The sequence below is a fragment of the Deinococcus psychrotolerans genome (genome assembly GCF_003860465.1).
In the GTDB taxonomy this organism is placed as follows: domain Bacteria; phylum Deinococcota; class Deinococci; order Deinococcales; family Deinococcaceae; genus Deinococcus; species Deinococcus psychrotolerans.
The window spans coordinates 2,119,726-2,174,867 of sequence record NZ_CP034183.1 but is presented as its reverse complement, the minus strand read 5'-3'; the positions used below and the strand labels follow the sequence as shown (position 1 = coordinate 2,174,867).

Below are 55,142 nucleotides of genomic sequence, written 5' to 3'. Positions count from 1 at the left end.
ATCCACCACGGTCGCCGCCGCCTTGGTATCCGCCGCTGCCACCGCTGCGCTCGCCACGGTCTTCACGGGGTTTGAAGCCGCCTTCGCGGTTGCCCTGATAGCCGCCGCTGCTCCGCTCGCCGCCTCTGTCGTTGCCACGGTCTTCGCGGGGACGGAAGCCGCCTTCACGGCTGCCCTGATAACCGCCGCCGCCACCGCTGCGCTCGCCGCGGTCTTCACGGGGACGGAAGCCACCTTCACGGTTGCCCTGATAGCCGCCGCTGCTCCGCTCGCCGCCTCTGTCGTTGCCACGGTCTTCACGGGGGCGGAAGCCGCCTTCGCGGTTGCCCTGATAGCCGCCGCTGCTGCGCTCACCGCCTCTGTCGTTGCCACGGTCTTCGCGGGGCTTAAAGCTGCCGCGTTCGGTATTCTCGCGGCCCGCACCTGCACCCGCGCCCTGACTTTCGCGCAGTTCGCGCATTTCGCGGCGCAGGCCACGGATTTCTTTGCCCTGCTCGTCAAGCGTTTCTTGCAACTTGTTGAGCATCGAGAACAGTTGTCCGGCGTCGATAAATTCTTCGTCGTCCTCGCTGTCCTCACCGTCTTCGCCTTCTGCTTCTTCAGCGTCTAGTTCAGCGTCCTCGTCAATTTCCTCACCTTCGAGGTGGGGCAAAATGCTCTGCACAGCGGCGGGAGCCTCTTGCTGCTCAGTGTGCTCGGTCTGCTCTTCTACGGCAGCCGCGTTGATGGTGTCTTGCTGCTCGCCTTCGGGTTGGTGCTGATCGCTCATGGTCTTTTTGTCCTTTGCCCGTTTTTCGGGTCTACCCCTTAGTCTATCACGCGCCTACACTGAGAGCATGACCCCACCCAGTAACTCTCCCAACAACACGGCGGCCAGTACCGCTGGCAAACCCGTCGCCGCCGCTGACCGAGCCCGCTTAGACCAAGTGTTTATGCAGGTGATGTTAGACGTGCAGGCCCAAGCCCAACAAAGCCGACCTCCGCAGGCAGGCAACCTCGCCGCCATGTTTCACAAAGAGCAGGTCAGCGAAGCGCTTCAGGGCTGCGCCATGCTGATCGCGGGCTGGAACCAAAACCGAATCGACAACGCCGGAACCACCCGAGCGGCGCGGGCATTTCGGGCGCTGGAATTGCCGGAACTCGCGGGGCGCATCGAGCAGCTTCACAAAATTGACGAAGGCTAAAAAGGCGAGGGCCAAAACCCGGCCCGCCGATCAGACACTCAGCCAAGCCGCCAGCTCTTTTTCAAAGGCCTCATGCCGCTCGTGGGAATAGAGCAGGCCATGAAAACCGTAGGCGTTGGCGGCGTCAATGTTTTCTTGCACGTCGTCCACGAAGGCGGTCTGCGCGGCTGGACGCTGCATGGCCTCCTCAAGCGCGGCGAACGATTGGGGGTCAGGCTTTTTGATGCCGATTTCGTTGGAAAACACCAGAGCGTCAAAGCGGGCGAACTCAGGCCGCGCCCGCAGATGATCACTCACCACCGGATAGTTGTTGCTGAGCAGGCCCACCCGGACAGTCTTGGGGAGGGCGGCGAGCGCAGCGTACATCGGGGCGTTGTCATGGATACTGCTCAAATAAAGGGCTTCAAATTCTTCATAAGCAAACTCCACTCCAGTTTCTTGTTGCAAAGTCGCCCAGAACTGCGGCAGCGTCCACGCGCCGACTTCGAGTTGGCGTACATGCCGGAAATAGCTTTGGCGCACCGTTTCCACGCTAACGCCGCCGCGCTCGGCCACCCTGTCGGTGGAGCGCCCGTCGAAGGTGCCGATGGTAAATACGCCGCCCCAATCGAAAGCGACGTGACGCTGGGTGGATAAAGAGCTGGAATCTGAGGAAGTCATGTCCACTATTATTGGCGAGCGAGCGCGGCATCAAAGCCGCACGCTCTAGGCCAATCGAAGGCTTATTTTGTTGCGCCATGAAGATAAATAAATGTTTATCTCAGTCACATACTAAGCACATCACTTGGATAGATACTGGCTTTTAGTTCCTGAGTTGGTTTGTTGCACCGCTTTTCTGTACAGAGGAATTGGAGGGTTTCGCCCACCTCCCAAGAACGGGCGTGCGAGTAGGCCGAGAGTGTCGCTGTAAAACGCATTTTTGCAAGACATTAGGCCGCCGAACTGGTTCAAGTCCAGTTGCCTGCTTTAATCACCACGTTATCAACTAAAACGTCTAAAGCCATCTCCTTCGGGGGGTGGTTTTTTTAGCTGTCGGGGCGGCGGGCAAGTCTACGGCGGCCTTTTGCGGCGCGTGCCACAACCCAGTCCCAACCCAGCCGTTAAGGTGACACAGATGCTTCAGACGGCTCTCCTGACCCTCACTCTACCGGCTGTGCTGCTGGGCGCTCCAAAGAGTGACACTGCCGCCTTGACGATTGAACTGCCTTCCGGCGTGTTGCTGAGCCGTTTTGCGCCCAATCAACTGACCCTTAGCGTGGGCGGACAGACGCAAACCCTTAGGCCCCTCGGCACACCCAACCGCCACGCCGACTACGCTGATTATTTCGGCACGCTGGAGCCACTGCGCTTCCGGTTGCCGCTGGGCAGTCGGGGAGCCGGCAAGACTCCTGCGCAGGGCACCCTCAGCGCTCAGCTTTTTATCTGTGACAAAGTGGCCCGTCTGTGTGCCATGCGGACGCTGAAGCTGCAAGTCACACTCGGCAAAACACTGCGGCTGACTCAGGCGCAGTTGCAACCCGCCCTGATAAGCAGCGAAGCCGACAGACCCTGAAGCGCTAACTTGAAGGCATGTCCGGTTTCCCGCTTCAAACGAAAGTCCCCGAGAGCAACGCCCAGAAAGTACAGGCCTTTCACGCCGCGATTGACTCGCCGTATCCGCAGCGCCCCGAAGTGCCGAACGCTGAGCGGCTGAGCCTGCGCCTGACCCTGCTGCGAGAAGAAATGCAGGAAGTGGAGGCCGAATTTCAGCACCTCAGCGCCAATTTGGCCGCCACACCCGCCGATCTCGCGCCGCTGGCACACGAGTTGGCCGACTTACTGTACGTCACTTACGGCGCTTTGGGAGCGCTGGGCGTGGACGCCGACGCGGTGTTTGCCGAAGTCCACCGCGCCAATCTCAGCAAAACCAGCGGCCCACGCCGCGCCGACGGCAAGCAGCTCAAGCCCGAAGGCTGGCAAAAAGCCGACGTGCTGGAGGTAATGCTGGCGGAGGTGAAAAGCGGGTCACCAGTCGAAAAGTAAGAGGGGACTTCCCAGCTTCAGCCCGTTCCTTGTGACCCACTTACACAAGTAAAGATCAAAAAAGCAGCAGGCTGAAACGAACTAGCCCACTGCCCAACCTCTCAGTTTACCCAGAGATAAACGCCGTTCTCCTTAGCTCGGCTTGCCCAATTCCAAAGCCGCCGCGTGGAGCATCCGCACGCCCGTCACCAGGCTTTCTTCGTCCAAGGTAAAACGGGGGTGATGGTGCGGGTAATCGCTTTCGAGCAGCTCGTTGCCGCTGCCCACATTAAAATACGCGCCGGGGGCTTTGGTCAGGTAAGCCGAGAAATCCTCGCCGCCCATGCTGGGCTGGGCCAGTTGAGCATTCTCGCCCACTTCGGCCTTGGCAATGTCCATCAGCTTGTTGGCCACCCAGTCAGTGTTGATGAGTGGGCGGTAGCCCATGTCGTACTGGAAGGTGTAGGTCGCCCCGTGCGCTTCGGCAACGCCCTTGATGACGCGCTCCAGCAGACCGGGCGCACGCGCACGCAATTCGGGGTCAAACGAGCGCACCGTGCCCATCAGCTCCGCAGTGTCGGGGATGACGTTGTGGGTGGTTCCAGCTTGAAAATACGTCACGCTGACCACCAGATTGTCGATGGCGCTGACGTTACGGCTGACGATGTGCTGCAAGTTCGTGACGACCTGTGCGCCGATCGCAATGGGGTCAATGGCCTGTTCGGGGTGGGCGGCGTGCCCGCCTTTGCCGCGAATGGTGATCTGGAAGCTGTCGGGCGCGGCCATAAATGCTCCCGGCTTGACCGCCACCACGCCCGTCGGAAGCTGGGAGGCGAGGTGCAGGCCGGTCACCACGTCTACGCCGTCCATCAGCGAGGTGTTTTGAACGAGTTCTTCCGCGCCACCGGGGCCAATTTCCTCAGCGTGTTGGAAGATCATCCGGATTTCGCCGTTCACTTCTTCGGGCGACTCGCTGAGCAGCTTGGCGACTCCCAGCAACATGGACGTGTGTCCGTCGTGGCCGCAGGCATGCATCACGCCTTTGTTCTGGCTGACAAACTCGAAGCTGTTTTCTTCCGTGATCGGCAGGGCGTCAATATCGGCCCGCAGTAGCACCGTCTGACCGGGCTTGCCGCCCTTCAAAACTGCCAGCACGCTGGTTTCGCTGGGCCGTGTGACAATCAGGTGCGGAAACTTGGCGAGTTCGGCGGCGATGTAGGCCGAGGTCTGATGCTCGTGGAAGCCGAGTTCAGGATTGGCGTGCAGGTGTCTGCGCCAAGCGGTGAGCTGCGGCAACAAAGCGGCGGCGCGTTCGCCGGAAGCTGTGCGGGGTAAAGTCGTCATAAAAACTCCTTTTTACACTTTGAATAGAAATGGAGGAACCGAGATTCGCAGTCTAGCGCTCAGGTTCCCGCCGGCGCTGCTCATTGTTTCTGCACAAAGTCCATCATCTCCGCCAAGTAAGCGCGGTCAAAGCGGAACTCCAAGCCCGCCGCTTTGTAGAGTTCCGGCACACTGACGGTGTTGCCGAGGCTCAGCGCTTCTTTGTAACGTTGCAACGCTGCCGCCCGGTCATGCTGCGAGGCCCGCCAAATGCCCAACGCCCCCAAGCTGCACATGGCGTATTCGAGGTAATAAAACGGAGCGCGAAAGATGTGGTAATACTGCCAGCCCGAGGCACGCTCGGCTTCGTTCAGGTCAGACCAATCCAACCAGGGGTGAAAGGCGCGGTCGAGTTCCAGCCACTTGGCGTCAAGCTCGGCAATACTGACTTGCGGGCCGGTTTCGGAGTACAACCAGTGCTGAAAAGCGTCCATCTGCGCGGCCCAGGGCAAAAAGAGAATGCTGCTTTCGAGTTGCTCGCGGCGCACCCGCTCCAAGTCGGCGGGCAGGTAGGCGGCCTGCAATTCACCGAGCGCCAAAAACTCCATGGCCATGCTGGGCACCTCGATAAACTCCAGCGGACTCCAGCGGTTCCAGATCAGCGGCTGGGCGCGGGCACTGGCAAAAAAGTGAAAGGCGTGGCCCATTTCGTGCAGCAAGACTTTCAGGTCGTTGGCGGTGCCCACCACATTCATCACCACGAACGGCACACCGCTGGCCTGCAAACTCGAGCAGTAGGCGTGGCTCATCTTGTTGGGGCGGCTGGCCAAATCGAGCAGTTCGCCGCGCATCTGTCCGAATTGTGCGCCTAGGGCCGGATCGAGGGCGTCAAAGACCCGCTCGGCAATGCCTTCCAGCTCCGCAGCACTTTTGAAGGGCGTCAGCGGCGGGCGGCCCTGCGCGTCGAGGGCGGTGCGGCGCGAGTAGTCCCAGGGCCGCAGGCTTTCGAGGCCGAGTTGCTCTCTCTTGCTGTCCATGATTGCGGCGGACAGCGGCACCACCTCGCTCAAGATGGCCGCGTGAAAGTCGAGGCAGTCCTGCGGGGTGTAATCCACCCGGTCAAGCTCTTGCCAGCGGTAAGCGCGGTAATCGTCCAAGCCGTCTGGACGCTTGAGGTCGGCGTTCAGCGCCAGTTGGCGGCGGGTGGTGAGCAGTTCGAGCAGCAGGCCGTCCAGTGCGGGCTTCATTTCGGCGCGGCTGCGGGCCATGGCTTGCCAGACCTGCTCGCGGCGCAGCCGGTCAGCGCTGCCCAGCAAGCTCTCGGCTTCCGGCACAGTCAGCTCGGAGTCTCCGAACTCCACCGTTTGGCCGCCGGTGATCTCGGCGTGGCGCTGCATCTGGGCGGCATGAACCACACTCAGCTCAAGATTGGCTTCGCGGTAAAAAGCCGACTCGTCACGCATTCGGCGGTATGTCAGCGCAAAATCGGGCGCGGGTTGGTAGCCTTCAAGCGCCAGAAGTTTCTGACGTAGAGCCTGCTCAGCGCGGCCCAGCGGCGGCCCCAACTCCTCCTGAAAAGCGCTCAGCGCCCGCTGCGCTTCAAAATCGGCGGTGTTGAGGTCGGCTCTCAGGCTCAGCACCGCGCCCACCTGCGCGATTTCCTTGCTCAGCTCGCTCCAATCGGCCAGCCAACTCGCCGCGCCAGCGGGTGTCAAGTTGGCCTGCATCAGCGCTTCCATACGCGGCGCATAGGTCGCCCAGCGCTGCTGCTCAGCCGTCAAGATCAGGAACTGCGAATCCGGCACTCGGTTGTCAGGCATAGCGGCAGTTTAGAGGAAGTGAAGTGGAGTCGCGGGCGAATGGGCGGGCGTTGTTTGTGGCCAAACCGCTCACCTGCTACGGCCCAGAGGCTCTGACGCTAAGCTCGGCAGATGCCCGAACCCGTACCCTTTCCCGAAAGCCTGAGCACGCCGCGTTTGCTGCTGCGGGTGCCCACCGCCGCCGACGGCCCGCTGATGGCGGCGGTGGTCAATGCCAACTTGGAGCACCTGCGGCCCTGGATGCCCTGGGCGCAGCAGCCCCGCACCCCTGAGCAGCAAAGCGAGAGCATGGCCCGCGCCCATGACCGGTTTTTGCAGGGCGAGGACTTGATGTACCTGATGCTGAAAGGCGGGCAGCTTATCGGCTCGTGCGGTCTTCACCGAATCGACTGGAGCGTTCCGGCGGGCGACATCGGCTACTGGCTAGACTCCCGACACCTCGGGCATGGCTACGTCACCGAAATGGCCGCCGCCCTGACGGACTTGGCCCTTACCCCAGCTCAGCGCGGCGGCCTCGGCTTTGAGCGCCTCGAAATTCGCTGTGACCCGCGCAACCACAAAAGCGCCGCCGTGCCCAAGCGGCTGGGTTACGAATTAGAAGCGCGGCTCAAGCGCAATGCCAGAGACGCCCAACATCCTGAGCAACTGCGCGACACCTTGGTGTTTGCAAAGTGGCCGCCAGAAAAGTAACGTTTACAGGCCACCTTTTTAATCAAAAAGTATCGGAATGAATTCGCAGGCCCTGTTGACGTTGCACAGGTTCTGGACGAATAATTCTACAATTCCCGCTGAATAAAGTCGGCCGGACGGCCCAATCAGCACCATTGAGCCCAAAACAGCGGAGAAAGGGAGACATACGAATCCAGGGTGGGCTGAGCGTTCGGTGTTTTGCTGAAGAGAAGCAGAGCAACTGAAATCGGTGCTCTTCATTTGACAAGGCTGTCAGAGCATTGTCAGAGATGGGTGGCTAAGCTCGAATAATAGAGATGACTATGAAGATCTGGATCAATCTGCTGGTTTTTCAGGCAATTGACCTTCGATATTACGAGTTGCACTCAATTCACCCACAGCATCTGGAAGGGGAAACGGATGAGTGTGTTTTTAGCCCAGCCATTTATTCTTCTAGGAACTCTTTTTTAACAAGTGCTCCAAAAAAAGCGCCCCCTCAAGTTTCAGATGTTCTGAAGCGGGCGCGTACTTGTTTGCTTATCTTCAATCCCGATTCCTCTATTGGCAATCGGGTCTTATAAAAGGAGAATATTATGTCTACGCTCTTCCGCTCCGGTCTGCTTCTTTCACTGTGCAGTTTGATGATTCTTCCGCTGGCCCAAGCCCGCACGCTCAGAGACATCAAGAAAGAAGGCGTCTTGCACGTCAACAGCCTCGAGTTGCCGCCCTTTAGCTATAAGACAGCGGACGGCTATACTGGTTTTGAAACCGAACTCATCACCATGCTGGCCAGCGATTTGGGCCTGAAAATCGACTTTTCGCCCATGTTGCTCGATACCATCGTCAGCGATTTGAAAGAAGGCCGTGCCGACGCTGCAGTTGGCGGCTTAGGCATTACCAGCACCCGTGAAAATCAAGTGGGTTTTACCCGTCCCTTTTTGTGCGCTGGGATGTCGGTGGTGTCACGTGACCCGGCCATTCAAACCCGCTTTGACTTAGAAAATAAGACTGTCGGGGTACTTTCCGGCAGCACCATTCAGTCTTTTGTTCAGAAACTGCCGTTTCCCAAAAAAGCCGTGGTATTTGCTACGGTCAACGACCTGATCTATGCCATTGCCACCGGCAAGGTGGACGCCACACTGGGCTATAAGGTATCAGGGCCGATTATGACCAAACTTTACCCCAAAGCCGGCGTTCTCTACGGCCCCGTGCAGTGGAGCATTCCGGTGGGCGCGATGCTGTCCGATGGCGACAACAGCTTGAGACTGGCCCTCAACGGCGCACTGGCAAAGTCCATGCAAGATGGCCGCTACGCGCAGCTGAGCGCCAAATATTTTGGTGAAAACCTGCGCTGCAAAGCCTGATCTTCTTGATCAGGGGGAGAGTGAACTTAGGCCCGGACGCGGCTGGGCGACAGACGCTTAGACACGCCCTGCGCGTACTCCGACAGTTCAGCGAGCAGCGTCGGCACGTCGGAGCGCAGGTAAAACTGACCACCCGGCAGCGGCAGCAAAGCCATAAAGGGAGCGCGGCACAGCGTTTCTAGAATCGAGCGCAGCTCGGCGGTGTTGACTCCGCTGCCGAGGCGCTCGGCCAAGCGGGACGGATCGACGATGCTGTGGGCAGGCTGCTGCGCCAAGGTGGCCAGCACGTAACTGAAGGTGCCGCGCTGCACCAGATGGGCGCTGACCAACTCGGCGAGGCTGGCCACGCTGTCGAGGTCGAAGCTGGAGGTGTTCCAGTAACCGCGCAAATCGACGGGCGTCAGTGGCGCGAGGCGGGCGTGTTCGAGCAGTGCGCCGAGGGCTTCACGGGTAAAGCGCGGCGAGGCGGTGGACAGGTCTTTTTCCCAGGTCAGCAGAGCGCGGTACGTGCTTTGCTGGAAGGCCGGGTGCTGCTGCTCGGCTTCGCTGAGGGCCAGCACCATGTCATAGCCGTGTGAACCCAAATCAGCCCTGAGCCGCACCGGGCCAGCTTCCGCGCCGCCGAGATACTCGACTTGGTAGCCGGTGAGGCGGGCCAGCTCACCGAGCTGATCGGCCAGCGTCTCTAAAGCCGCCAACTCAGGTGCGGCAGAAGACACCGACTTGGGGGCCGCGCCCGAAGCGCTTGGGCGCAGCGGCTCTGGACGTTTGGTTTCGGAGCGTTTAGGTTCAGCGGCCCTCTCGGAGGGCGTTTGGCTGCTGGCCTGAGGTTCACCGGACGGCCCCGCGTGGCGGCCCACACCCACCTTCACTCCCGAATCGCGGCGGGCGGGCTCAGTGTGAACAGACTCGGCGTGAACTTGCACTGCTTTGCTTTCAGGCAGGTCTGTTGTCTTGATTAAGCGCTGCTCTTCTTTGCTCTGATCCGGCCTGCGGCTCTCAGTGACCGCCGCCTGCGCCGCGCTGGGTTGTGAGCGCTCCATGCGGACTTCACGGACGTGCGGTGTGGCATTGATGACCACGCGGCGCGGGGCTGGGTCGGGTTTGGTCGCCAGAGCCGCATTGAGGCGGTCGGTGTGCGGCTTGATCACGCAGCTTACGCGGTAACGGCCTTCACTGACCGGCGAGAGCATCAGCACGTCATTCACATCGAGGTTGTGATCGTGATAAAGCGAGCTCAGGCCCGTCAATTGCTTGGCGTTTTCGCTCATCTGAACTGGATAATCGCGCTCTTGTTCGTCAGTCAGGTGCAGCGTTTGCCCAGCCAAGTCAGCAGAAAAGAGAGTCCGGAGGTATTTGGCCACCGTCAGTGTGCCTTCAGATAAGCACGGACGGGTAATGATATAGCGCAGAGCAGCGGTCACGGCGGTGTCCTCCATTGAAAACGTGCATTAGCACGGTTAGGGTCAGAGCGGTAAAAAATTCAAAATGAAAACTCGAATCAAAAAGCGCCGCATTTTTAGCTTTCAAAAAGCGGTCATGCACTTAAGGTGTTCAAGTTCCCCTTCATCTTGAGTGAAGCGGTAGGGCAATGCAAGTCAGTTCAGCCCAGAAAGCGAATTGGTTCGTTTTAAACTAATTAGCGAAAGGTAATTTCGTTTTTACACAACTTTCTCTCAACTGGATGACCGGTTCACACTTTGAAAGTTTCCGCGCCTCAGCCCCCGCTTTGGCCCGACTTTGATCAAATCCCGCTCCTGAGTCAGAAAAAGCAGAGATACGGCGGCAGTCCTTCATCTTTGCGGTTTTATGGGCTTGTAGGACGCCTGCTCGCCGTCTTGGGCTGCGGCTGAGGTTTGCGTTCGTATTAGAATGCCCGCGTGACTGTCTTTTTGGTGCTGCTGTCGGCTTATCTGCTCGGCTCGGTGGTCTTCGGCGTAATTTACTCGCACATGCGCGGCGACGATGTGCGCGGGCGCGACATGCCCGGGGGCAGTGGGATGTTCCGGCAATACGGCCTCGGCCCGGCCCTGACCATCTCGGTGCTCGACATCCTCAAAGGCGTGCTGGCGGCTTATCTGGCGCTGCGTTTCGCGCCGGGGTGGGAGTGGGCGGCCATGTTTCTGGTGATTATCGGCCACTGCTATCCGGTGTTTTTCCGTTTCAACGGCGGCGGCGGCATTGCCCCGATGCTGGGCGCACTGCTGATCGTCGCGCCCAAAACCCTGCTGCTGATGGTGCTGCTTTCCCTCATCGTGATGCCGCTTTACAAAGCCACCATCCAAAAAAGGGTCGGCCTCAACGCCATTCCCTTCATGTCAGCGGTGGTGTTGCCGATCAGCGTGGCCGCTTCATTCTGGCTGGGGGGCACCTTGGCGCTGGTCGCAGGCGGCCTGGGGATGGCGGTCAGGTCGGTGCAACTGCTGATCGAAGATGGCAAGCTCGGAAAAAAGACGGCGTGAAGGCGGGGGGCTGGACAAGTGGAGCGCTGGGCTTACTGCTCACCCTGAGCATCACGTTGGGCGGCCAGAGTCAAGCCGCCGCCGTGCTGGACGGGCGAAGCCTCACCTTTGAGGAGGGCGGCAAAACGCTGACGACACTGATCTATCCCGCAGCGCTGGGCGACCTCAGCGGCCCGGTCACGCAGGGCGACACCACTTGGCTGGGCGTCGGGCCTTCGCTCTACGGCTTCGACGCCTTGGGCGTGGCCACCACCCGCCTTGATTTCTCCAACATGCTGAGCGCCGTGGACGCCAGCGGCGGCGTGCTGCGGGTCACGGCGGGGCCGAGCGGAGCACAGGACACTTACAGCGTCGTCGGCGGGCAAATTCAGGAGCGGGTGGTGCTGGTACCAGACACGCAGGTCACCGGTTGGCTGCGCCGCGCCGCCGCACTCACGCCGGACAGCCAAGTCGCGCAGGCCGCTCTCCAAGACCCCACCAATCCATTTTTGGCCCTGCGCCGCGCCGCGCTGGCCCGGCAACGCGGCGACCGCTTCACGGCCCTGAGTGAAACCCAGCGGGCGGCCAGTTTGCCGCTGGCTTTTCCGGCCTCGCTGCAACTCGCCGCCCAGATGGAAGCGCTCAACTCGCCTGCGGCAGCCAACTTGCTGCTCAGCCGCGCCGCCCGCGACTACGCGGCACGCGGCTACGACCCGGCTTTGCCGGTGAGCCGCGCCGCCCTGAGCGCTTACGGCGACCCGCTCGGCGAGTTGGAAACGCTGCTGAGCCAAAACAAGCTCGAACGCGCCGACGTGTGGATTCGTTACCTCCGCCAGACCTCACCGCGCTTTGAAGGCTCGCTGAGCTTATACACCCGCTACGCCGCGCTGCTCGATGCTCAAAACCGCAGCGGCGAGGCCGAGGAGTGGCGGGCCTTTGCCCGGACGCTCAGCACCGGCACACTGTACAACCTCGGCGCAGACGCGGTGCTGACCCTGCGCGACGCCGCCCGCGTCAGCGCTTTCGTGCTGCTGCTGAGCTGGCTGGCCGCTTACCTGACGCTCGCCGCCCGCACTTGGCGGGTGCAGGGCCAAGACACCGCCGAGTTGGGCGGACGCTGGGGCAGTTGGCTGAGGCGTCCACTGTCGCGGCTCCGGCGCAGTGTCGTGGCTTATGGGGGGTTCGGCGAAAAGCTGGTGATGCTCTCACTGCTCTCCACTTTGCTGCTGAGCCTCTCGGCCTGGACCTGGGCGGCCCGCGCCGAAACCCGCTTACAAGCGCCCGCGCTCAATATCGGCACTTACGGCGGCGCTTGGTTTTACGGCGGCCTCGATGAATTAGAACTCACGCCCAGCCGCGACACGGCCCTGCTGCGCGGCTTGTCTTCTCAGCTCGACGGTGACGACGCGGCGGCCCGCAGCAGCTACGAGGTGGGCACTTCGCCACTGCCCTGCGCTCAAAACAACTTGGGTGTCTTGGCCGAGAACAGAGACGACAACGCCCAAGCCCGAGGACTGTGGCAAGCCTCACTCTCGGCGGCTCCGGATTTGCTCGCGCCCGCTTACAACTTGGGCCTGCAACCCAGCGCCCCCGAAGCGGCCTTTCAAAGGGAGTACCGCGCCGCGCCGAGGCTGTGCTATCCCGATCAGCGCAGTTTGGTGCGGGCCCTCGGCGGCAGCTTGGCCGGGCAACTCCGCGCCCTAGTGCTCAATCCTTGGAGCGCTCTGATGGCCACGCCCACTCAGCTCAGCACGCCGCTGCAAGCCGTTTGGGTCACGCTGCTGCTGCTGACCTACGCGCTGGGCGTGGTGTGGCTGCTGACCCCCTCATCTGATCCCTCCGGCCGCGCCGGACGCCCCGCCCTCTTCCGGCTGCTGGCCCTGCTGCTGCCCGGCAGCGCCTTACTCGACGGCGCGTGGGGCGCGGTGCTGCTGCTCGGCTGGGCGGCGGCCATCGGCAATCTCCTTACCGCACGCGGCTGGCTGACGCTGCCGTATTTGCCCGGCCCGCTGAGCGCCAGCGGCGTGCTGATTTTCTTGGTGGTGCTCTACGCCCTCAACGTACTTGGCCTGAGCTTGCAAGAAATCGGCAGCTTCCGCGCCCGGCGAGCAGCAAGCTCGGCAAAGTAAAACAACCTGCCTTTTCATCCATTTGCCACCCGCACGCGTCAAGATGCAGGGCATGAACCGCACAGCCCCCCTGCTCACCTTGCTGCTCGCCCTGGGCGCAGGCAGTTTGACTTCGGCGGGCGCGGTGGTGCGCCTCGGCGACGCGTTGCCCGCTCACCCGTGGGCACAGAGCCGTGACGACGAGGACGAGCGCGAATTGGTGGTGCTGTACTCGCACGACTGCGGCGATCTAGGCGACCTTTGGAGCGCGGTGCTGCAAGCGGGTTTGCCAGTTCACGCCGTCAACGCCGAGGAGGTCGCCTCGCCCGCTCCCAAAGGGCTGAGCGTTTGGCGCGGCCCCGACGCCACCGCTTTTGCCCGCGCCCTCAAGGTCAGCGCGTATCCGACCGTGCTGCTGGTGCGCGGGGGGCGGGTGCTGAACGCTTGGGAAGGGGACTTTACGGCGGCGGCCAAGCTGTAGACCTCAGGACGCCCGCCCTGCCTTACGGCGCTAAACTCAGACCATGAATATCAGCGCCCCCAGCCTCACCATCGCTTTCGTGGCGGGGCTGATTTCGTTTTTGTCGCCGTGCGTGCTGCCGCTGGTGCCAAGTTACTTGGGTGTCATCGGCGGCAAAGCGCCGCTCCCACGGGCGCTGGGGTTTATTTTGGGTTTCGGCTTGGTGTTCGTGGCGCTGGGGGCCACCGCCAGCGGCCTCGGCTCGCTGCTGGACGCTTACCGCTTTACCTTATCGCGCTTATCGGGCGTGCTGATTGTCTTCTTCGGACTGGTGATGCTGGGCGTGATTCGGCTGCCGTTTATGATGCGCGACACCCGCGAACTCAGCGCCGCCGATCAATACGGGCCCGTCGCTCTCGGCGCGGCCTTCGCCTTCGGTTGGAGCCCTTGCCTCGGGCCAGTGCTGGGCAGCATTTTGGGACTGGCCGCCAGCACCCAGAGCCTCGGGCAAGGTGTGGGCCTGCTGCTGGTCTACACTTTGGGCCTGGCGGTGCCGTTTCTCCTCTCGGCGCTGCTGTGGGAGCGGCTCAACTTGCGGCGCTTAAACAGATACGCCGGAATTTTTGAGAAGATCGGCGGCGTAATCCTGATTGCGGTGGGCCTGCTGATGGTCACGGGCCGCTTTACCTTGCTGGCGAGCTGGGCTTTTTCAGTGATGCCCGAATGGATGCGCCTCTGAGCACGCCTGCCGCCGAATACGCCGTGCAGCTGCGCGGGGCTTGGCTGAGGCTGGGCCGCGAGGTGATTTTGCGCGGCGTGGATCTGGACATCGCGGCGGGCGAGGGCGTCACCTTGCTGGGCGAAAACGGTGCGGGCAAAACCACCTTGCTGCGGCTGCTGGCTTCCAGCTTGCGGCTGACCCGTGGCGAGGGGCGCGTTCACGGCTACGACCTACGCGACTCGCGTTCGGTACGCGACCACGTGCATCTGATGCCAGTCGAAGGCGGCACCTACCCCGATTTGACGGCGGCCGAGAATCTGGACTTTGCCCTTCAGATGCACCGGCTCAGCGGCGATACCGGCGCGGCACTCAGGCGAGTCGGTTTAGAGAAAGCCGCCGAGCGCCGAGTCCGTTTTTTGTCGGCAGGCATGAGAAAACGCCTCAATCTGGCTCGCCTCTCGCTGCTGGCCCGCCCACTGACCTTGGTCGACGAACCGTTTGCCAACCTCGATGCGGCGGGGCGGCATCTGGCGCTGGAAGTTTTGGCCGAGGTCACCGGCAGAGGCCAGACCCTGCTGCTGGCCGCCCACGAACCCGACCTCGCCGCGCAGGTCACGGGCCGCGCCCTGCATCTGAGCGCCGGAAGCCTGACGGACAGCCCGTGAACGAAGGCTGGCAGCACATCCTGACGATTGCCCGCAAAGACGCCCGCCTCGCCGGACGCACCCGCGACACTTTGCTGGCGACGCTGTTTTACGCCGCGCTGGTGCTGCTCGTTCTGGGCCTCGCCCTCGGGCCGGATGACGCCCGCCTGCGCCCCGCCGCCGCCGGAGCGGTGTGGGCCTCGCTGGCGCTGTCGTCGGCCATCGCTTCGGGCCGGGCGTTCGCGCAGGAGCAAGAAGCCGGAGCGCTGGAGCAACTGACCCTTTATCCGGGGCCGCACGGCGCACTGTATTTGGGAAAATGGCTGGGCACCTGGCTGCAACTGCTGGTGCTGGCGGCTGTGATTGTGCCGCTGGGCCTACTGCTGTTCGGCGCGGCGGGCGGCGGTCAGGCCCTGCCCTGGCCCGCGCTGCTGCTCACCGCTGTGCTGGGCGTGACCGGTTTGTCGGCCAGCAGCACTTTTTACGCCGCTATTACGGTCAATCTGCGGGCCCGCGAGGCGCTGCTGCCGGCCCTCGCTTTTCCACTGCTCGTTCCGGTGGTGCTGGCCACCGTCAAATCCACCAGTCTGCTCCTAGATGGCGGTTGGTCAGGGGAAGTGGCCGGGTGGCTGAGTTTCCTCACCGCCTTTGACATAGGCACCTTGATTGTCTGCACCTTGCTGTTTCCGTTTGCAGTGGAGTGAAGCACGGCCAGAGCAAATGCAGCCGCGCTCTGCTTATTTCTCAGCCACCAACACCGCTGCGCCGCCGTCGTGGTCATCGGTGGTCAGGGTGGGCGTGTTGAGGGCATTGTCCAGCTTCAGCGTGTCCAGCCGCTTGAAGGTGCCTGCCGCGCTCAACTTGGCGCTGAGATCGTCGCGGGCCACCTTAAAGGAGTTGTAGGGGTGATGCATCGAGGAAATCAATTCAAAGTCTTCGCGGCTAAACGCGGCTGTCCAGAGGTATCCGCCGCTGTCTATCGGCGCGGGGCCGAAGACCCGTCCGTGGTTGTTGGATTGCCACCACGCGCCGTCGCTGAAGGCTTCATCTTTTCCGCCGGGTTGCTGGCCGTACATCTGACCCAGGATGAGGCCCTTGTAGCCGACACTATGGCCTCCTTTTGGGCCGTAGCCTGCCGCCTGCATCGCGCTCACGAGGCGCGAGGCGGCTTCCTGCGGCGTCTTGGCGACTTTATCGACCAAGATCACGTTGACTGGCTCGCGCAAGTTGTGATCGTTTAGTTGGTAGCCCAGCCAGCGGGCCGGTTGGCCGTCGGGGTCGATCATCCATTTGCCGATGAGGCCGTAAGTGGTGTTCGCCGCGTCGGCGCTGCTGGTCGTCGCCTCGGCACCTTCAGTGGTCACATTGGCCGCGTTGATGGTCGGCGTACATCCCGAAATGACGGCCAAACCGGCACTGACACACACTGCAGGTATTAAACGATGACTCAAACTGACCTCCCATTTCTACCCATTTACGCCCCCACCGGCCAACCGGCTTTGGCGGATCTCTTTGGACGAACACCCCGCTCCGATGGCGAAACGGGGCCCGTTAAAAGCGCTGAAGACCTTATCTTGCCACGTCATTTCGCTCACAAACGTGAACTGGCCTCTATCATTTTCTGATTTCATTCTGATGAAAACCTTGAGGAAAAGGCAGCCCGTGGAGTGTCAAAGGAACACCAGCCGGGGGACACTCGCACTTGCCCGAGCGCCACCAAAACGTCATGCTTAAGCTCTCTTCAGGGCGAGCTTCTCCAAGCTGGAATTGCCCGCTCCCCTCGGCCTTTTTGCCGCCTTCTCTTACCTTCGCTCCGCCCGTTTGGAGACACAATGACCAGTGTGACCACGCTCAGTAAAACAGGCTCGAAAAAAGACCGTCTCACCCCCGTTCTCGGCGCAGTGACGGCCCTCAGTGTGCTGGCCGGCCTGTGGCTGAGTCTCACCGCACCCGCCGACGTCAATCAGGGCCTCCTCGTGCGGCTGATGTTCGTGCATGTGCCGACCGCATGGCTGAGTTACCTTGCGTATGGCGGCACCGGGTTGTTCGGGCTGCTGTACCTCATCACCCGCCAGCGCCGCTACGACCGCCTCGCCATGAGCAGCGGTGAAATCGGAGTGCTGTTTACAGTGGCGACCATCGTGGGCGGCATGCTGTGGGCCAAGCCGACCTGGGGCACCTACTGGGTGTGGGACGCCCGGCTGACCACCACCGCCCTCTCGCTGGTGGTGTACGGCGCTTACCTGCTGGTGCGCGGCCTGATCGACGACCCCGAGCGCCGCGCCCGCGTTTCGGCGGTGATCGGCGTGGTCGGCACGCTCTACATTCCGGTCAATTACATGGCGGTGGAGTGGTGGCGCGGGGTTCACCAGACCCAGACCCTCAAGCTGCTCGGCGGAATGCAGTGGGGCGCGGCTCCGGTGTACGGCATCGCCCTGACCGTCATGACGCTCGCCTTTACCTTGCTTTACGTTTACTTGCTGCGGGTGCGCGGCATTTTGGCGGCCAAGCAGGAGCGCCGCGAAGAGCGCGAATTTGAATTGCCGCCCCTGAATCAGCCGCTGAGCCAGAGCGAGGTGCGCCGTGGATAAGTATTCGGGCTACGTCCTCATTACTTACGTCGTTACGTTCGTGATTCTGATCGGCTATCTGGGCTGGGTCTGGTGGCGGCTGCGGCAAGAAGAGAGGGAACTGTGAGTGCGCCCTCGTCTCCTCAACTCCCTCAGGCCAGAAGGCGCAGGAAAAACCCGCTGCCGTATGTGCTGGCGGGCGTGGCCCTCGCTGGCTTACTGACTTACATCATCTTCGGCAACCTCGCCCAGAGCATCGAATACTTCGTGACGCCCACCGAGTACAAGGCCCAGGCCGCCAACTTGCAGGGCCACACCGTCAGAATCGGCGGCCTCGTCAGGGCCGTGAAGTATGACCGCAATTCGCTCGACCTGAATTTCAACGTCACCGACGGCAGCGCGACGTTTCCGGTGGTGTATCAGGGCGCGGTATCGGACTTGTTCAAGGAAAATCAGGGCGTGGTGGTGCGCGGCACCTTCAATGCCCAGAATGTCTTTCACGCCAACGAACTGATCGTCAAGCACAGCGAGGAATACCGCATCCCGCGTAGCCAGAGCGAACTCAAAGACATGCTGAAAAATGCCAAAGACGCCAACGCCGAAGGGCAGTAAGGAGCAGCAACGATCATGCTGAATCTGATTTCATTTCAGTCCAGTCCTCTGGCCGCGCTGGGCCAAGTCGCCATGCTGCTGGCCCTAGCCTTTACGTTGGCGGGGCTGTGGCTCTCGGTGCTGGGTGGCCTGCGAAGCGACCCGCGCAGCACCGAAGCGGCCCGCCGCAGCGTTTGGGCGGTGTTCGCCTTTGTCAGTTTGGCGATTCTGGCGCTGCTCTCGGCCCTGCTGCGCGACGACTTCTCGGTGCGTTACGTGGCCGAGCACTCGATGACCACCTCACCGACTTGGGTCAAGATCACCTCGCTGTGGGGAGCGCTGGAAGGCTCCATCTTGCTGTGGGCCTGGCTGCTGGCGGGCTACGCTTTCATTCTCAGCCTGACCCTGCGGCGCGACGCTCTGCGGCCCTGGGCACTGGGAGCGATGTTCGTTTCACTGCTGTTTTTCGTGGGCGTGGTGGCAGGAGTGGCCTCGCCGTTTACCCCGCTGGCACAGATTCCGTTGCAGGGGCAGGGGCCGAATCCGGCGCTGCAAAACCACTGGATGATGGCCGTTCACCCGGTCTTGCTGTATTTGGGCTTCGTGGGCCTGAGCGTGCCGTTTGCCTACGCGGTGGCCGCGCTCATTACTGGGCGACTCTCGGATCACTGGCTGAGCGTGACCCGCCGCTGGACGCTGATGGCCTGGGTCTTTTTGACCGCCGCGATTGTGGCGGGCGGTTGGTGGAGCTACGAAACATTGGGCTGGGGCGGCTACTGGGCCTGGGATCCGGTCGAGAATGCCAGCTTCATTCCCTGGCTGCTGACCACCGCTTTTTTGCACAGCATCCAGATTCAGGAAAAACGCAACTTGCTGCGCGGCTGGAACATCTGGCTCATCGTGCTGGCCTACACCTCCACCGTGCTGGGCACCTTCCTGAACCGCAGCGGCATCGTGCAGAGCGTCCACGCCTTCGCGGGCGGGCCAGTCGGCCCTGTGTTTCTGGGTTTTCTGGCATTGCTGCTGATCGGCGGCGTGGCCCTGACCGCCTGGCGCACCCCCAAGCTGCGCGACCTGGGTGAAGCGCCCGCACCGCTCAGCCGCGAAGCTGCGTTTCTGGCGGGCAACTGGCTGTTTTTGGTGTTCAGCGCCGTGGTGCTGCTCGGCACCCTGTTTCCGGTGATCGTGGAAGCCGTGACGGGCCGCAAGAGCAGCATCGGCGCACCGTTTTTCAATACCTTCAGCGTGCCGATTGGCCTCGGTTTGCTGCTGCTGATGGGCGTCGGGCCGCTGCTGCCCTGGCGTCGGGCTGACGGCGAGAGCCTGCTGATGGCCCTGCGGCTGCCGGTTGGAACGGGCGTGCTGGCGGCCATCATCGCCGCCGTGCTGGGCGTCCGGAGCGTGGCAGTACTGCTGACACTGGCCCTGTGCGCCTACAACGTCGCCGGACTCGCCACCCTGACCCTCCGGGCGGCCAGACAGCGCGGCAGCCTCACGGCCCTGCTCAGTGAGCAGCCACGCCGCTACGGAGCGTATACCGCTCACCTCGGTTTGGTGGTGCTGGCGCTGGGCTTGGCCTTTTCGGGAGCGTACAAACAGAGCGGCGAAACCACCCTCAACCTCGGCCAAGACAAACAGGTGCTGGGCGACACCCTGCGGCTCGAAAGCCTGCGCGAGGCCAAGTATGACTATGGCTCCAGCGCCATCACCCAAATTCGGGTCAATGGCCAGAGTTTTGCGCCGCGCATGAACGTCTATGCCCAAGACCCCGGCACCCCATTTCCCACTCCCGCCGTGCGCTACAGCGTGCTGGGCGACACCTACCTCGTGACCACCAACATCGACAAAAATGGCAAGTGGGCCAGCATCCGCCTCATCAAATCGCCGCTGGTGTCGTGGATTTGGGTCGGCACTTTGATTATCGTGCTGGGCGCGGGCGTCACCTTGCTATCTCCGGCGCGGCCCGCTGTGCGCAAGGTAACGGGCGGGGCAGTGGCGGCGGACTGAGGAGCGGGGAGAGATATTCGATTTGCTCACTCCACCCCCTAAGAAAGACAAGGACTCCGCTTTTTAGCGCCTCTCCCAGTGGCAGGAGCGGAGAGAAAAGTGAAGTGAGCGCCAGGGATTGCCCTTCCCACCACCACCTGCCACGTTTAAGGAGCTTCATGACCAAACTCAACTCCACTCCTCCCGCTTGGCGGCGCTTTGTCGCTCCGGGCATTGCCTTTGCGCTGGTGGCGGCGCTGGGCGTAGCGCTGCTGCGGCCCAAAGACGCTTCGAGCGGCGTGGGCGATCCGCTGCTGGGCAAGGCCGCGCCGACATTCGTCCTCAAAACGCTGGACGGCGGCACGGTGAGCTTGGAGCAGCTCAAAGGCAAGCCGCTGGTGCTCAATTTCTGGGCCTCGTGGTGCGTGCCGTGCCGCGACGAAGCGCCGCTCCTGCGCGAAGCCAGCGAAAAGCAGGGCGCGGCTGGCCTCAACGTGGTCGGCGTGCTGTTTCAAGACCCCGACAAAACGCGGATGCGTAAGTTCATTGCCGATTACGGCCTGGCCTACCCCAACTTGCTCGACAGCGACCTCAAAACGTCGATCAATTACGGCATCACTGGCGTGCCGGAAACTTTTTTTATCGGCACGGACGGGTTGATCAAGTCGGTTGACCGGGGCGGATTGACCCGTGAGCGGCTCTCGGCAGGCCTGCAAAGCATCGGAGTGACGTTCTAATGTCGGCCCTCAAGCGCCTGCTGACCGCTCTCCTGCTCGCTTCGTCTGCGCTGGCCGCTCCGCTGACCCCCGCGCAGCAAAGCCAAGTTTCGCGCGTCGGCAACAGCATTCGCTGCCCGATTTGCCGCGACGTGCTGCCGATCACCGAGAGCGGCAACGACATCAGCAAACAGATGCTCTCAGAAATCAGCGCCCAGACACAAGCCGGGCAGACGGACGCGCAGATTTACGACTATTTTCGCGAGCGCTACGGCCAGCGGGTGCTGCTCAGGCCGTCCAATGATTTTGCCGGAAAACTGCTGTGGCTTTTGCCGTCTCTGGCGCTGCTACTGGGCGGCGGGGCGTTGACGGGCTATTTGGTCGGTCAGCGGCGCGGCGCGGCTGCTCCCGTCAAAACGGCGGCTGACCCCGCCCTCAACGCCGACGAACCCGAAGACCCCTATTTGGCCGAAATCCGCGCCCAAGTCCAAGCTGGCCGTGAGCAGCAGCGGGGGGAGTCGTGAACGCTTTGCTGATCGTGCTGCTGGTCTTGCTGGGCTTGGCCGCGCTGCTGGCGGTGGTCTCGCCGCTGCGGGCCCGCAACGCCGCCGACCCCAACGCTGCCGAGCGCCTGCGTCTGGAAGGTGAGCGCGACGCTTTGACGGCTGAACTGATTGACCTGGAGGATGAAGCCCGCCGCCCAGATTTGGAAAACCGCGCCGCCCGCAGCCTGCGTGCCCTCGACGGCTTGCCGCCCGCGCCCAAATCCGGCAGCGTATTCGCGCCCGCCCTGATCGGCGTGGTGCTGGCCGCAGCGGTGGTGGGCGTGGGCGCACTCAGCTTTGTGCCGCAGTGGCAATTGGCCGCGCTCGACAGCGGCGAAGGAACAGCCATCAAAAGTGCCCTGAGCTTGCCGAGCTTGCAGGCGCAGGCGCAGCGCGGCCAAACCCAAGCCGCTTATCTGGCGTGGGGCGACGCGGCCTTTACCGCCGGCCAATACGACCAAGCCAGCGCCGCTTACGCCAGTGCGCTGCGGCTCGATCCCAAGCAGCCCAAAGCGCTGCGGCGGCTGGGCATCATGCTGCTGACCGGGCAAGGCCGCAGCGCTCCGGCCAACGAGCAGCAAGCCTCGCAAGCCTTTTTGCTGGTTCGCACCGCCGCCCAACTCGCGCCGAGCGACCCCGAAAGCCAGTTGCTGCTCGGCTACGCGTTCAACAATTTCGGCGAGTCCAAGCTGGCCCTCGCCGCGCTGGAGCGCTACCAGAGCTTAGATCCCGCCGGACGCGAAGCCGACGATTTGATCGCTACGTTGCGGGCCAGCACGGCCCAAACCGACCCGGCTTCACGAATCTACGCGGCCAACTGCGCCAGTTGCCACGGCGCGGGCGGGCGCGGCGGCCTCGGCCCCAACCTGCACGAGAGCCGCCTCAGCAGGGCCGAGCTGAAATCGGTCATTCAAAATGGCAAGGGAGCTATGCCGGCTTACCCCAACATCAAGGGCGCGGAGTTAGAAGCGCTGGTGAGCAAGTTGGAAGGCTGGCAGAAGTGAGCGGGGCTGAAGGGCAGGTTCGCTGATGCCCACCCGCCGTCAGCTTTTAGAAAAATGGTGGCTGCTGCCGGTCGGCGCGACGGTGGGCGTCTTCGGCTATATGGGCTACTACGCCAGCCGCATCACGTTTGGCAAAGAAAAGCCCAGTGCGCCTGACTTTGTGACGGGAACAGCCGTGCGCGTGGCGGCACTGACGGCGCTCAGCGGCGAGTGGGCACAGCAAGCATTTAGCTACGACAAGCGGCCCTGCATCCTGCTGCGCTTGCCCGCCGCCACGCTCGGCAGCTTGGAGGTGGACGGGCAGCACTACGCCGCCTTCAGCCGAATCTGTACCCATTTGGGCTGCACTGTCAACCTGGTCAAAGACCCCGAAGTGCTGGCCTTCAGCTTCAGTTACCGCCCGCCGGACAATATGCCCCGGCTCGGTTGCCCCTGCCATTTCAGCGTCTTCGATCCGCTGCGCTCGGGTGAAGCGGTGTTCGGCAAGGCCCGCGCTCCGCTGCCGCGTGTGCGGCTGGAACGGCGCGGCGCGGCGCTGTGGGCCACGGGGATCGAGGCCGCTCCGCCGCTGGGAACATAAGCGAGGTACGGGCAGAACTGAAGCGGCTGGTTTGCTCTAGACTTCAGCATGCTCAGTTGGACTGTCCGGCCCGCTCAACTGACTGAACTCCCGCTGTGCGCCGGCATTCTGGAAGCCGCCGCCCGCAACTTGCAAGCACGTGGCGAATCCCTCTGGCCGCACTCCGCCATGACGGTGGAGCGCTTGACAGCGCAGTATCCGCCTGCCAGCTTTCGCCTCGGCTGGTTGGGCGGCCAAGCGGCGGCCACGATGGTGCTGCTGGCCGCCGACCCCGACTTTTGGCCCGACGCTTTAGTGGGAGAAGCGCTTTACCTCCACAAGCTCGGCGTGCCGCCTGAGTTTCAGGGGCAAGGGTTGGCGCAGCTAATGCTGGAAGCGGCGGTTAGCGAAGCAAGAGCTGAGGGCTGCACCTTCTTGCGACTGGACACCACCTGGAACCGTCCCAAGCTGCGGGCCATTTACGAGCAATTCGGCTTTGAAGTGCGCGGGCGCAAAGTGGTGCATGGCTACGATGTGGCGCTGTACGAACTACGGGTTTGAAGCAGAGGCGGCGGTTCTTACCTTCCCTCAGTTCGGCACGGGCGTGTCGCTGCCCAGCAAAATCGTGAGATCCGCACCCGCTGCGCCGCCTGCCGCCTGTACCTGACCGTAACCCAGATCCGCCCTGAGGCCGCTGAGCGCCGCGCCCGCCGCACCTGCGATGAAGGTGGTCGGCGCTTGACCGCGCTGCAAATTCACGATCCAGACGTTGCTGTAACCCGCCGCCACCAATTTGTCTTGGAGGGCGCGGGCCGCGCCTGCTGGAGCGTCGATATTGGCAATCGCCACGCTGCGGCTTCTGGGGTCGCTGGGATCACTAAACGACTTGGAGATGAGGGCGCGAATCTCGCTGCGATTGGCCGTCCATGTTCCTGACGGGCCAAAATCGCCGGGTAAGGTGTGGGTGTTGATTTTGGGGCCGGAGAGCAGTGCCCCGAGCGTGTGCGAAATCACCTCACGGCTCAGGCCCGCTTTAGTGTTGCGGTCAAGCGCCCCAATCACGCTGGGCCAGCGCCAGACGTTGAGCGGACTCGTCAGCTTTTGGCTGAGCGACTGCAAATAAAGCTGCTGGCGGGTCACGCGGCCAATATCGCCCAGATTGTCGTGGCGAAAGCGCAAAAAGCCTTCGACCTGCGGGCCGCTGAGGTGCTGCATTCCCGGCTGCAAATCCACATGCAGCTTTCCGGCGTTGTCGTCGTACTGCATCCGCTCCGGCACATTCACATCAACGCCGCCGGAAGCGTTGGTCAGGTCGCGCAGGGCGTTGAGGCTGAGCAGGGCGTAACCGTCTACCGGCAGGCCAGTCAGGTTTTGCACCGCTTGAACCAGCACTTCGGGACCGCCGCGCCGGTTGGCGGCGTTGATTTTGCCGTAGCCCGCCTGACTGCCCCCAACAGAAGGAATGTTGACCCAGGTATCGCGGGGAATACTGAGCAGCTCCACCTCGCCGCTCGCCCGCAACTGCGCCAGCACGATGGTGTCGGTGAGGTAGGTATACGCTTCAGGCTTGGCCGGCCAGGGCCACACCGCCGAAGTCTCGTCGTATTCAGGAGTGACGCCCGCCAGCAGCAAGTTCACAGGGCGTACGGGGGCCGAAGGAACAGCGCCGTACTTGAGCAGTGCGGGCACAGCCGGAGAAATGAGGGCCACCAGACCCGCGAGAGCCAGCAGCAAAAAGACACGAAACCACATCGGTCGTCAATCTAGCAGCCTTACGGGTGAGGAATCCTCAGAGCGCGGCTCAAATCACTTTTGCACAATCCACTTGTCGAGCAGTTTTTGATATTCGCCGCTTTTTTTCATACGGGCCAAGGTTTTGTCGGCGGCGGCGGCGAGGTCGCTTCCTTTCTTGAACACAGCGCCGTAATCTTCGGCCACCAGCGCTTTGCCGGCTTGATCAAACTGGCCGGGCAAGCGCCGTTTAAGGTCGGTGACTGTGGGCGCGTCGCCGATCAGCGCTACGATTCGGCCCGCCTGCACGTCGGCGAGGCCCGCCGCGAAGTCGTCATAGACCTTGAGGTTGGCTCCCTTGGGCTTGAGGGTGTCGTTGGCCGCGAATTGGCCGGTGGTGGTGGCCTGCACCCCGATGTTGATGTTTTTGACGTCGGCGGGCCAAGCGAACTTACTCGGATTGCCCGCCTTGACGATAAAGACCTGGGCGCTACGGTAATACGGCGAACTGAAACTCACCACTTTGGCCCGCTCAGACGTGATGGTAATGGCGCTCATGGCCATGTCCACCCGCCCCGAGGTAACCGACTGCGGCATCAGTGCGCCGAAGCCCACCGCCTGAATCTGGAGTTTGACGCCCAAATCTTTGGCCACCGCTTTGGCAATGTCGATGTCAAAGCCCTGAATGCTGCCGTCTTCGCCTTTGAATTCAAACGGCTGAAAGGTGGGATCGGTGCCGAGCACCAGCACACCTTTTTTCTTGACTTCGGCCACACTGGTCGCCAGAGAAGTTGGAATGAGCAGCAGCGCCGACAACGCGAGCAGAGAACGTAACATGCTGAGCATGCTAGCGCGTGGAATACTGCTGCTGTGCGCTGGCCTGCTCCCACCGAATTTGTGCATCTGAACGCCGTGCCCGACCCTGCCGAGTGGACGCGGCCCGGACTGGTGCAGTTTTTTAGCTTGGAATGCCCAGCCTGCGTGTCGCGGGGCATTCCGTTTATGCGGCGTCTGCACGCCGAGTTTGGGGATTCGGTGAACTTGCTGGCAGTTCACACCAGCCGGGGCCACCGCTTTTATGCGCGTGAGCAAGTTGAGCCGCAGTTACTTAACTTTGCCCGTGACTACGCCAAGTTGCCGTTTCCCGTCGCGCTGGATTTGGACGGCTCGGTGGCCGAGTTCTGGCAGACCCAAGGCACGCCGCACTGGCTGGCCTTCGCGCCGGGCGGTGAACTGCTGCGGAGCGTGTACGGGAGTCAGGAAGGAGCGCAGACGCGGCTGGCGTATTTGCTGGGGGAGTGGGTTTCGCCTTCCGACCCAACAGAGGGGTAAACCACCAGTTTCAGCGCTGGATCGCCGCCAACCTGAAAGAAAGCGTCTTCCTCAGTGTAAATATCAAAGAGTAAGCCCCTAAACCAATTCCCCAACCGGCCCCAGCACCGCCACCCGCAATACATCAAATGGTCTGCGCTCCAGCACGGCGCGGACTTGCTCTGGCGTCACGTCAGCGTAACGGCGCACGCTCTCCGAGGCGCTGATGAGTTCGCCGCGTGCCAGATAATCCATGCCGAGGCTAAACAAACGGCCCTGCGGCGTGCCACTTCTCAGCAGCGCCCCCACCGCGATTTTGCGGGCAGCTCGGCGCACTTCGAGGTCGGTGATGCCGCCGTTTTGCACTTCACCCAGCACGGCGCGGTAAGCGTCCAGAACTTCTTGGGTACGCGGCGGGTCGCAGGAAAAGCCGCCCACGAACATGCCCGCACCGTCGTACTCGGCGTGTGAGAGGTCAGCGCTGTCACACAGGCCGGTGTCCACCAAAGCCCAGTAGAGCCGACCGTTTTCGCCGCCGATGATCTCGGTCAGCACGTGGGCCGCTTCGCGCAGCGGGTCGGCGTTGCTGAGGCCCGGTGCGGCCAGCGCCACCTGAGCGCGGCTGAGCTCGGGGTCAGGCGTCACGCTCAGGCCGCTTTGGGGAACGTGGGGCGTGATTTGCCGCTCGAACGAATGGCGGGGCCACTCGGCACAGGCTTGCTCGGCGGCGTCCAGTACCGCCTGCTCGTCAAATTGGCCGCAGACCGCCAGCGTGATATTCGGCGCAGCGTAGCGCTCAGCAAAGTTGCGGCGCAGCACCTCAGGTGTCAAAGCGCTGACCGTTTGCGCCGTACCCAGCACCAAGTGGCCCAGCGGATGTTCACCCCAGTATTCGGCGTTCAGGATGTCCATGAGGCGCGAGTCGGGCTGATCGGCGTACATCTCAATTTCTTCCAAAATCACTCCGCGCTCGGTGCTGACTTCCTCAGGGCGCAGGGCCGGCGTCAGCAGCACACTGAGGGCGCTGAGCAGCTCGCCGGCTTGTTCGGGCAAGCTGGCCGCGTGATACACCGTGGCTTCCTCGCTGGTAAAGGCGTTGGCCTGCCCGCCCAGCGCGTCCAAGCGGGTATTGAGATCGAGGGCGCTGACGGATTCGGAGCCTTTGAACATCAGGTGTTCCAAAAAGTGCGACGCACCCAGCTCGGCGGGCCGCTCGTCTCTGGCTCCGGTGCCCACGAAGTAGCCCATTGCTAACGTTTGGGCGTCGGGATCGCGTTCTAGCAGCACGGTCAGGCCGCTGCTCAGCACGTGCTTGGTGGGCTTGAGGAGAGTGGTTTCAGACATGGGCTGCCTCCGCTTTGAGTGACAAAGGCACCGGGCCGAGCGACGCCAAACTGAGTTCGCCCAAGTCGTAACCAGACAGAAAAGTATTGACGCGCTCTAAAGTCAACTCGGCAATTTCAGTTCTCATTTCGCTGGCCTCGCGCACCCGCCCGAAAACGGCCAAGTCGCGGGCCATCCCGCCGCTGCGGGCGCGGATGCTCTCGGAGCCGAAAACCGTGCTGGCCATCAAAGCGTTTTTGGCGCGGTCAAACTCGGCCCCCTCCAGTCCGGCTTGCCAGCGGCGCAGTTCGCCGAGCATCACGCTCAGCGTTTCGGGAGCGCGTTGGGGAGTGCTGGCCGCGTAACCGCTGATGAGGCCCACCCCGCCCACCACCTGCGGGCCAGCATGGACACTGTAGGCCAGTCCCCGGTCTTCGCGCACCGCTTGAAACAGGCGGCTGGCGCTCCCGCCCGACAAAGCGGTGAGCGAGAGGTGCCAAGCCAACCAGTCCGGCGAGAGCGGCGAAATGCCGCGCCCGGTGAAGGTGAAGTGGGTCTGCTGGCTGTCGCCTTTGAGGTGCGAAGTGGTGCCCAGCATCGGCGTCAGCGGCACTGGCTCGGTGTCTGCTGTCTGCCAATCACCGAACAATTCGTCGGCCAGATCAAAGACTGCCTCGGCCTGCGTGTCGGCCACCACGCTGAGGATGCTGCCGCCCGCGCCGTAGCGCTGCCAAAAGGCGCGGGCAGTGTCGGGGGTGATTTGGCTGAGGCCCTGCACCGTTCCGCTGGTGGGGTGGGCATAGCCGCTTGTTCCGAAGACCATTCGCCGCGCTTCCAGGCCCAGCCGCTCGGCGGGATTGTCCTGCGAACTTTCCAAATCCTGACGGGCCAGATCGAGCAGCACCGGCAATTCGCCTGCGGGCAGGTGGGGGCGGCGCAGCAGATCGGCGTAGAGGCGCAGCGCTCCGGAGAGGTCTTCATTCAGGCCGCTGCCGGAAAAGTAGGTGGCCTCGGCGTCTATCCCGCCGCCGCGCCGCACGCCGAGGTCGTCTAGGGCATCTTGGAATTGCCGAGCGCTGAACGCACCCGCGCCTTTGTAGAGCCATTCTTCCACCAAGCCCGCTGTGCCTTCCTGCCCTGCGGGATCGTGGGCGCTGCCCAGCGGCAGGCGCAAATGGAAGGAAAAACCGGGGGTGGCGCGGCGCTCAAAGGCCACGGTCAGGCCGCTGGCGAGGGTTCGGGTTTGGGCAGGCATCAAGGGAGATTCTAGAGCAGGGAGGCGGCGGGGTGCGGGCTGAGGCTTACGCTTGGCGGTGCTAAAGAACAGCCCAACATTCAGCTTCCCCCCAAGCTCCCACGCGCCCCTGTCCATCCCCTATTGTCAGCGCTATGAATCTCTTGCTGGCCTTTATCCCGATCAGTCTGCTGCTGGAATACGTCTTTCATGCGCCGCCGCTGTGGGTATTCGGGGCGTCCACGGTGGCGATCATTCCGCTGGCCGACTGGCTCAGGAAGGCCACCGAACAGGTCGCCGCCCGCGCAGGACAGACCATCGGCGGGCTGCTCAACGTCACCTTTGGCAACCTCGCCGAGTTGATTATTGCCATTTTCGTGCTGCTGGCGGGCAACACCGCTGTGGTGAAAGCGCAGATCACCGGCAGCATCATCGGCAATGGGCTGCTGGGGCTGGGGCTGGCCATCTTGATCGGCAGCTTTGGCCGCAGCCGCCAGAAATTCAGCGGCGCGAACGCTGGGCAGCTCAATTCGATGCTGTTTTTGGTGGTGGTGGCCTTGCTGCTGCCCGCCCTGTTCGATTTGACCGAGCGGCTGCCTGCCTTTGAAGCCGGAAGCGCCGCCGCCCGCAACAACTTAGACGAATACCTGAGTTTGGGCGTGGCGGTGGTGCTGATTCTGGTCTACGGCCTGAACTTGGTCTATACGCTGGTGACGCACAAAGACGTGTTCGCGCTGGAAGAAGAGGAGCACCAAGGCACGCTCTGGCCGACCTGGAAGGCGGCAGCGGTGCTCCTGGGCGCAACGGCCATCATCGCGTTGGAATCCGAGATGCTCTCCGGTGCGCTGGACGCCAGCAGCGCAGCGCTGGGCCTCAGTCCATTTTTTCTGGGCATTATCGTGCTGGCGGTGGTGGGCAACTTTGCCGAGTACATCGCGGGCAGTTACTTTGCGCGGCAAGGCAAAATTGGGCTGGCCATCAATATCGCCATAGGCGCGACCATTCAAGTAGCCCTGTTTACTGCGCCGCTGCTGGTGATTATTTCGTACTTGATCGGCAAGCCGATGAATTTGGTGTTTTCCAGTCCACTGGAACTGGTGGCTATTGTGGCGGTGGCGCTGATCGTGACGACCGTAACCAAAGACGGCGAGGCGACCTGGTTTGAAGGCGTGATGCTGATCGCGGTGTATTTGCTGCTGGCACTGGCGTTTTACTTTGTGACACCCAGCGAGAAAGGAGCGCAATTGAACACCCCACCCGCTCAGGTGGTCTTTCTACAAACAGGGTGAGTTGTTGAGAATTGCGAACTTGCACCGCCCAAGAAGCACCGCGCCTGAGCCAACCCTTAGGCGGGGTGTCAAAGCTCAAGGGAAACATACATAAACTTACTCTGGCTAGCGACTCGAACAGCGTCTATGTCTGCGGAACGGCATGCGGCGGCCAAGTGGGCCGCGCCCTGCTGAAGCCGTTACGGGTCGGGCACACATTCGGCCGCTGGCTGGACTTGGTGTCCCTTCCGCTCACACTGGACAACGCGGGGCGTTCAGAATAAGGGCATGACCGCGCCCGATCTTCAAACCGGCCTGCCCGCGCCCAGCGCCACTGCCGAGGAACTCACCCGCCTTGCCCGCAGCGCCGCGCCCCCTCTGCGTGAAGCAGTAGCCCGCCATCCTAATACGCCCGCCGAAGTGCTGGGTAGCCTCGCCGCCGACTTTCCCGAAGCGGTGATTGCCAACCCCGCGCTGCCGCTGCTCCGGCTGGCCCAGATGCAGCACATCCAGCGCTGGACGGGCCGCAGCTTGGCCCGCCTCGCCGCTGTGGACGCCGCTCCCGAGTGGATTCAGGAACTGGCGATGCGTCACAGCGACCCGCAGGCGCAGTGGGCGGTGGCGGGCCGCGCCGCGCTGAGCGAAACCCGGCTGCGCCAACTCGCCGCCAGAGGCGAATGGCAACTGCGGGCGGCGGTGGCCCAGCACCCCGATTTGCCCGCCGAAGTGCTCGCCAGCCTCGCTGCCGACCCCGATTACGGCGTGCGGCTCTCGCTGGCGGCCCACCCCGCCCTGCCGCCGGAAGTCTTAAAGCTCTTGCAACAAGACCCGCACCCGCTGGTGCGCCGCCGCACCCAGATGGTCAATGCCAAAGTGAGGCCGCTGTGACGGACAACACCGCGAGCGAGCAGACTTATACCGCTTTTCTGGGCCACCAGCGCCTCATCACCGCGCCGCTGGTGGATGTTCTGGAGCAGGTTAAGAGGCATCTGGACGCGTCAGAACAGGCCCTGCCCATTTTGATTTTTGACGACCAGACCGGAGCGCAGGTGGATTTTAACTTTCAGGGAAGCGCCTCGCAGATGCTGGCAGCCGCCGCGCGTCCAGCACCCCAGCCGCAGGCCGCCGTGCAAGAAGTCAAGTTGCTGCCGCGCCACTGGGAGTGGTTGCAGGTCCAGCCCAGCGGAAAGTCGGCCACCCTGCGCCGCCTGGTGGACGCCGCCCGCAAAGCCGAAGCCGGAGCCGCCCGCGCCAGAGCGTCCCGCGACGCTGCCAGCCACTTTCTCACCGTGATGGCGGGCGATCAAGCGGGATTGGAAGACGTGCAACGCGCTCTCTACGCTGCCGACCGTGAGCGCTTTGAAACGCTGATCTTCGCTGCCGACTGGCCCGAAGGCATCAGCGCCCACGCGCTTTATTTGGCTGGTGCAGCTTTTGGGGAAGAAACACCGTGACTCCTTTTCCGCTGCGCCAGCCACTGATTTTTCTGGACACCGAAACCGGAGGCCGCGACCCCAAGCGCCACCCCCTATTGACTATCGGCTTGGTGACACTTGGCCTAGATGGTCAGATCAGCCGCCCGCTGCACCTGCTGGTCAAGCACGATCACTATGAGGTGGAAACGGGCGCGATGGAAGTCAACGGCATTGATCTGGAGGCCCACGATGCCGCCGCCCAGCCGCCTGAAGCGGTAGCCGCTGCCCTGCGCGAGTACGCCGCCGAAGTAGGACGGGTGATGCTCGGCGGGCACAACTTCAACTTCGACTTGGGCTTCTTGCGCCCGCTGCTGCCGGATTTACGCAAGGTCTTCAGAAGCGGCTACGTGGACACCAAACTTAGCGCCCAGTTTCTGATTCACGCCGGAGTGTTGCCGTATCAAATCGGCACGCCGCTCAGCCAACTCACCGAGCATTTCGGCATCGAGTACGCCGCCCACAACGCCCTGGAAGACGCTGCGGCGACGGCCAAGGTGTATGTGGAGTTGCTGAAGTTGGCAGGCAGCTCCAGCTAAAGAGTCAGGCCAGCTAAACTCCTGTCTATGTCAGCACAACCGCTCCCCTACCGAATCGGCTACGGAGAAGACGCCCACCGCCTCGCTGCTGGAAGGCCTCTGATTCTCGGCGGCGTCGAAATTACCGGTGCTGAGCGCGGCCCGGTGGCCCACAGCGACGGCGACGCGGCCCTGCACACCCTCTCCGACGCCCTACTCTCGGGCCTTGCGCTGGGCGACATAGGCCAGTATTTTCCCGATACTGACCCAAAGTGGGCGGGCCTCAACTCGGCAGACATCTTGCGGCGCTGCCTTGAGTTGGTGCGCGAACGCGGCTACGCGCCCGCCAACGCCGCCCTGGTCGTGACCTTGGACACCCCCAAACTCGGCAGCAAACGCGCTGAAATCGCTCAGCGAATCGCCGGGCTGCTGGGACTCGATTCCAGCGAGGTGGGCGTGAGTTTTAAGACTTCCGAAGGCCTCGCGCCCGACCATATTCAGGCCCGCGCCACCATCCTTTTGGTTCGGCTATGACTCAAAATCCCCAGCTTCCAATACCGCTTTGCCATGTGGTGCTGTACTCGCCCGAAAAAGCTGGCAATGTCGGCAACGTGGCCCGCACCTGCGCGGTGCTGGGGGCCGAGCTGCACCTGATCCGGCCCTACGGCTTCCACCTCCAAGACCGCGAGTTTGCCCGCGCCGTGATGGATTACCTGGAAGGCGTGACGCTGCACCAGCACGATTCTTGGACGGCCTTTCAAAATACCCTGAGCAGCGCGGCAAGGGTCTGGGCTTTTTCCACCCACGCCACTGACATTTACAGCGACGCCCAGTTTGTGCGGGGCGATTATTTGTTGTTCGGGCCAGAATCGCGCGGCTTGCCGGTGTGGCTGCGCGACGCCCTCCCCAAACTCAAATTGCCGCAGCCCGGTGGGGGCCGCAGCCTGAATTTGGCGGTGGCGGCGGGCGCGGCGGCCTTTGAAGTGCAGCGGCAAGTCGGCTGAGACGAACTCGACTTCAGCCCTCAAGCAAGATCAGTTTCAATCCGGCAAAATGGCGATATGAAACAGCTTCCCCGCGCTCTTGCCCTGCTGGGCTGTGGTCTGGTGCTCCTGAGTGCTTGCACGCCGCCCTCGCCGCCCGTCGACAGCGTGTACACCCTCAGCGGCAAGGTGTTTGCGCCGGGAGCTGGTGGCGTCACGCCGCTCAGCGTTCAAGGGATGCATTGGAATGCGCCGCACGTCGGCGGCCAAGTGCTGCTGAGCGCCCAAAATCTCAGCGCCCAAAACCTGAGTCCAGCCGCGCTCTCGGCGTTGTCAGGCGTGCGTACCCAGAGCTTGCCGAGCGCGGGCTTGACGGTGGCCTACACGCCCGCCGGACAGACGGACGCTGAATTCGCTGCCACACTGGCGGCTAATGGCCTCGCGGCGCAGCCCAACTACCGCTATCAAGCGCTGAGCGCACCCAACGACCCCGGCTATCCGATCAACGCGGGCATTCGCGTTGGTGGCGCACTCTACGATCAGGATTACCTGACCCGCATCAACGCCCAGAGCGGCTGGGACAAGCTCGAAGCCCTCGGCAAAACGCCCGTCGGCGCACTCACAGCGGTGCTGGATACCGGCGTGGACACCGCCCACGAAGACTTGGCGGGCCGCTTGCTGCCGGGCCGCGACTTTTGCGCCTCCCTTGTGACCGATTCGGACGGCAACACCAATTGCAGCGGCGAGGACAGCGATCCCAGCGACCTGACGCAGGGCAGCGAAGCCGGGCACGGCACTTCCAGCGCGGGCCTGATTGGAGCGGCCACCAACAACGGCAAAGGCATCGCGGCCCTGACTTGGAGCGGCAAAACCATCTTGCCAGTCAAGGTCTTTGGGGCCAGCGGCGCGAACTCAGGCGCAACGACAGCCAGCCTGACCGCCGGGGTCAAGTACGCCGTGGCGCAGGGAGCCAAAGTCATCAACATGAGCCTCGGTCTGGTGGGAGCCAGCACTGATCCGGCCCTTTCCAAAGCGGTTGCCGACGCTGCCGCTGCCGACGTGCTGCTCATTGCCGCTGCGGGCAATACGCCCAATCAGGGTCTGTACTACCCCGCCAGCGACCCCAACGTGATGGCCATCGGCGCACTCGCCAAAACCGACGCTCTGGCCTGCTACAGCGCCCGGCCCGCCGCAGGTCAGAAGGCGCTCGACTTGGTGGCTCCCGGCGGCAACGCGGGCAGCGGCACGGCCAACTGCTACCAGAGCAGCGAGTACGACATTTTGACGCTGGCCACCACCGCTCAGGGCCGCTACACCCTGCGGGCAGGCACCAGCGAAGCGGCCCCGCAAGTCAGCGGCGCGGCGGCGCTGCTCCGCGCCCTGCGGCCCGATTTAAGCGCCAACCAAGTGAAGGGCATCCTGACGGTGACGGCCAAGAAAGTGGCGGGCGGCTCACTGCTTGACGTGGGCGCGGCTGTTCAAGCGGCCTACACTTACGGCGGCGGCGGCGGTATCGTCGTTCCCCCCAAGCCGCCAGTCGTTCCTTTGGTGCCCTACAGCCTCCGGGTAGACGCCTTCCTCGGCGACGCGCTGGCAGGCACCGCGACCACGACCGGCAAGGACGCGCCGCCTATTCAGAGTGTGACTTACCGGATCAAGAATCTGGTGGCCGGGACTTACACGCTGAAGGCCACCTTGACCGTCGACAATGTCATCAGCAATGGTGAGGCCACCGTGACGATCAGCGGCGGCGACGCCGTTCGAAACATTCAGACCCGCTAAGCTCCAGTCGGCTCAGCCGCCCGCCAATGCTGCCACCAGTGCTTGCAAGTTGGCGGGCCGGAATCCGTGGGTGATGACGGCAGGCAACCCCAGCGCCGCCACGTGTTCGGGATTCCAGAGGGCCAGATGGAGAGCGGGGCGGTTTTGCAGTTCTGCGGCCAGTTGCCTCAGCACATTCGGTAAGGCCCAGCGCCCCGTCGTCGCCAGCAGCGCCGGAGCGTTCGGAAAGCGGGACAGTAAGCTGAGGGCAAAGTGCGAGTCTTCGTCGAGAAGGGCGACCCACAGGTGCGGAAAGACCGTTCGCAACGCCCCCGCCAGCGCTTCACCGCTCAGCGAGTCGCCGTAAGGGCCGCCCACTTCCGCCGTACTCGGCACCAGCAACAGCACCGGCTGACTGGGATCGAGGCGCGGCGGCGTGCCGACCCACTCCAGCGCTTGGCGCGCCCAATTCGCCACGCCGCTTTCGTCGGTGCGGCGCTGCTCGGCACCATAAGGGCGGGGCTGACCGGGAAAACGGAGCGCCGCCGCCGAAAGTCTGGATACCGCCTGCGCCACCCGCTCCTGTGAAAGCTCACCGCGTTCGAGTGCCCGCTCTATCGCCTCAGCGTGTTCGGTGTGGGTGACAAGGTCACCGTGACCGCAGTTGAGCACCGCGTCCGCTCCGGCGGCCAGGGCCAAAGGAGCCGCCTGCCCATTCGGGTGGTGGGCGGCAATCGCCTGCATATCACTGGCGTCAGTGACGATCACGCCGCCGTAGCCCCACTCTTCCCGCAGTAAACCGGTCAGCACCGGGCGCGACAGGGTGGCAGGCTCCAAAGCGTCCAGCGCCGGATAGACGATGTGGGCGGTCATGATGCTGCCCACGCCCGCCGCCACCGCCGCCTTGAAAGGCAGCCACTCGGTCTGCTCCAACTCGGAGCGCAACTTGTCTACAATCGGCAGACCCAGATGGCTGTCCACAGCGGTGTCGCCGTGACCAGGAAAGTGCTTGACGGCGCTCATGACGCCTGCGCTTTCGCTTCCCAGCGCCCAGGCCACACCCAGGCGGGCCACTTCGCTCGGGTCAGCGCCGAACGCCCGCTCGCCGATCACCGGATTGAGCGGGTTGATGTTGACGTCCAGGCTCGGCGCGTAATTCCAGTTGATGCCGAGTTCGAGCAGGCCGCGTGCGGCAATGGCCCCCGCTTCAAACGCCGCCGCCTCGCTGCCGATGACGCCCAAGGCTTGCGGCGTCGGCGGCATCGGCACGTCCAAGCGCCGCAGCACCGCTCCGCCTTCCTGGTCGGTGGCGATCAGCGCGTCGTGGCCCAGCGCCTGCCGAATATCGGCGATCAGCTGCGCGGTGCGCTGGAGCGACGAAAAGTTGCGGGTAAACAAGCACACGCCGCCGAAGCCGGAGCGCTCCAGAAAGCGGCCCTGCTCAGGGGTGAGATCGGGGCCGGGCAAATCGGTGATGAGGGTACGGGCCGAGAAGTGGGGCACAGTGGGGGTTCTCCTTGCGGGGGGTGTGAAAGGTGATTCATCATTTGTTGGAAGAGTTGGCTCCTCTCCCTACTTGACCGCGCCTTCCATCCCGCGCATAAACAGCTTCTGGGCCGCCAAAAAGACCAGTAGAACCGGCACCATCATAATCAGCGAACCGGCGGCGATGTTGAACGGGTCGTAGTTGAATTGCCCCTTGAGCCGCAGCACCGCCACACTCAGCGGCGCTTTGTCGGGGGCTGAAGACAGCACCAGCATCGGCCAGAAGTAGGCGTTCCACGCGCCCACCAGGGTAAAAATGCCCAGCGCCGCCAGCGAAGGCTTGGTCAGCGGCAACATGATGCGGGTCAGGATGGTCAGCTCTTTGGCTCCGTCAATGCGGGCGGCCTCGATCAGCGCCTGCGGAATGCCCAGAAAAGCCTGGCGCATCAGGAAAATGCCGAAGGCTCCGGCAATGGTCGGCAGCACCACGCCCAGGTGGGTGCCCAGCAGCCCCAGTTTGTTGAGCGTCAAAATGTTGACGATGAAGGTGGTCTCGCCCGGCAACACCAATGTGGCGATAATCACCGCAAAAATAAAGTCGCGGCCTGGAAACTTGAAGCGGGCCAGCGGATACGCCGCCAATGCCGACACCAGCAAAGTGCCGATCACAGTCAGGCCAGTAATCGAGATGCTGTTCCAGATGTATTTACCGAGGCTGAACTGGTTATAGACTTCTACGAAGTTGCGGAAGGTCACGGCTCTGGGAAAGAGGCTGTCTGGAAAATCATAGATGCTGCCGCCGCCGTGCTTGTCGGTAATGGCAATCGCCAGTGTCCACAAAAAAGGAAACACCGCGAACAAGAGAACGGCGATCAAGACAACGTAGCGCACCACCAGGCGGCCCCACTTGCGATTTTTGCGGGATGGCGAGGTGGCGCGTGCGGGAGCGCCCTGCTGAACGAGACTCATTTGCCGCCTCCTGTGTCGTCGCGGAAGACCCGGAAATTGATGATGGAGAGCAGCAGGGCCACCGCTGCCACCACCAGACCCGCCGCGCTCGCCAGACCGTAATCGAAGTTAAAGCCCTGAAACGCTTTGGAATACACGTACATCAGCGCCGTGTAGGTGCTGTTGAGCGGCCCACCGTTGGTCAGCACCAGCACTTCTTCGAGCACCCGCAGAGCAGCGATGGTCGAGAGCAAACTGCACAGCAAGATAGTGGGCTTCATCAGCGGCACCGTGATGCTCCAGAAGCGCTTCCAGGCGTTCGCACCGTCCAGCACGGCAGCTTCTTCCAGCTCCTCGGGAATGCCCTGAAGGCCCGCCAGATACAGAACCATGTAATAGCCGAAACCGCGCCAGAAGGTGACCAACATCACGGCCCAGAAGGCGGTCAACTCGTTGTTGAGCCAGCCGAAAGTGCTGTCTTTGGCGATCAAATGGGCGTTGGTCAAAATCCAGTTGAGGGTGCCGTCTTTGTTGTAAATCCAATCCCACATCACGGCGGCCAGCGAAATGCTGGTGACCACCGGCACGTAGTAAGCGGCCCGAAAAAAAGCCATGCCGGGCAAGTTTTTATTGACCAGCACCGCCACCGCCAGCGAGGCGAGTTGCAGCACCGGCACGATGATCAGGTATTTGACGCTGTTGACCATCGACTTGAGAAACAGAGGGTCGGCGATCAGCGTGCGGAAGTTGTCCAGGCCGATCCACTTGGGCGGCAAACCCTGCCCAAAACGTGCCCCGCCGTATTCAGTGAAGCCGAGGTAACTGCCGTAAGCCAGCGGGTAAAAGGTGAACAGCGCCAGCAAAATCAGGGCCGGAGCCAGAAAGGCGTAAGACATCAAGGTGTCGCGCAGCGAGTATTTAGCTTTGGCGGGGGCCTTGGGGCGCTGGGATACGGTCATCAAACCACCTCATTTCAATTGCCGAGAAAGCCCACCTGACCTAGTGGAGGCGGTGGGCTTTTCACAAAGTCGGCAGAGCTTATTTCTTCATGTTGGCGTTCCAGTACGTCACTGAATCGTCCAAAGCCGCTTTGGGCGTTTTCTTGCCGAGCAGGGCCGCTTCGATGTTGTCGCTGAAGTTCTTGTAGAGGTCGTCGCTGTTGCCGGGAGCCTTGAAGCCGGGGTTGATGTACTGGCCCGACGCGCCCACCAGGCTGGTGGCCTTGGCAATCGGATCGGTGCTGACTTTCTTGAAGTAAGCGTCATTTTTGGCGGCGGCGGTGGTCGGCACAATCGGCACGATCTTGGCAAAGGCGATCTGGTTGGCGTTGTTGGTAAAGAAGGCAGCGAGCTTGGCGGCCTCAGCGGGATGCTTGCTGGCGTTGGGAATCACCAGGCCCATGCTGGTGCCGGTCTGAACCTGAGCCTTGCCCAGCGGCGCAGTGGTGACCACCGTTTTGGCGTACAAGCTGGGGTTGGTGTCTTTGATACGGTTGAGCGCCTGCGGCCCGCCCACGATCATGGCGACTTTATTCTGGGCATACAGCTCAGTGGCGAGTTGGAAGGCTTCCTTGCGGAGCGCGTCTTCAGGGAAGTAGCCGCCCTTGAACAGATCGACGTATTTTTGCAGCAGAGCCACGTGCGCCGCGCCATTGAACGCCGCTTTGCCGCTGGCGTCGTAAATCGGCAGGCCGTCCGAGAAGAAGTAGCCCAGGAACGATGCGCCGCCCGGATCTTTGAGCGCCGGAACCCAGGCGTAAGCGCCGGTTTTGTCTTTGATGGTCTTGACCATGCTGAGCAGCTCGGTCATGTTGCGCGGCGCTTTGACGCCCGCTTTGGCCATCAAGTCGGGGTTGTAGAGCAACACGCCTTCGTTGAGCGAGCCGTACCAGGGGTAACCGTAGACCTTGCCGCCGATGGTGAAGTTGGCCAGCGTCTGCGGGTAATACACCGACTTGAGGGTGCTCATCGGCGTCAGGGTGTCCACCGGCTTGAGGAAGCTGTTCTGAGCGGCCTTGGAGGTTTCGTCGATGTTGAGGTTGACCACATCGGGGGCGCTGCCCATGTTCACGCTGGAAATAAAGTCCTGCACCATGGTGTCCTGCTTGTCGAACCACTTGACCGTGATGTTGGGGTTGGCTTTTTCGAAGGCGGTGATGGTGTCTTTGATGTAACCGTCGAATTTGGGGCTGAGGTACCAGGTCCAGAACTGCACTTCAACAGGGGATTGGGCGGCAGCAGTACCGAGGGCGAGGCTCAGGCCGAGGGTCAGCAAGCGGGCAGCGGTCTTGGTCTTCATGGTGTCTCCTTATGGACTGGCCCGAATGGGGCCGGAAAAAAACGGGAAAAAGGCAAGCGCGTCAGTTCAGTTCTTTCAGGTCAGTACTTTTTTTCCACCACCGATTCGGCGGTCACGCGCAGCATGGCGTGGGCTTCGGGGCGGCGGTCTAAGAGGGAGCGGTAAAGCATTTCCAGCACCAGCGCCTGCGAGGTCAGGGTGCCCAGCACGCTGTCGCTGAGCGGGTCTTCCTGGGTGGAGGTAAACAGCACCGCGCTGGCGTAGCGCGTAACCGGACTTCGGGCGCGGTGGGTGATCGCCAGCGTGAAATGACCCTGCGACTGCGCCAGCCTCAGGTGCTGCACGGTGTCGATGGTGCTGCCGGAACTGCTCAGGCCGATGACCACACCGCCCCTGGGAAGGCTGCTGATGGCCACCGCTGCCAGGTGAGGATCAGTGTGAACCACTGCCGTGACGCCGATTCGCATTAAGCGGTGAGCAAAGTAAATCGCCAGCAGGCCACTGTTGCCCTGTCCAGTGAGATCGACTCTGGGGGCGCGGGCGAGGCGCTCGGCCACTTGCTCCAGCACGGCAGGGTCAAGCAGTTGGGCGGTGTCGTCGAGGGTCTGGGCGGTTTGCCGGGCCAGAGCGCCGGCTTGCCCGCGCAGGCCGCCTTCCTGCGGCATGGCCTTGCTCTCACGGCCCAGCACGTCGGCGGCCAACGCGATTTTGAAAGCGTGAAATCCGGCAAAATCCAACTTGCGGCACAGCCGGGTGATGGTGGCCTCGCCCACCCCCACAGTGGTGGCCAGTTCGGTGATGGTTTGATGCACCACGTTTTCGGCGTCTTGCAGCACATGATCGGCCACCCGCCGCAAGCTGGGCGAGAGGTTGTCGGCCTGAAGCCGAATGCGGCCCAGTGCGCCGCCAGAAACGAAGGAACGGGGAGCGAGCGCTTGAGTCAAGGTAAGCCTCCTGATGATTCCTGATACGAGGAAGACGAAACCAGAACGGAGCCGAATAAGGCAACCCGCTTGTGGTCATAAAAGACACCGCAATGAAAATGGAAACTGTAAAAACATTCTGGTGGTAAAAATTATTTTTGTCAAGTGGGTGTCATCGGCTAAAAATTTCTGCCAACTCCCGCACTGCTGAGCTTCAATTCAGCGGGCAGCGGCCCTTGGGCAGGGCGTATTTGTCGGCCAGCTTGGGATTGACGCTGTAGCCCAGATCGGTCAACGCGCCCAGGGTGATGGCGCTGATCGGATTGACCCGGTCGGTCACGTCGCCCGCACTGCCCGACAGGATTTCGGAACACACCACGTCGCCCGCCCAGTGGCCCTGATCGGGGTCGAGCAAGATGCCCTTGCCCTTGCCGCCGAGCGCTTGATAAGCCGCCAGCGCTTTCGGCGCGGTGTAATACCACTTGCCGCTGCGCTTAGCGACCAAGTTCTTGTTGTCGCTCTCGCCGCTCAGTGACACCCGCTCGTCCGCCGTCCAGAGGGTGCCGACACCGAGGGCGTGCAGCAACTCGTGGATGATGGTGTCGCGCAGTTCCGGCTCGGCGAGGTCGCTCAGGCCGCGTGAATTGAGATCCACCGCGCCGTAGATCGGCAAGTAGGTCTTGTCGTGCAGCGAGCAAGGCGCGGAGTCGCCGTACACGTCGTCGCCCAAATCCTTGACCGTGATGTAGGCGACGAAGTGGTTCAACCGCTCCTTGATGGTGGGAAAGCCTTTGTCGCAGTCGTTGGCGGGCAGATTGAGCGTGACGGGCTGATAAGTGGAGGTAATGAGTCCGGCCACCCGGTTGGCAGCGGCCTGCAAGGTGGCCTGCTGGGCAGTGCTCAGCACCTTGCCCCGCAGCCGGAGTTCGATCACGAAGGGGGCTTTGGCGCGGCTCAGCAGCAGGGTCGGCCGCGCACGCCCGAGCGGCGGATGCTTGGTGGCGGGCCGCTGGACTGCGGATTGCTGGATCGGCCCGCTGACGGCCAGACTCAAAGACGCGCCCAGCACGCCAGCCAACATTGCCCCAGTGCTCAACTTCAGTCGCCAACCGTTCTTTGCCACGCGCTTTCTCCTCACCAAACTCAGTCTGGGCAGCTTAGCGCAGGGATATGAAGCGGCGCTCCTTTCCAGCGGCTGTCTTGACCGCCACGCTGTCAGACGACGCCAGATGGAATGCTTCTCCCGGTTCCGTCCTTTCTGAATGGTGGGCCGCCCAAATGGTGAGCTCCATAGAGATTTAACCAATCTCAGGCGACATCTGGACTGACCGAGCGTGCATATAACCTTTCAGACCTCGCGGACAGACAGACCCCCCGCGCCAAACTTCTCCGCCCCCTCACCTTTCCAACACCCACGCTTCACGGCTTCTCCGCTGCCGTGAACGGGAGGTTCTATGTCCGTTTTACCCTCTTCTCCCATTCTGGTTGTCGGCGCTGGCCCGGCTGGACTCGCCGCCGCGCTCGGTCTGGCCCGCGCTGGGCGGGACGTGCGGATCATCGACCACCACGCTCAGCGCAGCGCCCATTCCCGCGCCATCGGCATCAACAGCCGGACGCTGGGGCTGCTGGATTCGTTTGGGGTCAGCGCCGAGCTGGTGGCGGCGGGACAGCGGGTCGGAGCGCTCAACGTGCATCTGGGTGAACGCCGCCTCAAACTGGATTACCGCAAGTTGCCGGTCAAGCACAACTTTTTGCTGACGCTGCACCAGAGCGAAACCGAGCGCTTGATGGAACAGGCCCTGAACGGCTACGGCGTGCAGGTGGAGCGCGGGCGCACCCTGACCCAGCTTGAAGTCGGCAGCGGGCAGGCCAGCGGGATTATCGGAGGCGCGGCGGGCGCAGAAGCCTTCACCGCTCCCCACCTGATCGCCGCCGACGGCGTTCGCAGCTTCGTGCGGCAGACGCTGGGCATTCCCTTTGTCGGCCACACGTTGCCGGGCCAGTGGGCGCTGGCCGATGTGCGCCTGGACTGGGCGTACGGCCATGAGGAGGCCCAGGTCTTCACGCGGCGCGGCGGAGCGCTGCTGGCCTTTTGCTACGGCGACGGCCTGCATCACATCCTGGCGACCTCGCCTGAACTGCTGAGCGAGTTGCCAGAGGGCACGCGGGTGTTGGAGGTGCTGGGCCACTCCACCTTTGAAGTGCAGCACCGTGTGGCGGCCCAGCGTTCCAGCGGCCCGGTCATGCTGATCGGCGACGCTGCCCACGCGCAGTCACCCGTCGGCTCACGCGGCATGAATCACGGGATCGAGGACGGCCTGAGCGCGGCCCACAGCCTGATCACCCGCACCGAGGAGCACTCAAGCCGTCAGCGTTGGGCACGCGGCCAGCGCACCGTCAGGCTGACCGAACTGCAAACTCGCCTGCTCTCCACCACCTCGGCGGCGGCGCAGGCCGCGAGAAACTTCTGCCTGCCGCTGGCGATGGGCCTGCCGAAAGTGGACGCTTGGCTGCTGCACGAACTCAGCGGCCTCGGCCAGAACGCTGCGCCCGCACCGCGCCCGGCTGTCACGCCGCGCCTCGGCTGGCTGTGAGGGCAGCATACTGAACACCAGTGGCTCAGCACCCCGCCCAAATCATCCTGCTCAACGGAGCGTCCAGTGCTGGAAAGTCCACGCTCTGCCGACACCTGCAAGCCCAGTTGCCGCAGCCGTTTCTGTATTTCGCACTTGACTTGCTGCTGTTTGACGAGGGCATCATCGCAAAGCGGCCCGGCGTGGAGGCGTTCGAGTGGTCGCGTCAGCGTCCCAGACTCTTTGATGGCTACCACCGCTCGCTGGCCGCCTTCGCCGCTGCGGACAACCACCTGATCGCCGATTATGTATTGGAAACAAAAGACACGTTAGCCGATCTAGCGCGGCTGCTGGCTCCTTTCGACGTATTTTTCGTGGGCGTGCATTGCCCCGTGCCGGAGTTGGACCGCCGCGAACGAGCACGGGGAGACCGCCGCATCGGTGACGCCCGCGAAGATTATGAGCGGGTACATACTTTCAGCGGTTACGACTTTGAAGTGGATTCGCTGGGAGCGCCGGAGGACAACGCGGCCAGGATTGTGGCGGCTTGGCAGGCAAGAACGGGCAACGGGGCGTTTGAGAAACTGAGCGCTAATCCTACTTGAAGTTAATTTCTATCGCTCCTTCTCAAAAATCTCTCTTTTCGCTTGGCATTGGCGGCTCTCATGTTCTCCATCCAGCCAGCGATCAGGAGAGTAGGCCAATAAGCAATGACCCCACTCAACAAAAATGGAAGATAGTTTTCTAAAGAAGTCGGAATTTTTACACCTCTAAATAACACGGCTTTTTGCGGATTTTTGGGGTCAACAAAAACTTGAATGCCACCTTTGTTGAGCCGAGCTTCCGCAACATATTGACTTAGCAGAGAAGTTCCGCAGTTATCACCAGTCCAAGTTAGATAGAAAGTTGTTCCAGCTATATCTCGACCTATGTACTTCTGCGTGCCCACAACATAGCTATATTCAACGAAAGCCTTTATACTTGGATTCGGAACTCGTGCACAGTACGGTATGGTATAATAAATTAACTGACCTGGGTGTGGTTCCCAATTGAGGGTAGAGAGACCACCAGGAACGGCAAAAAACCAGAAAAACAAGCCGGGAACCAAAAAGAGACCACCAATACTCGTAGCAATAGCCAATGATCCTACGATCCTAGCCAAACCCTTACCAACCGTGCAACTCACTATTTTCAAGTCGTACAGAGCTTGGCTTTCGCGGGGCATCAAATGAGTTTACAGCAGGCTCAGTCCATCCTCGGCGCTGAGGTGGCTCAGGTGGGCGGGCATGGCGCGGGGGTGGTTCATCACGATCTGCTCGGCTTTATAGCTGCTGCGCACCAGCGGCCCCGACACCACTTCCAAAAAGCCCAGCGACAGGCCAATCTCGCGGAACTCGTCAAACTCCTCGGGCGTCACGTAGCGCTCGACCGCCAGGTGGTGCATTGTAGGCCGCAGATACTGGCCGAACGTCACCACGTCCACATCGGCGGCCCGCAGATCGCGCATGGTTTCAACGACTTCCTCACGGGTTTCACCGAGGCCCAGCATCAGACTGGTTTTGGTGATCACGTCGGGGCGGCTGGCCTTGGCGTGCTTGAGCACCTTCAGCGTCTGGTCGTAGCTGGCACGGATGTCGCGGACAGGATGGGTCAGGCGGCGCACCGTTTCGATGTTCTGGGCGTAGACGTCCACGCCGCTCTCCAGCACCAAGTCCACGCAAGCGGTGTTGCCGCTGAAGTCGGGTGTCAGCGATTCCACGCGGGTTTCGGGATTGACTTTTTTGATGGCCGTCACAGTTTTGGCAAAGTGGTACGCGCCGCCGTCGGGCAGATCGTCACGGTCAACTGAGGTCAGCACCACGTACTTGAGGCCCATCAGCCGCACGCTGTCGGCCACGCCCGCCGGTTCGTCGAGGTCAAGTTTGCCCATCGGGTTGCCGGTGTCCACCGCGCAAAAGCGGCAGCCCCGCGTGCAGATGTGGCCCATCAGCATGAAGGTGGCTGTTCCCCTACTCCAGCACTCGCCGATATTGGGACACATGGCCTCCTCACAGACAGTGTGCAGGCGGTGTTCCTTGACGATGGAGCGCACTTCTTTGAAGGTTTCGCCGGTTGGAATGCGGACTTTGAGCCACGCCGGTTTCTGATCGCGCACAGGGGTGCTGTCTTTGCGGTAGATGCCGTTTTTGATGAACTTGGGTTCTTGAGTCTTGTTTTCTTGGGTCATGCGGGGCCTCCCACGCTTGGAATTGTTTGGGTTTGAATGCTCTGAAATGGCAACACGGGCAGCGTCCAATCATAGTCTTTGAACGTTTGAGCAAACGCCTCAGCGACCGCTTGTTTAGCGGCGCTCATACTGGGGGCTTGACCCATTTCACGCCGCTGATATTCACGTTCTAAGCTGGTCATCTGGGTATCGGTCAACCCGCACGGCACGATCAAGTCGAAGTGGTCGAGGTTGGTGCTGATATTCAGACCCACGCCGTGCAGCGCCACGTGCCGCTTGATCGCCACGCCGATGCTGGCGATTTTTTGATGGCGCATCAGGCCGTTGACTTCGCGGTCAGGCACATAGATGCCCGCGTAGCCCGGATTAGGGCGGGTGTCGTGCAGATTCAGCGCCGCCAGAGCCTGCAAAGTCGCTTCTTCCAGGAGCCGCAAAAAATCGCGGACTTTGCGGCCCACTGGAAAAATCGCGTAAATCACCAGTTGGCCCGGCCCGTGATAGGTCACGTCGCCGCCGCGCTCGATTTCGTGAACGCCGATGCCCTGCACCGCCAGATACTCACGGGTCACGACGATGTTTTCACCGGCCTGGGCTTTGCGGCCCAGCGTCAGCACGGCGGGGTGCTCGGCCAGCAGCAAGGTGGGCCGCCCGCCGGAAGCCACCCGCGCATGGTGCTGCTTTTGAATGTCCCACGCCGCTTGGTAATCAACCAAGCCGAGGTCGGCGACCTCAAAGGCGGGGGCAAGGGACGAACTGTTCATGCCCGTCAGTTTACGCTCACGCTCAGGTGCATGCAGCATCAAACGGCACGGTTGGAGCGGGGATTGACCACTCGGAGCTGTCAATCCAGCAAGGCGTGATGCGGTGGTGCGGGAGTGGCGAACAACAAAAGCTGTTCCCACTCCCTGCTCACTCGGCTTCTTGCCTTCCTACAGCAAGCTCAGCGGGTTTTTGGGCACGTCCCACAAATAGGTGCCGAAGTGCAGGTGCGGCCCAGTGGAGCGCCCGGTATCGCCGCTGCGCCCGATGACCTGGCCGCGCACCACACTGTCGCCCACGCGGGCCAGATTGCGGCTGAGGTGGGCGTAACGGGTTTTCCAGCCGTCACCGTGATCCACGATGATCGTCCAGCCCCAGCCACGGGCGAAGTCGGCTCTTGACTCGATCACCCGGCCTCCCCGGGCAGCCCGCACCAATGTACCCTCGGGAACCACGATGTCCACGCCGTAGTGCATTTCCTGGTCGCCGTCGATGTTGCGCTCGCCGTAGCCGCTGCTGACCCAGCCCTGCACCGGCCAGTTCCAACTCCGGGAGCCGGAGGCAGGAGCCAGTGGACGCAAGCTGGCGGTTTTGATGACGGCCTGAGAACTTGAACCTCTGGCTTTGGCCGCCGCGACAACCACCCGGCGGGCCGGAATGTACAGCACTTTTCCGGCCCGCAGCGGCCTGCTGGCACTCAGCCCAGCGTTGGCCCGCACCAACTGAGACAAGCTGAGGCGGTAGCGGGCGGCGACGCTGCTCAGCGTTTCACCGCTCCTGACGCGGTGGCTGGTGGCCACTTTGTGGGCGTCAGGCAGGCGAATGCTTTTTCCGGCCTGCACCGCGTTGAGGTCACGGATTTGCGGATTGGCCGCCCGCAGTTGCCCCACGCTGAGGCCGGTGCGCTTGGCGATTACGGTCAGGTTGTCGCCTGCCTGGACGGTATAGGTGCCCGCTGCTTGTGCACTCCAGCACAACAGCAAGCTGGCACACACCAAACCCCATACGGGGTGACTTTTTTTGCGCGGTCTCGACACGGTTTCTCCCAACACAGACCCGTATTGTCGCTAAAATCGGCGGGTGTTTGGTGAATGTGACGCAGGCTGAGATAACTGACCGCAGAAGGCACCGCCCACCGCAGGGCTTTGAGCGCTGGCAAGTGACGCTGAGCTGGCACGGCGCAGGCTTTGTCGGCTGGCAATCACAGCCCAGCGCCCGCAGCGTGCAAGATACGCTGTGGCAAGCGTTCGTGCCGCTGCTGGGCGCTCCTGAAGACGCTTTTCGCCCGGTGGCAGCGGGCCGCACCGACGCGGGCGTTCACGCCGAGGCGATGACGGCCCACCTTGATCTGCGGCTGGGAAGCCTAAAGCCCAAACCCGCCCAGCTCGCCCGCGCCCTGAATGCCCACCTGCCCGCCGACTTGGCCGTGACCGAGCTATCGCCCGCGCCGCCTCACTTCCACGCCCGCTTTACCTGCACCGAGCGCCGGTATGTCTACCGTGTGCTCAACACGCCGCAGCGCCGCCCGCTCTGGGAAGGCCGGGCGCTGCATCATCCGGCGGAGATCGATTTGGCCGCCGTGCGCCGGGCCGCCGCGCTGCTGATTGGTCAGCACGACTTTGCCGCGTTTGCCACCCAAGAAGAGCGCCAGACTGTGCGGGAGCTGCGCCGCTTGGACGTGATCCAGCGGGGCGAGCTACTTGAATTTGAGGTGGCGGGCGAGAGCTTTTTGCGCCATATGGTGCGCGGCCTCGTCGGCACGCTGCTCAAAGTCGGCGCGGGCCAAGTCAGCGCTGAGCAGGTGCAGGCGGTGCTGGCCTCGCGCCAGCGTTCACGGGCCGCCGCCAATGTTCCGGCGCACGGCCTGTATTTCAGCGGAGCGGTGTACAGGCCAGAAAGCTAAAGCTTAGGGAACGAGCTCAGGCCCCTTCCAGTGGCGTTTGTTGAGCATGGCCATTCGCCTCGGATTGCTTATGACCCGCAGGGCGTAGCCGAAAATCAGCAGAACCGGAACAGCGCCTATCAGCACCGCCAGCCACCAGACCGGCGAGTAGAGCTCGATCAGCAGGGCCATGACACCGATGAGGGCCACTCCGTGAAGGAGCAAACTCAGCGCTCCCCACAGCAGTCGACGCCTCCGGAACAGGTAAGGAGCGTCACGGTAGTGCAGTTGGCGTGCTCCACTGCGCAGAAGCAACGCGGCCAGAGCCAGCAGCAGGAGATCGGCGAGGATGGGGTGGAACAGGGACATATACCCTGTTCTAGCGCAAACCTGTTTTGCCAAACTTCTTCTTTTGTTACAGGCGTATTCATCGAGTTAGGGGCCCCCCAACGTGCGGCCTGAGAACGACACGCAAGCGTCAAATCGTCTGGCACGAAGCTCCACGCTCTACAAGGTTTGGCGACCACTTTAAAAACGGAGCGAGGCCCGCCGGACACCAAACGAAAAACCCCGCCCTGAGACGAGGTTTAAGCTTCCTGCTTGGTGCCGAGAACGGGACTTGAACCCGTATGCCGTGAAGCGTTCGATTTTAAGTCGAGTGCGTCTACCGATTCCGCCATCCCGGCCCACAAGCGGCCCGAAGTATAGCGCACGCACAGCGGCGCGGGAAGCGGCCTTGAGACGCCTTTTATTTTTGCGGAAATGGTGAAGGCGGTGGGTCACGTTTGCGGTCAGGAGCGCGTCAGGAAGCGGGTTTTGGGACGCTGAGCACAGCAACTGGGGCTGCACACAATCTCCATTTGTTCTTCGCTCAGCCTGCAACGCAGCGTCGCATTCTTTGTTCAAGGACGGAGCAAAGCCGCCCAAACCAAGTCAGCCGAGCAAACTCCTCACCCTCCATCACCCCTTCAAAGGAGAACCACCATGCCTAAGTCCATTTTGAGCGTCCTGACCCTGACCGCCGCCCTGAGCTTCGTGCCCGCCAGCACCGCTTTTGCTTCGACCATGCCCGCCCCCATCAGCGGCGCTTCCTACAACCCGCTGTACACCGAATCCGATTGGATGACCCTGACAGTGCCGGTTTCTGAACTCGGCGGCACCATTCCCAGCGACCTCGCCCTGAGTGCCAGCGGTTTGCCTGAAGGCACCAGCATCGCCCTGACCGGCGTTTCGCAAGACGGCGCTTACGCAGTGCTGGCCGTCTCGGTGGCCCGCAGCGACCTCAGTGTGGCAGTCAACGCGGACAGCCTCGTGACCCTGACTTCCGGCGACAAAGTCCTGACCAGCTTCAATGTGCCGGTGGTGGGCGTCGCCTACAACAGCAGCTTCTGAACAACCGATCCCTAGACCAGCAGCCGGAAAGAGACTTTTCTTCCGGCTGCTTTTTGCTGTGCTCCATTGCTCAGATCAGTGCTCAGCCCAATCCCATTGCTCAGCTCAGCGCCCGCGCCGCCGCTGTTCGCGCCTCTCCAGCCACGCCACCACGCTGTAGAGGGCCACGCCCAGCAGCACCAGTAGGGCAATCGCCGCAAAGACTCTGGGCGTTTGGTACGACTGCCGCGCCTGATTGATGGCAAAGCCCAAACCGCGCTGGTTGCTGGTAAATTCCCAGACCACCGCGCCGATCAGCGCCAGACTCAGCGACAAGCGCAGCCCGCCGAGCAGCACCGGTAAAGCTCCGGGAAGTTCGAGGTGCAGCAGGCGCTGAAGCGGCGTGGCCCGCAGGGTGCTGAAGAGTTCTTGGTAAGTGCGGTCGACTTCGCGCACGCCGACCAGAGTGGACACCAGCACCGGATAGAAAGCGGTCAGGGCGCTGACCAGAATACCCGGCAAAATCCCGAAACCCAGCCACAGCAGCAGCACCGGAGCCAGCACCACCGTCGGGGTGCTCTGGCTGGCGATCAGCAGCGGGCTCAAAAAGCGCTCCAGCCACCGGAGACGCGCCATCGGGTAGCCGATCAGCACGCCGAAAGCGCTGCCCAGCAGTGCTCCCAGCAAGGCCACTGAGGCGGTGTAGCCGAGTTGCGAGAGCAGGTCGGCGCGGTTTTGCCAGAACACCTGCCAGACCCTCAGCGGGGTGGGTAGCAGGTAATCGGCGTTGATTCGCACCGCCAGCCCCTGCCAGATCAGCAGGCCCAGCGCCAGCGCCAAGACCGGCAACCACTCGGATTTGCTGCGCTCTGCTGGCGGCGGCGACCAGTTGTGGGTGCTGTCTCCGCTGCCGAGCAGTGAGCGCAACTGCGCTTCGGTTCCCTCGGTGTATGCGCTCAGCCGCCCCTGACCGCGCGTTTCGAGCAGCGCCACGATTTTGCCGCCGCGCAGCACCGCCACCCTGTCGGCCAGCAGCACCGCTTCACGGATCGAATGCGTGACCATCAAAGTGGTCTGACCAGTTTTTTCGTGCAGGTGGCGCAGCTCGTCGTTGAAGCGCTCGCGCACCAGGGCGTCGAGCGCGGCGAACGGCTCGTCGAGCAGCAAAATGTCGCCTGACTGCGCCAGAGCGCGGGCCAGCCCCACCCGCGCCCGCATGCCGCCGGAGAGCTGGGCCGGCAGGTAATCGCCGTAGGCCGCCATGCCCACCAACTTCAGCGCCTCACCGGGGGTCAGCACCCCACCCGAGCCGAGTTCACACGGCAGCGAGACGTTTCTGAGGGCCGAGCGCCACGGCAGCAAGCGGTCATCTTGAAAGACGTAGGCGGGCCGCCCGCGCACCGCCACTTCTCCCGAATCGGCGCGGAGCAGCCCCGAGACGATTCTCAGCAGCGTGCTTTTGCCACCGCCCGACGGCCCGATGATCGCCAGAAACTCGCCGCGCCGCACCTCCAGATTGACGCCGCTCAGCACCTCACGCCCGCCGAGGCGCAAGCTCACGTCCTGGAGTTCGATGGCCGCCGTGCCGGAGACGCTGCCCCTGACATCAGCTTGCGGCAGCTCAGCGAGTGGAAGGGGGGCTGCTGACTTAGTTAACGGTTGACCGGGCAGCGGTTGATCAGGCAGCGGGGTCATGAAAGCCTGCGGGTTTCAGCGCTGGACTGGGCGGTTGAGTCAGGTTGTGCGATTGGATCAGACTGGGCGCGGGCAGGCGCGGGGCGGCCCAAAGTATTGACCAACAGCACCCCGATAAGCGCCACCGCGCCGCCAAGCAGCGAAATTCCTCCCGGCACCTCGCCCAGCCATAGCCAAGCGATCAGGGTGGCCAGCACCGGACTGACAAATAAGAAACTGGTGGTGGCGCTGGCACTCACCCGCGACAGCGCAAATGTCCATGTCAGGTACGCCAGCGCCGAGGGAAAGATTCCCAGATAAATGACCGCCAGGTGAGCGCTCAGCGGCGCGGCCCGCCACTCGCCCGCGAAGCCCGGCAGGAAAATCAGCATCGGCAGCGTGCCCAGCAGCAAACTCCAAACCGTGAAATTCAGCGGCTTCATGCGCCCGAGAATGGGCCGCTGGAACACGAAATAAATGCTGGTAAACAGCGCGGCCAGCAAAATCAAAATCGCGCCGCCAGTAAACGACACGCCCTGCCCGCCGCCCAAGACGATCAGCAGCACGCCCGCCAAACTGATGAAGGTACCGAGCCAGCCGAGCAGGGTCAGCTTTTCTGCGGCAAAGCGGGTGGCGATCAGCGCCGTAATGACCGGCCCCGCCGCGATAATAAGGCTGGCGGTTCCGGCAGGCACGCTCTGTTCGCCGTAATTGAGCAGCGCGTGATACAGCGTGATGCCGCAAAACGACAATCCAAAAATTCGCAGCGCGTCGGCGCGGCTGGGCAGCGGGATTCGGGTCACGAGCGCGTAGACGAGCAGCACGGCTGAGGCCACCAAAAAGCGGTAGAGCGTCAGGTGGCCCGGCGAAAAGACCTGCAAACCCGCCCGAATGCCCGCAAACGCCGAAGCCCAAAACAAAATGGTGATGCAGATGGCCCCCAGACTCAGGGCGTCGAGGCGGGAGGACGGCGCGGGAACAGGCGGTGAAACGGGCGTCATGGCCGCAGCTTAGCAGGCAGGCTGGGGAGCGATTGAAGCGGAATTCGGGTCAGAGGGAGTGGTTGGTGGGATAAGGAAGTGGTCAGCAGCTGAACAGCTTTTGGCGCTGTTGCTACTGACCACTCCCCTATTCCCGCTCCCCAGTCCTTCAGTCGCGCATCTGCGTTTCGCGCTGGCCGGTGATCCAGTAATTCAGGCGCTCGGCCACGTTTTCCATGTGGTCGCCGATGCGCTCCAAGCTGCGGCCCACCCGCATCAGGGTCAAGCTCTTGGAGATGTTGCGCGGGTCTTCGAGCATGTACGTGACGAGTTCGCGCTGGGTCTGCTCGTAGAGGTCGTCGACTTCATCGTCCATCTGCAAGGTTTCGTTGGCCTTCTTCACGTCGCGCTCGGTGATAGCCGCGCGCAGATGCACGCTCATTTCTTGCAGGCGCTCCAGCATCCGGCCCAAGTTGACGTAGCGCTTGAGAGGCGCGGCCTGCGCCAGTTCCGCGCTGTCGGCGGCCACGTGAACGGCGTAGTCGCCCATCCGCTCGATGTCCGACAAGCTCTTGAGCACCAGCGCCACCAAACGCAGATCGCGGGCGACCGGCTGGTGCAGGGCGATGATCCGCAGGCACTCGGCTTCGATCTGGGTTTCCAGCGCGTCGACTTCGCGGTCAATCGAGCGAATTTCGGGAAGGCGTTTGACATTTTGATGCAGCAGCACGTCGGCGGCAATCGGCAGCATCCGCTCTACCGTACTGAGCATTTCGAGGGCGTCACGCAGCACTTTTTGCAAATCTTGTTCCAACACTTCACGCATACCGGCTCCTTAGAGACCCTACTTTAATCCCCTTGACCGTAAGAGGCGGATGTCAGGGCTTTGTCTGCTTGCGGCTCGGAGGTTACTCCCGCTCATACGGATTCCGGTCATTCTGTCCTCTTTCGGAAAAGTACCGAAAGCCAACTCCATTCTGGAATCCGTATTTTTTCCTACTCCCTTCAGTCGGGTCAACAGTTATTTCATAACTGATGGATCGGAATTCTTATCAGACCAAGCCCGCCACGCCCGGCAAGGTGAACACGAAGGCGTTGCGCCCTTCCCGGCGCTCGGCCCACGCCTGACCGCCCCAGCCCTGCACGATGCTGCGGACGATATACAGCCCCATGCCGCTGCCGAGGCCCGGCGCGTGATCGCCGCGCGTGTGGGCCTGAAACAGGTGCTCGGTGCTGCTCAGCGCCTCACCCTCGTCGCTGACCGAGACTTCCACCCAGCTTCCCCGCGCCGCCGCCCGCACCTCGATCGCCGCGCCGCGTGGCCCGTACTTGAGGGCATTTTCGGTGAGATTGAGCAGAATTTGCAGCAGCTTGTCGGGATCGGCCCGCACCAGATGGTCGTCGCCAAAGCTGAGCTGGGCGGCGTGGGCGCTGAGCTCGGGCAGCAGCAGCCGCTCGGCCCGCAAAAAGACTTCGCTCAGCGGCACGGTGCGGGCGCGGGTCGGCCTGAAGCCCACTGCCAGGTCTTCGACCAAGCGGGCGAGGCGCTCGACTTCTTGGAGACCCTGTTTGACAAAGCTCTGCTGCATCTCGGTGGGCATGGCGTATTCCAGCGCTTCTAACACCCCGCGCAGGCCGGTGACAGGGGTGCGGAACTCGTGCGACAAGATGGCGGTGGCCTCGCGCAACTCGGCCTCGCGGCGGCGGTGGTCGGTGACGTCTTCGACGATCAGCGCACCCGGCACCGCCACGCAGCGCAGAGTGCGGCCCGCCACGTCGAGTTCGAGTTCGCCGCCGCGCTCGGCCAGGGCTTCGAGGGTGTGGCGGCGCAGCACTTCGAGCAGCGTGCGCCCCACCGCTTTTTGGTTGCTGACCCCCCACAGCCGGGCGGCGGCGGCGTTCAGGTGGGTGATCCGGCCTTCTTCAAAGCGCACCACCGCCTGCGGCAAAGCGTCTTGCCAAGCGTCCGCCTCAGGAAGACCGTCCGGCGAGCGCTGCACCTTTAAGGATTCCACGTTCGCATTCGGTAGCCTTTGCCGCGCACCGTTTCCAGAAACTTGGGGCTGGCCGGATCGTCGCCGAGGTGGGCCCGCAGTTGGGTGATGTGCTGATCCACCGTGCGCTCACCGCCCAAAAAGTCCGCGCCCCAGACCCTATCGAGCAGCTCGGTGCGCGAGTAGACCCGCCCGGCGTTGAGCGCCAAAAAAGTCAGCAGGTCGAACTCGCGGCGGGTCAGATTGAGCGCTGCGCCGTCTTTCTTGGCTTCGGCGGCGGGCACGTCAATGCTCAGCGGCCCCAGCGCGATGACCTGCGGCACCTCGGCCTGGGTGCGCCGCAGCAGCGCCCGCACCCGCGCCACCAACTCGGCGGCCGAGAACGGCTTGGTGAGGTAATCGTCGGCTCCCGTCTCCAGGCCCTCGATTCGCTCGGCCTCGGCGGCGCGGGCGGTGAGCATCAGCACCGGCAACTTTTTGAGTTCCTGATCCGCACGCAGCCGCCGCAAAAAACTCAGGCCGCTCTCGCCGGGCAACATCCAATCGAGCACCAGGGCGTCGGCGGCAGTAAGGCTAGGCAGGGCGTCTTCCACGGTGCCAAACGCCGATACCCGCAGTCCGGCCCGCTCCAAGTGAAATTTCAGCACGCCCTGAACGGTGCTCTCGTCTTCAATGACCACCACATGGCTCACGCCCTTTATTCTGGCAGCTTAGGTCAGGTGGCTGTCAGCTTGGGGTTGGCGGTGGGCAAATTCCACGATTGGCCGGGCGGATTCTGCGGGTTGAAAGGCGGAGGTATCCAGCAGCAGGGCGTCCGGCGGCGACGGCAAAGTGCCCGCTTTCTCCATCAGTTCGCGCAGTTGTGCGGGGTCACGCAGCTTGAGACGCTCGGCGCGTTCCGGCAGCAGCATTCGGCGCTTAAGTTCGGGCAGCAGGCACGTCAGCCACACCGGGATGAAGGGCACGCCACGCACGCCCGCCAATTCGCGCAGCCGCTCCACATTGCGCCACTCACGCTCCTCGGCGGTCAGGTAATTGGTGAAGATGTGCGCTAGCGTCCTCGGCGCATGCAGGGTGGCGGCGCGAATGGCCTTGCGAACCGCGAAGCACAGCTCCCAGATGTCGTCAGCCACCACGCCCTCCCCGTTGATTCCAGCCGCAAGAAACACGGAATCGTTAGCCAGATGGTTGTCGAGCAAGGCTGCACCCGTCACCGCACAAAGAGCCTTGCCCACAGTAAGTTTGCCGCTGCCGGGTGGCCCAACAAGGTAATAGAGATGGCTCATGCGTGCAGGCTAGCCGAACTTGGAGCCGGGCACATCTTCCCTCCCCTACAGCAAAAACGGATTGCTGGCTTTCTCGGCTCCGATGCTGCTGCTGCCGCCGTGACCCGGATAAATGGCGGTGCCCTCCGGCAAGCTGAGCAGCTCTGCTTTGATGCCCTGCATCAGTTGGGGGTGGCTGCCGCCCGGCAAATCGGTGCGCCCGATGCCGCCCTGAAACAGCGTGTCGCCCACGATGGCCAGCCCCTCGCCCAGCAGCACCACATGCCCCGGCGCGTGGCCCGGCAGCTCGCGGGCAATCAGTTCGAGTTTGCCCGCCTTAAAGACCTGCCCCTGCTCCATGAAGTGTTCGGGGTCGGCGGGCTGCACGAACGGCAGATTCCAGCGCTCTGCGCTCTGCGCTCCGGCGCGGTAAATCGGCAAGTCGGCTTCATGCAG

60 protein-coding genes and 1 tRNA gene (2 of these 61 only partly in view) are annotated in these 55,142 nt (G+C 62.6%); 32 read left to right on the top strand and 29 right to left on the bottom strand.

Features of this window, described 5'->3' with window-relative positions; translation table 11 throughout:
* Positions 1-769: the 5' portion of a hypothetical protein gene (locus EHF33_RS10775; protein ID WP_241191142.1), read on the bottom strand. Its footprint begins 182 nt before the window's first position; the window shows 769 of its 951 coding nt (coding positions 1-769); the start codon lies at positions 767-769; its stop codon lies off the left edge, out of view.
* A 67-nt stretch (positions 770-836) separates the two neighbouring features.
* On the opposite strand from EHF33_RS10775, the gene EHF33_RS10770 reads away from it, so the two are divergent.
* Positions 837-1,184, top strand: coding sequence for a hypothetical protein (locus EHF33_RS10770; protein ID WP_124871171.1), 348 nt, complete (start codon positions 837-839; stop codon positions 1,182-1,184).
* Between the two features lie 30 nt (positions 1,185-1,214).
* On the opposite strand, the gene EHF33_RS10765 is transcribed toward EHF33_RS10770, so the two are convergent.
* Positions 1,215-1,844, bottom strand: a complete 630-nt coding sequence (locus EHF33_RS10765) for an HAD family hydrolase (RefSeq protein ID WP_124871168.1) — start codon at positions 1,842-1,844, stop codon at positions 1,215-1,217.
* A 454-nt stretch (positions 1,845-2,298) separates the two neighbouring features.
* Between EHF33_RS10765 and EHF33_RS10760 the strand changes: the two genes are divergently transcribed.
* Positions 2,299-2,736 (top strand): hypothetical protein, encoded by a 438-nt coding sequence (locus tag EHF33_RS10760; RefSeq protein ID WP_124871166.1) that lies wholly within the window; start codon positions 2,299-2,301, stop codon positions 2,734-2,736.
* Positions 2,737-2,753: 17 nt separating this feature from the next.
* Positions 2,754-3,206, top strand: a complete 453-nt coding sequence (locus EHF33_RS10755) for a pyrophosphohydrolase domain-containing protein (protein ID WP_124871163.1) — start codon at positions 2,754-2,756, stop codon at positions 3,204-3,206.
* 132 nt (positions 3,207-3,338) lie between these two features.
* On the opposite strand, the gene EHF33_RS10750 is transcribed toward EHF33_RS10755, so the two are convergent.
* Entirely contained in the window at positions 3,339-4,529 is a 1,191-nt protein-coding gene (locus tag EHF33_RS10750; protein WP_124871159.1) for a M20 family metallopeptidase, read from the bottom strand.
* 80 nt (positions 4,530-4,609) lie between these two features.
* Positions 4,610-6,328: a M3 family oligoendopeptidase gene (locus tag EHF33_RS10745; RefSeq protein WP_124871156.1), complete on the bottom strand. Its 1,719-nt coding sequence runs from the start codon at positions 6,326-6,328 to the stop codon at positions 4,610-4,612.
* A gap of 111 nt (positions 6,329-6,439) precedes the next feature.
* On the opposite strand from EHF33_RS10745, the gene EHF33_RS10740 reads away from it, so the two are divergent.
* Positions 6,440-7,018, top strand: a complete 579-nt coding sequence (locus tag EHF33_RS10740; protein WP_124871153.1) for a GNAT family N-acetyltransferase — start codon at positions 6,440-6,442, stop codon at positions 7,016-7,018.
* Between the two features lie 572 nt (positions 7,019-7,590).
* Positions 7,591-8,361 (top strand): substrate-binding periplasmic protein, encoded by a 771-nt coding sequence (locus tag EHF33_RS10735; protein WP_124871150.1) that lies wholly within the window; start codon positions 7,591-7,593, stop codon positions 8,359-8,361.
* Positions 8,362-8,387: 26 nt separating this feature from the next.
* Here the strand turns inward: EHF33_RS10735 and EHF33_RS10730 are convergent, their stop codons facing one another.
* Positions 8,388-9,785: a hypothetical protein gene (locus tag EHF33_RS10730; RefSeq protein ID WP_124871147.1), complete on the bottom strand. Its 1,398-nt coding sequence runs from the start codon at positions 9,783-9,785 to the stop codon at positions 8,388-8,390.
* 456 nt (positions 9,786-10,241) lie between these two features.
* On the opposite strand from EHF33_RS10730, the gene EHF33_RS10725 reads away from it, so the two are divergent.
* Genes EHF33_RS10725 through EHF33_RS10700 form a run of 6 tightly spaced genes read left to right on the top strand, consistent with a single transcriptional unit; the run spans position 10,242 to position 15,439 of the window.
* Positions 10,242-10,823 carry a glycerol-3-phosphate acyltransferase gene (locus EHF33_RS10725; protein ID WP_124871144.1) on the top strand — a complete coding sequence of 194 codons (582 nt, stop codon included), beginning with the start codon at positions 10,242-10,244 and terminating at the stop codon, positions 10,821-10,823.
* Entirely contained in the window at positions 10,820-12,931 is a 2,112-nt protein-coding gene (locus tag EHF33_RS10720; RefSeq protein ID WP_241191141.1) for a hypothetical protein, read from the top strand. Before EHF33_RS10725 ends, EHF33_RS10720 begins: the two co-directional genes overlap by 4 nt.
* A 43-nt stretch (positions 12,932-12,974) precedes the next feature.
* Entirely contained in the window at positions 12,975-13,391 is a 417-nt protein-coding gene (locus tag EHF33_RS10715) for a penicillin-binding protein (RefSeq protein ID WP_124873096.1), read from the top strand.
* A 43-nt stretch (positions 13,392-13,434) separates the two neighbouring features.
* Positions 13,435-14,109 (top strand): cytochrome c biogenesis CcdA family protein, encoded by a 675-nt coding sequence (locus tag EHF33_RS10710; protein ID WP_124871141.1) that lies wholly within the window; start codon positions 13,435-13,437, stop codon positions 14,107-14,109.
* Positions 14,094-14,756, top strand: coding sequence for a heme ABC exporter ATP-binding protein CcmA (gene ccmA / locus EHF33_RS10705; RefSeq protein WP_124871138.1), 663 nt, complete (start codon positions 14,094-14,096; stop codon positions 14,754-14,756). Before EHF33_RS10710 ends, ccmA begins: the two co-directional genes overlap by 16 nt.
* A complete protein-coding gene (locus tag EHF33_RS10700; protein WP_124871134.1) occupies positions 14,753-15,439 on the top strand; it encodes a heme exporter protein CcmB in 687 nt (228 codons plus the stop codon). Before ccmA ends, EHF33_RS10700 begins: the two co-directional genes overlap by 4 nt.
* Positions 15,440-15,472: 33 nt before the next feature.
* Here the strand turns inward: EHF33_RS10700 and EHF33_RS10695 are convergent, their stop codons facing one another.
* On the bottom strand, positions 15,473-16,186 hold the full coding sequence (locus EHF33_RS10695) for a hypothetical protein (RefSeq protein WP_124871131.1): 714 nt from the start codon (positions 16,184-16,186) through the stop codon (positions 15,473-15,475).
* A gap of 381 nt (positions 16,187-16,567) precedes the next feature.
* Here EHF33_RS10695 and ccsA point away from each other — a divergent pair, with 381 nt between their 5' ends.
* The 9 genes from ccsA to EHF33_RS10650 all read left to right on the top strand — a co-directional run bounded on the left by ccsA (position 16,568) and on the right by EHF33_RS10650 (position 23,267).
* On the top strand, positions 16,568-17,326 hold the full coding sequence (gene ccsA / locus EHF33_RS10690; protein ID WP_124871128.1) for a cytochrome c biogenesis protein CcsA: 759 nt from the start codon (positions 16,568-16,570) through the stop codon (positions 17,324-17,326).
* The gene (ccmD, locus tag EHF33_RS10685; protein ID WP_124871125.1) at positions 17,319-17,432 is read left to right on the top strand and encodes a heme exporter protein CcmD; all 114 of its coding nucleotides are present in this window, start codon (positions 17,319-17,321) and stop codon (positions 17,430-17,432) included. Before ccsA ends, ccmD begins: the two co-directional genes overlap by 8 nt.
* Positions 17,429-17,917 (top strand): cytochrome c maturation protein CcmE, encoded by a 489-nt coding sequence (gene ccmE / locus EHF33_RS10680; RefSeq protein ID WP_124871122.1) that lies wholly within the window; start codon positions 17,429-17,431, stop codon positions 17,915-17,917. Before ccmD ends, ccmE begins: the two co-directional genes overlap by 4 nt.
* Positions 17,918-17,932: 15 nt before the next feature.
* A complete protein-coding gene (locus tag EHF33_RS10675) occupies positions 17,933-19,903 on the top strand; it encodes a heme lyase CcmF/NrfE family subunit (protein WP_124871120.1) in 1,971 nt (656 codons plus the stop codon).
* Between the two features lie 158 nt (positions 19,904-20,061).
* Positions 20,062-20,619, top strand: a complete 558-nt coding sequence (locus EHF33_RS10670; protein ID WP_124871117.1) for a TlpA disulfide reductase family protein — start codon at positions 20,062-20,064, stop codon at positions 20,617-20,619.
* Entirely contained in the window at positions 20,619-21,122 is a 504-nt protein-coding gene (locus EHF33_RS10665) for a cytochrome c-type biogenesis protein (protein WP_124871115.1), read from the top strand. Before EHF33_RS10670 ends, EHF33_RS10665 begins: the two co-directional genes overlap by 1 nt.
* A complete protein-coding gene (locus EHF33_RS10660) occupies positions 21,119-22,147 on the top strand; it encodes a c-type cytochrome (protein ID WP_241191140.1) in 1,029 nt (342 codons plus the stop codon). The genes EHF33_RS10665 and EHF33_RS10660 overlap by 4 nt, the downstream gene beginning before the upstream one ends.
* 25 nt (positions 22,148-22,172) lie before the next feature.
* On the top strand, positions 22,173-22,727 hold the full coding sequence (locus EHF33_RS10655; protein WP_124871112.1) for a QcrA and Rieske domain-containing protein: 555 nt from the start codon (positions 22,173-22,175) through the stop codon (positions 22,725-22,727).
* Positions 22,728-22,775: 48 nt separating this feature from the next.
* The gene (locus EHF33_RS10650; protein ID WP_124871109.1) at positions 22,776-23,267 is read left to right on the top strand and encodes a GNAT family N-acetyltransferase; all 492 of its coding nucleotides are present in this window, start codon (positions 22,776-22,778) and stop codon (positions 23,265-23,267) included.
* A gap of 27 nt (positions 23,268-23,294) precedes the next feature.
* Here EHF33_RS10650 and EHF33_RS10645 read toward each other — a convergent pair whose 3' ends face one another.
* A complete protein-coding gene (locus EHF33_RS10645) occupies positions 23,295-24,458 on the bottom strand; it encodes an LCP family protein (protein ID WP_124871105.1) in 1,164 nt (387 codons plus the stop codon).
* A 54-nt stretch (positions 24,459-24,512) separates the two neighbouring features.
* The gene (locus EHF33_RS10640) at positions 24,513-25,274 is read right to left on the bottom strand and encodes an ABC transporter substrate-binding protein (RefSeq protein ID WP_124871102.1); all 762 of its coding nucleotides are present in this window, start codon (positions 25,272-25,274) and stop codon (positions 24,513-24,515) included.
* 33 nt (positions 25,275-25,307) lie between these two features.
* Here EHF33_RS10640 and EHF33_RS10635 point away from each other — a divergent pair, with 33 nt between their 5' ends.
* Positions 25,308-25,769, top strand: coding sequence for a TlpA disulfide reductase family protein (locus EHF33_RS10635; protein ID WP_124871099.1), 462 nt, complete (start codon positions 25,308-25,310; stop codon positions 25,767-25,769).
* A gap of 78 nt (positions 25,770-25,847) precedes the next feature.
* On the opposite strand, the gene EHF33_RS10630 is transcribed toward EHF33_RS10635, so the two are convergent.
* Positions 25,848-27,092, bottom strand: coding sequence for a M16 family metallopeptidase (locus EHF33_RS10630; RefSeq protein ID WP_124871095.1), 1,245 nt, complete (start codon positions 27,090-27,092; stop codon positions 25,848-25,850).
* On the bottom strand, positions 27,085-28,326 hold the full coding sequence (locus tag EHF33_RS10625; protein ID WP_124871091.1) for a M16 family metallopeptidase: 1,242 nt from the start codon (positions 28,324-28,326) through the stop codon (positions 27,085-27,087). Before EHF33_RS10625 ends, EHF33_RS10630 begins: the two co-directional genes overlap by 8 nt.
* Before the next feature lie 134 nt (positions 28,327-28,460).
* Here EHF33_RS10625 and cax point away from each other — a divergent pair, with 134 nt between their 5' ends.
* The 7 genes from cax to EHF33_RS10590 all read left to right on the top strand — a co-directional run bounded on the left by cax (position 28,461) and on the right by EHF33_RS10590 (position 34,328).
* Positions 28,461-29,594: a calcium/proton exchanger gene (gene cax, locus EHF33_RS10620; RefSeq protein WP_124871087.1), complete on the top strand. Its 1,134-nt coding sequence runs from the start codon at positions 28,461-28,463 to the stop codon at positions 29,592-29,594.
* A gap of 267 nt (positions 29,595-29,861) precedes the next feature.
* Positions 29,862-30,461 (top strand): hypothetical protein, encoded by a 600-nt coding sequence (locus EHF33_RS10615; protein ID WP_124871084.1) that lies wholly within the window; start codon positions 29,862-29,864, stop codon positions 30,459-30,461.
* On the top strand, positions 30,458-31,027 hold the full coding sequence (locus EHF33_RS10610; RefSeq protein WP_124871081.1) for a DUF2239 family protein: 570 nt from the start codon (positions 30,458-30,460) through the stop codon (positions 31,025-31,027). Before EHF33_RS10615 ends, EHF33_RS10610 begins: the two co-directional genes overlap by 4 nt.
* Positions 31,024-31,584, top strand: coding sequence for a 3'-5' exonuclease (locus EHF33_RS10605; RefSeq protein WP_164473457.1), 561 nt, complete (start codon positions 31,024-31,026; stop codon positions 31,582-31,584). The genes EHF33_RS10610 and EHF33_RS10605 overlap by 4 nt, the downstream gene beginning before the upstream one ends.
* A gap of 27 nt (positions 31,585-31,611) precedes the next feature.
* The gene (ispF, locus tag EHF33_RS10600; protein WP_124871078.1) at positions 31,612-32,097 is read left to right on the top strand and encodes a 2-C-methyl-D-erythritol 2,4-cyclodiphosphate synthase; all 486 of its coding nucleotides are present in this window, start codon (positions 31,612-31,614) and stop codon (positions 32,095-32,097) included.
* Positions 32,094-32,567: a tRNA (cytidine(34)-2'-O)-methyltransferase gene (locus EHF33_RS10595; protein ID WP_124871075.1), complete on the top strand. Its 474-nt coding sequence runs from the start codon at positions 32,094-32,096 to the stop codon at positions 32,565-32,567. Before ispF ends, EHF33_RS10595 begins: the two co-directional genes overlap by 4 nt.
* A gap of 57 nt (positions 32,568-32,624) precedes the next feature.
* On the top strand, positions 32,625-34,328 hold the full coding sequence (locus EHF33_RS10590; RefSeq protein WP_124871072.1) for a S8 family peptidase: 1,704 nt from the start codon (positions 32,625-32,627) through the stop codon (positions 34,326-34,328).
* Positions 34,329-34,340: 12 nt separating this feature from the next.
* On the opposite strand, the gene EHF33_RS10585 is transcribed toward EHF33_RS10590, so the two are convergent.
* The 6 genes from EHF33_RS10585 to EHF33_RS10560 form a co-directional block, all read right to left on the bottom strand.
* Positions 34,341-35,810 carry a glycoside hydrolase family 3 N-terminal domain-containing protein gene (locus EHF33_RS10585; RefSeq protein WP_124871069.1) on the bottom strand — a complete coding sequence of 490 codons (1,470 nt, stop codon included), beginning with the start codon at positions 35,808-35,810 and terminating at the stop codon, positions 34,341-34,343.
* A gap of 69 nt (positions 35,811-35,879) precedes the next feature.
* Positions 35,880-36,761: a carbohydrate ABC transporter permease gene (locus EHF33_RS10580; protein WP_124871066.1), complete on the bottom strand. Its 882-nt coding sequence runs from the start codon at positions 36,759-36,761 to the stop codon at positions 35,880-35,882.
* The gene (locus EHF33_RS10575; RefSeq protein WP_124871063.1) at positions 36,758-37,699 is read right to left on the bottom strand and encodes a carbohydrate ABC transporter permease; all 942 of its coding nucleotides are present in this window, start codon (positions 37,697-37,699) and stop codon (positions 36,758-36,760) included. The genes EHF33_RS10580 and EHF33_RS10575 overlap by 4 nt, the downstream gene beginning before the upstream one ends.
* A gap of 79 nt (positions 37,700-37,778) precedes the next feature.
* Positions 37,779-39,038, bottom strand: a complete 1,260-nt coding sequence (locus EHF33_RS10570) for an ABC transporter substrate-binding protein (protein WP_124871060.1) — start codon at positions 39,036-39,038, stop codon at positions 37,779-37,781.
* Between the two features lie 80 nt (positions 39,039-39,118).
* Positions 39,119-39,982 (bottom strand): MurR/RpiR family transcriptional regulator, encoded by an 864-nt coding sequence (locus EHF33_RS10565; protein WP_124871057.1) that lies wholly within the window; start codon positions 39,980-39,982, stop codon positions 39,119-39,121.
* 193 nt (positions 39,983-40,175) lie between these two features.
* Complete coding sequence (locus tag EHF33_RS10560; RefSeq protein WP_124871054.1) at positions 40,176-41,084, bottom strand: hypothetical protein; 909 nt, start codon at positions 41,082-41,084, stop codon at positions 40,176-40,178.
* A 331-nt stretch (positions 41,085-41,415) separates the two neighbouring features.
* Here EHF33_RS10560 and EHF33_RS10555 point away from each other — a divergent pair, with 331 nt between their 5' ends.
* Positions 41,416-42,555: an FAD-dependent oxidoreductase gene (locus tag EHF33_RS10555; RefSeq protein ID WP_124871051.1), complete on the top strand. Its 1,140-nt coding sequence runs from the start codon at positions 41,416-41,418 to the stop codon at positions 42,553-42,555.
* 20 nt (positions 42,556-42,575) lie between these two features.
* The gene (locus EHF33_RS10550; protein ID WP_124871048.1) at positions 42,576-43,139 is read left to right on the top strand and encodes a chloramphenicol phosphotransferase CPT family protein; all 564 of its coding nucleotides are present in this window, start codon (positions 42,576-42,578) and stop codon (positions 43,137-43,139) included.
* Positions 43,140-43,141: 2 nt separating this feature from the next.
* Here the strand turns inward: EHF33_RS10550 and EHF33_RS10545 are convergent, their stop codons facing one another.
* From EHF33_RS10545 to EHF33_RS10530, 4 genes are all read right to left on the bottom strand, one after another.
* Positions 43,142-43,759: a DUF3592 domain-containing protein gene (locus tag EHF33_RS10545; protein WP_124871046.1), complete on the bottom strand. Its 618-nt coding sequence runs from the start codon at positions 43,757-43,759 to the stop codon at positions 43,142-43,144.
* Positions 43,760-43,768: 9 nt separating this feature from the next.
* Positions 43,769-44,761: a lipoyl synthase gene (gene lipA / locus EHF33_RS10540; RefSeq protein ID WP_124871043.1), complete on the bottom strand. Its 993-nt coding sequence runs from the start codon at positions 44,759-44,761 to the stop codon at positions 43,769-43,771.
* Positions 44,758-45,522 carry a lipoyl(octanoyl) transferase LipB gene (gene lipB / locus EHF33_RS10535; protein ID WP_124871040.1) on the bottom strand — a complete coding sequence of 255 codons (765 nt, stop codon included), beginning with the start codon at positions 45,520-45,522 and terminating at the stop codon, positions 44,758-44,760. The genes lipA and lipB overlap by 4 nt, the downstream gene beginning before the upstream one ends.
* 168 nt (positions 45,523-45,690) lie before the next feature.
* On the bottom strand, positions 45,691-46,557 hold the full coding sequence (locus tag EHF33_RS10530; RefSeq protein ID WP_241191139.1) for a peptidoglycan DD-metalloendopeptidase family protein: 867 nt from the start codon (positions 46,555-46,557) through the stop codon (positions 45,691-45,693).
* Between the two features lie 50 nt (positions 46,558-46,607).
* Here EHF33_RS10530 and truA point away from each other — a divergent pair, with 50 nt between their 5' ends.
* On the top strand, positions 46,608-47,423 hold the full coding sequence (truA, locus tag EHF33_RS10525; protein WP_338135023.1) for a tRNA pseudouridine(38-40) synthase TruA: 816 nt from the start codon (positions 46,608-46,610) through the stop codon (positions 47,421-47,423).
* A 3-nt stretch (positions 47,424-47,426) separates the two neighbouring features.
* On the opposite strand, the gene EHF33_RS10520 is transcribed toward truA, so the two are convergent.
* The gene (locus EHF33_RS10520; RefSeq protein ID WP_124871036.1) at positions 47,427-47,771 is read right to left on the bottom strand and encodes a hypothetical protein; all 345 of its coding nucleotides are present in this window, start codon (positions 47,769-47,771) and stop codon (positions 47,427-47,429) included.
* 232 nt (positions 47,772-48,003) lie between these two features.
* Positions 48,004-48,088 (bottom strand) — tRNA-Leu (locus EHF33_RS10515).
* Positions 48,089-48,386: 298 nt separating this feature from the next.
* On the opposite strand from EHF33_RS10515, the gene EHF33_RS10510 reads away from it, so the two are divergent.
* Complete coding sequence (locus EHF33_RS10510) at positions 48,387-48,794, top strand: hypothetical protein (protein WP_124871033.1); 408 nt, start codon at positions 48,387-48,389, stop codon at positions 48,792-48,794.
* Positions 48,795-48,899: 105 nt separating this feature from the next.
* On the opposite strand, the gene EHF33_RS10505 is transcribed toward EHF33_RS10510, so the two are convergent.
* From EHF33_RS10505 to EHF33_RS10475, 7 genes are all read right to left on the bottom strand, one after another.
* Positions 48,900-50,468 carry an ABC transporter permease subunit gene (locus EHF33_RS10505; RefSeq protein ID WP_124871030.1) on the bottom strand — a complete coding sequence of 523 codons (1,569 nt, stop codon included), beginning with the start codon at positions 50,466-50,468 and terminating at the stop codon, positions 48,900-48,902.
* Positions 50,465-51,448 (bottom strand): DMT family transporter, encoded by a 984-nt coding sequence (locus tag EHF33_RS10500; protein ID WP_124871027.1) that lies wholly within the window; start codon positions 51,446-51,448, stop codon positions 50,465-50,467. The genes EHF33_RS10505 and EHF33_RS10500 overlap by 4 nt, the downstream gene beginning before the upstream one ends.
* A gap of 148 nt (positions 51,449-51,596) precedes the next feature.
* Positions 51,597-52,253: a phosphate signaling complex protein PhoU gene (gene phoU / locus EHF33_RS10495; protein WP_124871024.1), complete on the bottom strand. Its 657-nt coding sequence runs from the start codon at positions 52,251-52,253 to the stop codon at positions 51,597-51,599.
* Positions 52,254-52,479: 226 nt separating this feature from the next.
* Complete coding sequence (locus tag EHF33_RS10490; RefSeq protein ID WP_241191138.1) at positions 52,480-53,442, bottom strand: sensor histidine kinase; 963 nt, start codon at positions 53,440-53,442, stop codon at positions 52,480-52,482.
* Positions 53,430-54,113, bottom strand: coding sequence for a winged helix-turn-helix domain-containing protein (locus EHF33_RS10485; protein ID WP_124871021.1), 684 nt, complete (start codon positions 54,111-54,113; stop codon positions 53,430-53,432). The genes EHF33_RS10490 and EHF33_RS10485 overlap by 13 nt, the downstream gene beginning before the upstream one ends.
* Positions 54,114-54,131: 18 nt before the next feature.
* Entirely contained in the window at positions 54,132-54,707 is a 576-nt protein-coding gene (locus EHF33_RS10480; RefSeq protein ID WP_206431579.1) for a P-loop nucleotide/nucleoside kinase family protein, read from the bottom strand.
* A 45-nt stretch (positions 54,708-54,752) separates the two neighbouring features.
* On the bottom strand, positions 54,753-55,142 hold the 3' portion of the coding sequence (locus tag EHF33_RS10475; protein ID WP_124871018.1) for an MBL fold metallo-hydrolase. Its footprint extends 279 nt past the window's final position; the window shows 390 of its 669 coding nt (coding positions 280-669); the start codon falls outside the window, past its right edge; the stop codon is at positions 54,753-54,755.

Bases quoted from the DNA above. Each gene is read 5' to 3' on its own strand.
- EHF33_RS10770 (WP_124871171.1), top strand. From the start codon at position 837: ATGACCCCACCCAGTAACTCTCCCAACAACACGGCGGCCAGTACCGCT.
- EHF33_RS10765 (WP_124871168.1), bottom strand. From the start codon at position 1,844: ATGACTTCCTCAGATTCCAGCTCTTTATCCACCCAGCGTCACGTCGCT.
- EHF33_RS10760 (WP_124871166.1), top strand. From the start codon at position 2,299: ATGCTTCAGACGGCTCTCCTGACCCTCACTCTACCGGCTGTGCTGCTG.
- EHF33_RS10755 (WP_124871163.1), top strand. From the start codon at position 2,754: ATGTCCGGTTTCCCGCTTCAAACGAAAGTCCCCGAGAGCAACGCCCAG.
- EHF33_RS10750 (WP_124871159.1), bottom strand. From the start codon at position 4,529: ATGACGACTTTACCCCGCACAGCTTCCGGCGAACGCGCCGCCGCTTTG.
- EHF33_RS10745 (WP_124871156.1), bottom strand. From the start codon at position 6,328: ATGCCTGACAACCGAGTGCCGGATTCGCAGTTCCTGATCTTGACGGCT.
- EHF33_RS10740 (WP_124871153.1), top strand. From the start codon at position 6,440: ATGCCCGAACCCGTACCCTTTCCCGAAAGCCTGAGCACGCCGCGTTTG.
- EHF33_RS10735 (WP_124871150.1), top strand. From the start codon at position 7,591: ATGTCTACGCTCTTCCGCTCCGGTCTGCTTCTTTCACTGTGCAGTTTG.
- EHF33_RS10715 (WP_124873096.1), top strand. From the start codon at position 12,975: ATGCAGGGCATGAACCGCACAGCCCCCCTGCTCACCTTGCTGCTCGCC.
- EHF33_RS10710 (WP_124871141.1), top strand. From the start codon at position 13,435: ATGAATATCAGCGCCCCCAGCCTCACCATCGCTTTCGTGGCGGGGCTG.
- ccmA (WP_124871138.1), top strand. From the start codon at position 14,094: ATGGATGCGCCTCTGAGCACGCCTGCCGCCGAATACGCCGTGCAGCTG.
- ccsA (WP_124871128.1), top strand. From the start codon at position 16,568: ATGACCAGTGTGACCACGCTCAGTAAAACAGGCTCGAAAAAAGACCGT.
- EHF33_RS10675 (WP_124871120.1), top strand. From the start codon at position 17,933: ATGCTGAATCTGATTTCATTTCAGTCCAGTCCTCTGGCCGCGCTGGGC.
- EHF33_RS10670 (WP_124871117.1), top strand. From the start codon at position 20,062: ATGACCAAACTCAACTCCACTCCTCCCGCTTGGCGGCGCTTTGTCGCT.
- EHF33_RS10665 (WP_124871115.1), top strand. From the start codon at position 20,619: ATGTCGGCCCTCAAGCGCCTGCTGACCGCTCTCCTGCTCGCTTCGTCT.
- EHF33_RS10655 (WP_124871112.1), top strand. From the start codon at position 22,173: ATGCCCACCCGCCGTCAGCTTTTAGAAAAATGGTGGCTGCTGCCGGTC.
- EHF33_RS10650 (WP_124871109.1), top strand. From the start codon at position 22,776: ATGCTCAGTTGGACTGTCCGGCCCGCTCAACTGACTGAACTCCCGCTG.
- EHF33_RS10645 (WP_124871105.1), bottom strand. From the start codon at position 24,458: ATGTGGTTTCGTGTCTTTTTGCTGCTGGCTCTCGCGGGTCTGGTGGCC.
- EHF33_RS10640 (WP_124871102.1), bottom strand. From the start codon at position 25,274: ATGTTACGTTCTCTGCTCGCGTTGTCGGCGCTGCTGCTCATTCCAACT.
- EHF33_RS10630 (WP_124871095.1), bottom strand. From the start codon at position 27,092: ATGTCTGAAACCACTCTCCTCAAGCCCACCAAGCACGTGCTGAGCAGC.
- EHF33_RS10625 (WP_124871091.1), bottom strand. From the start codon at position 28,326: ATGCCTGCCCAAACCCGAACCCTCGCCAGCGGCCTGACCGTGGCCTTT.
- cax (WP_124871087.1), top strand. From the start codon at position 28,461: ATGAATCTCTTGCTGGCCTTTATCCCGATCAGTCTGCTGCTGGAATAC.
- EHF33_RS10615 (WP_124871084.1), top strand. From the start codon at position 29,862: ATGACCGCGCCCGATCTTCAAACCGGCCTGCCCGCGCCCAGCGCCACT.
- ispF (WP_124871078.1), top strand. From the start codon at position 31,612: ATGTCAGCACAACCGCTCCCCTACCGAATCGGCTACGGAGAAGACGCC.
- EHF33_RS10595 (WP_124871075.1), top strand. From the start codon at position 32,094: ATGACTCAAAATCCCCAGCTTCCAATACCGCTTTGCCATGTGGTGCTG.
- EHF33_RS10590 (WP_124871072.1), top strand. From the start codon at position 32,625: ATGAAACAGCTTCCCCGCGCTCTTGCCCTGCTGGGCTGTGGTCTGGTG.
- EHF33_RS10580 (WP_124871066.1), bottom strand. From the start codon at position 36,761: ATGAGTCTCGTTCAGCAGGGCGCTCCCGCACGCGCCACCTCGCCATCC.
- EHF33_RS10575 (WP_124871063.1), bottom strand. From the start codon at position 37,699: ATGACCGTATCCCAGCGCCCCAAGGCCCCCGCCAAAGCTAAATACTCG.
- EHF33_RS10570 (WP_124871060.1), bottom strand. From the start codon at position 39,038: ATGAAGACCAAGACCGCTGCCCGCTTGCTGACCCTCGGCCTGAGCCTC.
- EHF33_RS10555 (WP_124871051.1), top strand. From the start codon at position 41,416: ATGTCCGTTTTACCCTCTTCTCCCATTCTGGTTGTCGGCGCTGGCCCG.
- EHF33_RS10545 (WP_124871046.1), bottom strand. From the start codon at position 43,759: ATGCCCCGCGAAAGCCAAGCTCTGTACGACTTGAAAATAGTGAGTTGC.
- lipA (WP_124871043.1), bottom strand. From the start codon at position 44,761: ATGACCCAAGAAAACAAGACTCAAGAACCCAAGTTCATCAAAAACGGC.
- lipB (WP_124871040.1), bottom strand. From the start codon at position 45,522: ATGAACAGTTCGTCCCTTGCCCCCGCCTTTGAGGTCGCCGACCTCGGC.
- EHF33_RS10520 (WP_124871036.1), bottom strand. From the start codon at position 47,771: ATGTCCCTGTTCCACCCCATCCTCGCCGATCTCCTGCTGCTGGCTCTG.
- EHF33_RS10510 (WP_124871033.1), top strand. From the start codon at position 48,387: ATGCCTAAGTCCATTTTGAGCGTCCTGACCCTGACCGCCGCCCTGAGC.
- EHF33_RS10505 (WP_124871030.1), bottom strand. From the start codon at position 50,468: ATGACCCCGCTGCCTGATCAACCGCTGCCCGGTCAACCGTTAACTAAG.
- EHF33_RS10500 (WP_124871027.1), bottom strand. From the start codon at position 51,448: ATGACGCCCGTTTCACCGCCTGTTCCCGCGCCGTCCTCCCGCCTCGAC.
- phoU (WP_124871024.1), bottom strand. From the start codon at position 52,253: ATGCGTGAAGTGTTGGAACAAGATTTGCAAAAAGTGCTGCGTGACGCC.
- EHF33_RS10480 (WP_206431579.1), bottom strand. From the start codon at position 54,707: ATGAGCCATCTCTATTACCTTGTTGGGCCACCCGGCAGCGGCAAACTT.